At 65.2% G+C, this 57671-nt stretch carries 44 protein-coding genes and 1 pseudogene (2 of these 45 running past the window's edge); 37 read left to right on the top strand and 8 right to left on the bottom strand.

From position 1 onward, the window contains the following. The 20 genes from ACK8OU_RS09000 to phnE (ACK8OU_RS08905) all read left to right on the top strand — a co-directional run. On the top strand, window positions 1–596 hold the 3' portion of the coding sequence (locus ACK8OU_RS09000; RefSeq protein ID WP_410303041.1) for a C4-dicarboxylate TRAP transporter substrate-binding protein. 460 nt of this gene lie to the left of the window's left edge; the window shows 596 of its 1056 coding nt (coding positions 461–1056); the start codon falls outside the window, past its left edge; its stop codon occupies window positions 594–596. Between the two features lie 60 nt (window positions 597–656). Then, a complete protein-coding gene (locus tag ACK8OU_RS08995) occupies window positions 657–1190 on the top strand; it encodes a TRAP transporter small permease (protein WP_410303040.1) in 534 nt (177 codons plus the stop codon). Continuing rightward, window positions 1187–2515, top strand: a complete 1329-nt coding sequence (locus ACK8OU_RS08990) for a TRAP transporter large permease (protein WP_410303039.1) — start codon at window positions 1187–1189, stop codon at window positions 2513–2515. Before ACK8OU_RS08995 ends, ACK8OU_RS08990 begins: the two co-directional genes overlap by 4 nt. Before the next feature lie 247 nt (window positions 2516–2762). Beyond that, complete coding sequence (gene phnF / locus ACK8OU_RS08985; RefSeq protein WP_410303038.1) at window positions 2763–3530, top strand: phosphonate metabolism transcriptional regulator PhnF; 768 nt, start codon at window positions 2763–2765, stop codon at window positions 3528–3530. Further along, the gene (locus ACK8OU_RS08980; RefSeq protein WP_410303037.1) at window positions 3523–3960 is read left to right on the top strand and encodes a phosphonate C-P lyase system protein PhnG; all 438 of its coding nucleotides are present in this window, start codon (window positions 3523–3525) and stop codon (window positions 3958–3960) included. Before phnF (ACK8OU_RS08985) ends, ACK8OU_RS08980 begins: the two co-directional genes overlap by 8 nt. Continuing rightward, a complete protein-coding gene (phnH, locus tag ACK8OU_RS08975; protein WP_410303036.1) occupies window positions 3960–4508 on the top strand; it encodes a phosphonate C-P lyase system protein PhnH in 549 nt (182 codons plus the stop codon). Before ACK8OU_RS08980 ends, phnH (ACK8OU_RS08975) begins: the two co-directional genes overlap by 1 nt. Continuing rightward, a complete protein-coding gene (locus tag ACK8OU_RS08970) occupies window positions 4508–5566 on the top strand; it encodes a carbon-phosphorus lyase complex subunit PhnI (RefSeq protein ID WP_410303035.1) in 1059 nt (352 codons plus the stop codon). Before phnH (ACK8OU_RS08975) ends, ACK8OU_RS08970 begins: the two co-directional genes overlap by 1 nt. Next, a complete protein-coding gene (locus ACK8OU_RS08965) occupies window positions 5563–6477 on the top strand; it encodes an alpha-D-ribose 1-methylphosphonate 5-phosphate C-P-lyase PhnJ (RefSeq protein WP_410303034.1) in 915 nt (304 codons plus the stop codon). The genes ACK8OU_RS08970 and ACK8OU_RS08965 overlap by 4 nt, the downstream gene beginning before the upstream one ends. Continuing rightward, the gene (locus ACK8OU_RS08960) at window positions 6474–7283 is read left to right on the top strand and encodes an ATP-binding cassette domain-containing protein (RefSeq protein ID WP_410303033.1); all 810 of its coding nucleotides are present in this window, start codon (window positions 6474–6476) and stop codon (window positions 7281–7283) included. The genes ACK8OU_RS08965 and ACK8OU_RS08960 overlap by 4 nt, the downstream gene beginning before the upstream one ends. A gap of 7 nt (window positions 7284–7290) precedes the next feature. Next, a complete protein-coding gene (locus tag ACK8OU_RS08955) occupies window positions 7291–7998 on the top strand; it encodes a phosphonate C-P lyase system protein PhnL (RefSeq protein ID WP_410303032.1) in 708 nt (235 codons plus the stop codon). Then, a complete protein-coding gene (locus ACK8OU_RS08950; protein WP_410303031.1) occupies window positions 7985–9151 on the top strand; it encodes an alpha-D-ribose 1-methylphosphonate 5-triphosphate diphosphatase in 1167 nt (388 codons plus the stop codon). Before ACK8OU_RS08955 ends, ACK8OU_RS08950 begins: the two co-directional genes overlap by 14 nt. Before the next feature lie 135 nt (window positions 9152–9286). Continuing rightward, the gene (gene phnC / locus ACK8OU_RS08945; protein WP_410303030.1) at window positions 9287–10093 is read left to right on the top strand and encodes a phosphonate ABC transporter ATP-binding protein; all 807 of its coding nucleotides are present in this window, start codon (window positions 9287–9289) and stop codon (window positions 10091–10093) included. Between the two features lie 23 nt (window positions 10094–10116). Beyond that, window positions 10117–11019, top strand: a complete 903-nt coding sequence (gene phnD, locus ACK8OU_RS08940) for a phosphonate ABC transporter substrate-binding protein (protein ID WP_410303029.1) — start codon at window positions 10117–10119, stop codon at window positions 11017–11019. Between the two features lie 61 nt (window positions 11020–11080). After that, entirely contained in the window at window positions 11081–12004 is a 924-nt protein-coding gene (gene phnE / locus ACK8OU_RS08935) for a phosphonate ABC transporter, permease protein PhnE (protein ID WP_410303028.1), read from the top strand. Beyond that, window positions 12004–12858 (top strand): phosphonate ABC transporter, permease protein PhnE, encoded by an 855-nt coding sequence (gene phnE, locus ACK8OU_RS08930; RefSeq protein ID WP_410303027.1) that lies wholly within the window; start codon window positions 12004–12006, stop codon window positions 12856–12858. The genes phnE (ACK8OU_RS08935) and phnE (ACK8OU_RS08930) overlap by 1 nt, the downstream gene beginning before the upstream one ends. Then, window positions 12855–13523, top strand: coding sequence for a DapH/DapD/GlmU-related protein (locus ACK8OU_RS08925; RefSeq protein ID WP_410303026.1), 669 nt, complete (start codon window positions 12855–12857; stop codon window positions 13521–13523). The genes phnE (ACK8OU_RS08930) and ACK8OU_RS08925 overlap by 4 nt, the downstream gene beginning before the upstream one ends. A gap of 27 nt (window positions 13524–13550) precedes the next feature. Further along, the gene (gene phnC, locus ACK8OU_RS08920) at window positions 13551–14360 is read left to right on the top strand and encodes a phosphonate ABC transporter ATP-binding protein (RefSeq protein WP_410303025.1); all 810 of its coding nucleotides are present in this window, start codon (window positions 13551–13553) and stop codon (window positions 14358–14360) included. A gap of 46 nt (window positions 14361–14406) precedes the next feature. Further along, window positions 14407–15309, top strand: coding sequence for a phosphonate ABC transporter substrate-binding protein (gene phnD / locus ACK8OU_RS08915; protein WP_410303024.1), 903 nt, complete (start codon window positions 14407–14409; stop codon window positions 15307–15309). 55 nt (window positions 15310–15364) lie between these two features. Then, a complete protein-coding gene (gene phnE, locus ACK8OU_RS08910) occupies window positions 15365–16243 on the top strand; it encodes a phosphonate ABC transporter, permease protein PhnE (protein WP_410303023.1) in 879 nt (292 codons plus the stop codon). Between the two features lie 8 nt (window positions 16244–16251). Further along, window positions 16252–17577: a phosphonate ABC transporter, permease protein PhnE gene (phnE, locus tag ACK8OU_RS08905; protein WP_410303116.1), complete on the top strand. Its 1326-nt coding sequence runs from the start codon at window positions 16252–16254 to the stop codon at window positions 17575–17577. Here the strand turns inward: phnE (ACK8OU_RS08905) and phnF (ACK8OU_RS08900) are convergent. Then, entirely contained in the window at window positions 17574–18290 is a 717-nt protein-coding gene (gene phnF / locus ACK8OU_RS08900; RefSeq protein WP_410303022.1) for a phosphonate metabolism transcriptional regulator PhnF, read from the bottom strand. The two genes, phnE (ACK8OU_RS08905) and phnF (ACK8OU_RS08900), sit on opposite strands and share 4 nt — an antisense overlap. Window positions 18291–18392: 102 nt before the next feature. Between phnF (ACK8OU_RS08900) and phnG the strand changes: the two genes are divergently transcribed. Genes phnG through phnN form a run of 7 tightly spaced genes read left to right on the top strand, consistent with a single transcriptional unit; the run spans window position 18393 to window position 23416 of the window. Beyond that, complete coding sequence (phnG, locus tag ACK8OU_RS08895) at window positions 18393–18854, top strand: phosphonate C-P lyase system protein PhnG (RefSeq protein ID WP_410303021.1); 462 nt, start codon at window positions 18393–18395, stop codon at window positions 18852–18854. Beyond that, entirely contained in the window at window positions 18851–19420 is a 570-nt protein-coding gene (phnH, locus tag ACK8OU_RS08890) for a phosphonate C-P lyase system protein PhnH (RefSeq protein WP_410303020.1), read from the top strand. The genes phnG and phnH (ACK8OU_RS08890) overlap by 4 nt, the downstream gene beginning before the upstream one ends. Continuing rightward, complete coding sequence (locus tag ACK8OU_RS08885; RefSeq protein WP_410303019.1) at window positions 19420–20502, top strand: carbon-phosphorus lyase complex subunit PhnI; 1083 nt, start codon at window positions 19420–19422, stop codon at window positions 20500–20502. The genes phnH (ACK8OU_RS08890) and ACK8OU_RS08885 overlap by 1 nt, the downstream gene beginning before the upstream one ends. Next, window positions 20499–21365 (top strand): alpha-D-ribose 1-methylphosphonate 5-phosphate C-P-lyase PhnJ, encoded by an 867-nt coding sequence (locus tag ACK8OU_RS08880; RefSeq protein ID WP_410303018.1) that lies wholly within the window; start codon window positions 20499–20501, stop codon window positions 21363–21365. Before ACK8OU_RS08885 ends, ACK8OU_RS08880 begins: the two co-directional genes overlap by 4 nt. A gap of 50 nt (window positions 21366–21415) precedes the next feature. After that, window positions 21416–22192 carry a phosphonate C-P lyase system protein PhnK gene (gene phnK, locus ACK8OU_RS08875; RefSeq protein ID WP_410303115.1) on the top strand — a complete coding sequence of 259 codons (777 nt, stop codon included), beginning with the start codon at window positions 21416–21418 and terminating at the stop codon, window positions 22190–22192. Window position 22193: 1 nt separating this feature from the next. Then, on the top strand, window positions 22194–22877 hold the full coding sequence (gene phnL / locus ACK8OU_RS08870; RefSeq protein WP_410303017.1) for a phosphonate C-P lyase system protein PhnL: 684 nt from the start codon (window positions 22194–22196) through the stop codon (window positions 22875–22877). Then, complete coding sequence (phnN, locus tag ACK8OU_RS08865) at window positions 22874–23416, top strand: phosphonate metabolism protein/1,5-bisphosphokinase (PRPP-forming) PhnN (RefSeq protein WP_410303016.1); 543 nt, start codon at window positions 22874–22876, stop codon at window positions 23414–23416. The genes phnL and phnN overlap by 4 nt, the downstream gene beginning before the upstream one ends. Here the strand turns inward: phnN and ACK8OU_RS08860 are convergent. Further along, window positions 23398–24087 carry a DUF1045 domain-containing protein gene (locus tag ACK8OU_RS08860; RefSeq protein WP_410303015.1) on the bottom strand — a complete coding sequence of 230 codons (690 nt, stop codon included), beginning with the start codon at window positions 24085–24087 and terminating at the stop codon, window positions 23398–23400. The two genes, phnN and ACK8OU_RS08860, sit on opposite strands and share 19 nt — an antisense overlap. A 95-nt stretch (window positions 24088–24182) precedes the next feature. On the opposite strand from ACK8OU_RS08860, the gene ACK8OU_RS08855 reads away from it, so the two are divergent. The 7 genes and pseudogenes from ACK8OU_RS08855 to ACK8OU_RS08825 all read left to right on the top strand — a co-directional run. After that, window positions 24183–25325: an alpha-D-ribose 1-methylphosphonate 5-triphosphate diphosphatase gene (locus ACK8OU_RS08855; RefSeq protein ID WP_410303014.1), complete on the top strand. Its 1143-nt coding sequence runs from the start codon at window positions 24183–24185 to the stop codon at window positions 25323–25325. Window positions 25326–25471: 146 nt separating this feature from the next. Beyond that, entirely contained in the window at window positions 25472–27760 is a 2289-nt protein-coding gene (locus tag ACK8OU_RS08850; RefSeq protein ID WP_410303013.1) for an Orn/Lys/Arg family decarboxylase, read from the top strand. Window positions 27761–28103: 343 nt separating this feature from the next. Further along, window positions 28104–28547 carry an invasion associated locus B family protein gene (locus tag ACK8OU_RS08845; RefSeq protein ID WP_410303012.1) on the top strand — a complete coding sequence of 148 codons (444 nt, stop codon included), beginning with the start codon at window positions 28104–28106 and terminating at the stop codon, window positions 28545–28547. After that, window positions 28544–30058: a ShlB/FhaC/HecB family hemolysin secretion/activation protein gene (locus ACK8OU_RS08840; protein WP_410303011.1), complete on the top strand. Its 1515-nt coding sequence runs from the start codon at window positions 28544–28546 to the stop codon at window positions 30056–30058. Before ACK8OU_RS08845 ends, ACK8OU_RS08840 begins: the two co-directional genes overlap by 4 nt. A 20-nt stretch (window positions 30059–30078) precedes the next feature. Further along, window positions 30079–30645: an invasion associated locus B family protein gene (locus ACK8OU_RS08835; protein ID WP_410303010.1), complete on the top strand. Its 567-nt coding sequence runs from the start codon at window positions 30079–30081 to the stop codon at window positions 30643–30645. A 76-nt stretch (window positions 30646–30721) separates the two neighbouring features. Then, window positions 30722–48988, top strand: a complete 18267-nt coding sequence (locus ACK8OU_RS08830; RefSeq protein ID WP_410303009.1) for a leukotoxin LktA family filamentous adhesin — start codon at window positions 30722–30724, stop codon at window positions 48986–48988. A 457-nt stretch (window positions 48989–49445) separates the two neighbouring features. After that, window positions 49446–49604, top strand: a pseudogene (locus tag ACK8OU_RS08825) (IS3 family transposase); the annotation flags it as partial. A gap of 108 nt (window positions 49605–49712) precedes the next feature. Here ACK8OU_RS08825 and ACK8OU_RS08820 read toward each other — a convergent pair. The 3 genes from ACK8OU_RS08820 to ACK8OU_RS08810 form a co-directional block, all read right to left on the bottom strand. Then, window positions 49713–50009, bottom strand: coding sequence for a CcdB family protein (locus tag ACK8OU_RS08820; protein WP_410303008.1), 297 nt, complete (start codon window positions 50007–50009; stop codon window positions 49713–49715). Next, window positions 50009–50305 carry a type II toxin-antitoxin system CcdA family antitoxin gene (locus tag ACK8OU_RS08815; RefSeq protein ID WP_410303007.1) on the bottom strand — a complete coding sequence of 99 codons (297 nt, stop codon included), beginning with the start codon at window positions 50303–50305 and terminating at the stop codon, window positions 50009–50011. Before ACK8OU_RS08815 ends, ACK8OU_RS08820 begins: the two co-directional genes overlap by 1 nt. Before the next feature lie 74 nt (window positions 50306–50379). Beyond that, window positions 50380–51600: an MFS transporter gene (locus ACK8OU_RS08810; RefSeq protein WP_410303006.1), complete on the bottom strand. Its 1221-nt coding sequence runs from the start codon at window positions 51598–51600 to the stop codon at window positions 50380–50382. Between the two features lie 220 nt (window positions 51601–51820). Between ACK8OU_RS08810 and ACK8OU_RS08805 the strand changes: the two genes are divergently transcribed. The 3 genes from ACK8OU_RS08805 (at window position 51821) to ACK8OU_RS08795 (ending at window position 55185) form a co-directional block, all read left to right on the top strand. Then, window positions 51821–52714, top strand: a complete 894-nt coding sequence (locus ACK8OU_RS08805) for an amidohydrolase family protein (RefSeq protein ID WP_410303005.1) — start codon at window positions 51821–51823, stop codon at window positions 52712–52714. Between the two features lie 7 nt (window positions 52715–52721). Then, window positions 52722–53705, top strand: a complete 984-nt coding sequence (locus ACK8OU_RS08800; RefSeq protein WP_410303004.1) for an alpha/beta hydrolase family protein — start codon at window positions 52722–52724, stop codon at window positions 53703–53705. Window positions 53706–53847: 142 nt separating this feature from the next. Continuing rightward, complete coding sequence (locus tag ACK8OU_RS08795; protein WP_410303003.1) at window positions 53848–55185, top strand: GlxA family transcriptional regulator; 1338 nt, start codon at window positions 53848–53850, stop codon at window positions 55183–55185. Between the two features lie 6 nt (window positions 55186–55191). Here ACK8OU_RS08795 and ACK8OU_RS08790 read toward each other — a convergent pair whose 3' ends face one another. The 3 genes from ACK8OU_RS08790 to ACK8OU_RS08780 all read right to left on the bottom strand — a co-directional run. After that, window positions 55192–56535, bottom strand: a complete 1344-nt coding sequence (locus ACK8OU_RS08790; protein ID WP_410303002.1) for an MmgE/PrpD family protein — start codon at window positions 56533–56535, stop codon at window positions 55192–55194. A gap of 102 nt (window positions 56536–56637) precedes the next feature. Then, entirely contained in the window at window positions 56638–57513 is an 876-nt protein-coding gene (locus ACK8OU_RS08785) for a nitrilase-related carbon-nitrogen hydrolase (RefSeq protein WP_410303001.1), read from the bottom strand. A gap of 54 nt (window positions 57514–57567) precedes the next feature. Continuing rightward, window positions 57568–57671, bottom strand: partial view of a glycine betaine ABC transporter substrate-binding protein gene (locus tag ACK8OU_RS08780; RefSeq protein ID WP_410303000.1) — the final stretch only. 781 nt of this gene lie beyond the right edge of the window; the window shows 104 of its 885 coding nt (coding positions 782–885); its start codon lies beyond the right edge, outside the window; the stop codon is at window positions 57568–57570.

The raw sequence follows: 57671 nt of genomic DNA, 5'->3' as shown, positions 1-57671 counted from the left end.
ACAGCTATGACATCTATGCGACCTTCCCGGTGACCCGGCTGGCCGATCTGCAGAACCGCAAGGTCAACGCGCCCGGTACCTCGGCCAACTGGCTGCGCGACACCGGCGCCACGCCGATCGATGGGGCGCTGACCACCTATTACACCAATATCCAGACCGGCGTGTCAGAAGGCGCCCTGTCCTTTGCCTCGGGCATATTGCCGACCCGGGTCTATGAGGTGGCCCCGCACCTGACCCGGGTAGGGATTGGCGCGATGTATTTCGGCGGCATCGCGGTGAACAAGACCTTCTTCGACGGCCTTCCCGCCCCGGTGCAGGATGCCTTCCGCGCGGCGGGCAAGGTCACCTCGCAGACCCATGGCGACTATGTCAGCCAGCTTGCCGAAAAGGCGATCACCGACATGCAGGCCGCGGGCCTGCAGATCGCCGATCTGCCCGAGGCCGAAAAGACCGCCTGGGTGCAGGGCCTGCCCAACATCGTCGAACCCTGGCTGCAGCAGTCGGGCGATGCGGGGGCGGTGGTGCTCAAGGCCTATTTCGAGGCGCTTCGCGCGCGGGGCGTGGCACCGTTGCGCGACTGGGCCGAGGGGCTCTGAGGGGTTGACGAACCAACCGGGCGCAGGCTGCGCCCGGTCTATTCCGATGAAGGACGCATCATGGCGCAAGGCAGGCAGGGCATGACCGATGGCGAGGGGCGGACGCCGCTGGACTGGATGGCAAAGGGCCTTCTGGCGCTTGGGTCGATCTGGACGGTGGCGTTGATGGGGCTGATCGTGGCCGACGTGATCGGGCGCAGCTTCCTTGACCGCCCCATCACCGGCGTGGCCGAGATCGCGGCGCGGTCCGTCGCGGCGATCGTGTTTTTGCAGGTATCCGCCGCGATCCTGTCGCGCCGGTTGACGCAGGCCGATTTTCTTCTGTTGCTGTTGCAGCACTATTCCCCCGGGCTGGTGCGGGCGCTGAACGTGGTCTTTGCCCTGACATCCGCCATCGTCTTCGGGCTGATCCTTTATGCGGCCTGGCCGGGCACAGTCGCAACCTGGCAAACCGGCGAGTTCTTTGGCGTGCAGGGTGTGTTCACGATTCCGCTCTGGCCGTTCCGGATGATCCTGTGCGCGGGGGCGGGGCTGGCGCTTTTGTCATCGCTTCTGGTGGCCTTTCGCTTTCTGACGGGCCGGGTGCAGGCATGACGACACTGGGCATCGGCTTTCTTCTTATCGCCGTTCTGGTGGTGCTGGTTCTTCTGGGGCTGCACATCGCGGTAGCCCTGTTTCTGGTTGGCTTCATCGGTATCTGGGTAATCCGGGGCAACATCGACCTGGCCTTCCGTATGCTGGACCTGAGCGCGTGGAACGGCATCGCCGACTATCTGTTCGCAACCATTCCGCTGTTCGTGATGATGGGGCTTCTGGTCAGCGTGTCGAACGTCGGCCGCGACACCTTTGCCGTGGCCGAGGTGCTGCTGCGTCGTCTGCTGGGGGGGCTGGGCGTGGCCACCGTTGCCGCCAACACGGTCTTTGCCGCGGTCACGGGGGTTTCCATCGCCTCGGCGGCGGTCTTTACCCGCGTCGCCGTCCCCGAGATGCGCCATCACGGCTATCGTGCCGAATTCGCCGCGGGAACCGTTGCCGGATCGTCGGTCCTGGGCATGATGATCCCGCCCTCGCTGCTGCTGATCGTCTATGGCGTTCTGGCCGAAGTCTCGATCGGCCGGCTGTTCGTCGCGGGCGTGATCCCGGGTTTTCTGCTGGCGGCGGGTTTCGTGGCGATGATCGTCGCCATGGCCGCGTTGCGCCCGGGGTTCGTCTTCGCCGATCCCGTGGCTGCCAGGACGCGCAGCCGGGCAGCTGCGGTCCCCACGATGGCGCCTGGCGAAATGGTGCGGCGGCTTCTTCCGATCCTGCTGCTGGTGGCGCTGGTGCTGGGCGGGCTTTATTCGGGCTATTTCACCCCGACCGAGGCAGGCGGCGTCGGCGCCTTTGGCGCGTTGATCATCGCCCTGGCGCGGCGCAGCCTGACGCCGCGCATCGCCTGGGATCTTGTGCGCCAGACCGGGATCATCTCGGTGTCGATCCTTCTGCTGCTGATCGCCGCGGGGTTTTACAGCCGGATGCTGTCGATCGCGGGGCTGCCATCGGCGATCGCCGATCTGGTGCGCTCGGGCGGGTTCACGCCGACGGGCTTTCTGCTGGCCTATGTCGTGTTGATCATCCTGATGGGCATGATCCTGGACAGCACGTCGATCCTGCTGATCATGGTTCCGATCGTCGCGCCCATCGCACAAAGCTTTGGCTTCGATCTGATCCATTTCGGCATCATGACGGTGCTTGCGGTCGAGATCGGGCTGCTGACGCCACCCTTCGGCATTTCGGTCTTCACGGTCCACAACGCCCTGAACGATCCGGCTGTCGGGGTCGAGCGGATCTTTCTGGGGGCGCTTCCGTTCATCCTTGTGATGCTGCTTGTGCTGGCGCTGATCGCGGCCTTTCCGCTGTTGACCACGGTGCTGGTCTAGGCTTTCGGCCGGGCCCGCGCAGGAACAGGATCCGGGCAGGGGCGCCGGTGACCGACCGGCTGACGCCCCATCATTTTGGCACGCTGCAAGGTTCGCCCCGGAACAGTCGCCCAAAGACGAAAGTTGCGCGACGATTGGCGGCGTTTTGCGTCGCACATTGGGGATGAAAATCTTTCGCGGCGTCACCAAGGCGTCATGCAGTACGGCTATCACCGGGGTCATTCGGATGACTTGATCGAAGGCCCCCATGACCGCCATGCCCCCTGCCACACGCACCCCCTGGCAAGCGATCCGCGATGATCTTGCGCGCGACATCGCGCAGGGGCGGTTGCCACCGGGGGCGCAACTGCCGACCGAGCCGGAATTGTGCAAACGTTTCACGGCCGGGCGCCATTCGGTGCGCCGGGCGGTCAATGCGCTGGCGGTCGAGGGCACGCTGCGCGTCGAACAGGGCCGCGGCACCTTTGTCGCGGCGGCGCCGATGATCCGCTATGCCATCGGCCGGCGCACGCGGTTCCGCCGGAACCTGGCGGATCAGGGGCTGTCGCCCTCGGGCGAGGATCTGGAACAGACGGTGCTGCCCGCGCCGGGGCATGTTGCGCGCGCGCTGGCGATCGCAGCGGGCGATCCCGTGCACCGGCTGCTGCGCCGGGGGCTGGCCGATGGTGTGCCGATCAGCCTTGGCCTGTCGTTTTACCCCGCGGCATTGTTCCCCGATCTGCCCGAACGGCTGTGTGCCGGGCAGTCGGTGACCGACATCTATCGTGACCATGGCATTGCCGATTACTTCCGCCAAAGCACCGTCATCTTCACCCGCCGCCCCGACCCGCAAGAGGCCGAATTGCTGCGCCAGCACCCCGATCAGCCGGTGATGGTGGTGCAAAAGACCGATGTGGATGGCGCGGGCCGCCCCATTGGCCATTCGCAGGCGATCTGGGCCGGGGGCCGGGTGCAGTTCACGCTTGATACGCTCGATCCCGGGCAAGAGTTTCAGGAAAGGACCACAGATGTTTGATCAGGGCACCGGGGCATTCGACCATGCCCGGTTTCTGGAAACGCTGGCGCGCGCGGATGGGCCGCGGCTGAAGGCGCTGGCCGGGACGCTGTTGGCGCAGCTGGGCGATGTCGAGGTTGTCCAGAGCCGCACCGGCCTTGTGATGCTGCCGATGCGCGACACGGTGCAGGGTACCGATTTTCACCTGGGTGAGGTGCTGGTGGCCGAGGCGCATATCCGCGCCGCGGGCGCCGAGGGCTATGGCATGATCGTGGGGCGCGACCTGGAACGCGCCATGGCGATGGCCGTGATCGATGTGGCCATGGCCGCAGGGGTCGGCGCGCAGGCCATCGCCGCCTTCGTGCGCCCTGAGGCATCCGTGATCGCCACCGCCGATACCGACCGGCTGCGCGCGGTCGAGGCCACCCGCGTCGAGATGGAGACCTTCTGATGACCCTGCACGCGACCCCCGTTCCCGATGCCGCCGAAACCCGCGCCAATGCCACGTTCGAGGCATTGATGTGGGCCCTGTCGCGCCCCGGCACGGTACAGCATCTGCCCCAGTCCGGGGCCTGGGCAATTGCCGAGGCGCTGGTGGACCGCGAATGCCGCGCCTTCACCGACGATCCGGCGCTGGCCCCGCAGCTTGTTGCCCTGGGTGCTGCGCTGGTGGTGCCGGCCCAGGCCGATCATGCCTTTGTCTCGCTGGGCACGCCCGCAGGTGTGCGGACCCTTGCGCAACTGCCCGCCGGATCGGCGCTTTACCCCGACGAAGGCGCGACGGTGGTGGCCGAGGTGCGGCTTGGCACAGGCCAGCGTCTGCGCCTGACGGGCCCGGGCATCGAGTCCACGGCGGAAATCGCGGTGGATGGCATCGACCCCGGCTTTTGGGCCGCACGCGCGGCGCGCTGCCGCTATCCCGAAGGCATTGACCTGTTTCTGATCTGCGGCACCGCCGTCATCGGACTGCCGCGTTCCACCCGGATCGAGGTGCTCTGATGGCCTATGTTGCAACCCGTGGTGGCGAACGTGCCATCGAGCAATCCGAACGCCTGTTCCGGGCTGAACTTGGCCGGATCGACGCCGCCCGCGTGGCGCAGATCGGCACCGCGCTGCCCTGGCTGATCGACCGGGTGATGGGCGAGGCCTCGCTTTATGACCGCGATCTGGCGGCGCTCGCGCTGGCGCAGACCGGCGGCGATCTGTATGAGGCGGTGCTGGTCCTGCGCGCCTGGCGCACGACCCAGCCGCGGCTGGCGATTGCCGAACCCGTTACACAGGACCGGCTGTTCACGCACCGCCGTATCTCGGCCGCGTTCAAGGATATTCCGGGCGGGCAGATCCTTGGCCCAACGCTGGATTATTCGCACCGGATGCTGGCCACCGACGTGTTGGAGGGGCGGCCCTTGGACCCCGCGCCGGTGACACCGGCGGCACGGCCCGCGCCCGCGTATCAGCCCTCGCTCGCCGCCTGGCAAAAGGCGCAGGGGCTGGTTGCCGATCCGCCGCGCGTGGATGTGGCCCCCGATGCGATCCCCGACCTGACGCGGGAACCGCTGCTGTTCCCGGCCTCGCGCGCGCATACGCTGCAAAGCCTGGCGCGCGCCGATACCGGTGGGGTTCTGGCGCTGGGGTATTCCGCGATGCGCGGCTATGGCAACGCACATCCCACGGTGAACGAACTGCGCCTGGCCGAGGCCGAATTGCGCGTGCGTCACCCGCGCGGCACGGTCTTTTCCGCAGGCCGCGTGCGCGTCAGCCAGGCCGAGGTCACATCAAAGGGCCGCAACGGCCAGCTGGAGCTGGGCTTTTGCGCGACGCTGGGCTGGAACGAGGTCAAGACCATCGCTGGCGCCACGCTGGACCTGAACGCCCCCGGTGCTGCCAAGAACGCGGCCACCGACCCGGAATTCTTCCTTTACCACACCGAACCGGTCGAGGCCTCGGGCTTCTGCATCCATTTCAAGCTGCCCCATTACGTTACGTTCCAATCCGCGCTGGACGCGCTGCGTGGCGCCAGGGCCGCGTCCCCCGCCAAAGAGGAGCTTCCGGCATGAGCCTTATGACCCTGACAAAACCCTGGGCGGCCTTTTCCTATGGTTTCCTCGATGCCTCGGCCAAGCGCGAATTGCGGCGCAAGATGTTAAAGGCGATTGCCGTTCCGGGCTGCCAGATGCCCTATGCCAGCCGCGAGGTGCCGATGGCGCGCGGCTGGGGGACGGGCGGGCTGCAGGTCACGCTGACGCTGCTGAAACCGACCGCCCGCGTGAAGGTCATCGACCAGGGCGCGGATGACAGCGTCAACGCCGCCTCGATCCGCAAGTTCCTGCACCGCGTCTCGGGGGCTGCGGAAACCTGGGATACGCTGGATGCGACGATCATCCAAAGCCGCCACCGCGTGCCCGAGGAACGGCTGCGCGAAGATCAGATCCTGGTGCTGCAGGTGCCCAACCCGGAACCGCTGCGCCCGGTGGAACCCAACATGTCCACCGCCCGCCAGATGCATGCCGATGCCGATTACGGGCGGCTGTGGCTGGTTCTGTATGAACAGATCGTCCGGTCCGGCCGGGTGATGCAGGGCGCGGCCTATCCCAGCCTTGTGAACGGGCGCCATGTGATGACGCCGTCGCCCATTCCGCGCTGGGATGTGCCCAAGCTGAACATGGCCCGCCACCTGACCTTCCTGTCGGCGGGGCGCGAGAAACGGCTGTATGCCGTGCCGCCCTTTACACGGGTGGAACCGCTGGCGTTCAGCGATGTGCCCTACAAGGTCGAGGATCACGCGGGTCTGACCTGCGCGCGGTCGGGCGTGGCCGGGTTCTTCATGAACGAAATCCCGCAGGACGATGGCGGTTCGATCCATGAACTGTCCGACAGCCATCTGGGCATCAAGGCGATCCGCCGCGCCGGGGGCGAGGCCGCCCCGATCGGCCAGACCTGGTATCAGAACGGAGAATTCCGCCCATGACCGCGACCCAATTGCATCCCCAGCTGCCACCGCAGTTGATGACGGCCCCGCCGCTTCTGACCGTATCGGGCGTCAACCGCCGCTTTGGCGATGTGGTGGCGTTGCACGATGTGTCCGCCCGCGTCTATCCCGGCGAGGTGCTGGGCATCGTCGGCGAAAGCGGGTCGGGCAAATCGACGCTGCTGCGGATGATGAACCTGGAAGACACGCCTGACAGTGGTGATTACCGGCTGGCCCTGCCGGGGGTGGCGGGCAACCTGTTCGGCCTTGACCGCTTTGCCCGCCGGATGCTGCGCGCGCGCCACATCGGCATCGTCTATCAGAACCCGCATCTGGGCCTTTTGATGAAGAACAGCTCGTCGGGCAATGTGGCCGAGCGCCTGCTGATCGCGGGCGAACGCAGTTTTGCCACGCTGCGATCCAAGGCGCGCGTGGCGCTTGAGGCATCGGAATTTCCGCTGACGCGGATGGATGCGCCGCCGATCGAGCTTTCGGGCGGGATGCAGCAGCGCGTGCAACTGGCCAAGGCGATCGCGCTGGAACCGGCGTTGTTGCTGCTGGACGAACCGACGACGGGGCTGGATGTCAGCGTGCAGGCGCTGGTGCTGGATACGCTGAAGCGGCTGCAACGCGACCGGGCGATCACCATGGTGATCGTCAGCCACGACCTTGGCGTAATTCGCACCATGGCCGACCGGGTCATGGTCATGCGCCGCGGGCGCGTGGTCGAGGAAGGTCTGGCCGACCAGATATTCCAGGACCCGCAGCACGAATACACCCAGGCCCTTGTCCATGCGAAACTATGAGGTTCCGATGACACCCGTTCTGACGGTCGAGGGGCTGACCAAGGCCTTTGACATGCACCACCTTGGTCAACGCCTGCATGCCTTTTCCGGCATCTGCTTTACGCTGCATCCCGGCGAATTCCTGCTGCTGAAGGGCGCGAATGGCGTGGGCAAATCCACGCTGTTGCGCACACTTTACCGCAGCTATCTGCCGCGCGCGGGCCATATCTGGTATCACGCGCCCGAAGGCCGGATCGACCTTGCCCGCGCGGCGGATGTCGATGTGGCGCTGCTGCGCCGGCGCGAGATCGGCTTTGTCACCCAGTTCCTGATCGCGCGCCCGCGCGTCGCCGCCGAAGAGGTGGTGGCAGAACCCCTGCGCCGTGCCGGGGTTGCCGCCCCCGAGGCGCTGGAACAGGCGCGCCGCTGGCTGGCGGAATTCGGCGTCAAGCGTGACCTGTGGCGGGCCTATCCCACGACCTTCTCGGGCGGGGAACAGCAAAAGGTGAACCTGGCCCGCGCACTGATCCTGCCGCAGCGCCTTTTGCTGCTGGATGAGCCCACCGCCTCGCTGGACGCGGGCGCGCGCTCGGCGCTGGTGCGGCGTCTGGCCGAACTCAAGGCGCAGGGCGTGGCGATGATCGGCGTCTTCCACCATCCGGGCGATGTGGCTGGGCTGATCGACCGGGACATTGAACTGACCGTGCAGGAGGCGATGGACGATGTGGCTGTCTGATTTCAGGGTGGTGTTGCCCGATGGCGTGATGGAACGCGGCTCGGTCCGCATTGACGGCGGGCGCATCGCGGAACTGCGCGACGCGCCGGTGGCGGGGGGCCTGCCTGGTGACGGGCTGATCCTGATGCCGGGCTTTGTGGACATGCACGGCGACATGGTCGAACGCGAGGTCGAGCCGCGCCCCAATGTGCGCATGCCGATGGAACTGGGCCTGCGCGATCTGGACCGGCGGCTGAAGGTCGCGGGCGTGACCACGGCCTATGCCGCGCTCAGCTTTTCGCCGTCCTCGACCTATGGGCATCTGCGCAGCTACGACCACACCTCGGCGGTGATCCGTGCAATCAGGGCCATGCGCGGGGCGCTGAAGGTCGATCACCGGGTGCATGCCCGGTTTGAGATCACCTTCCCCAACGCGCTTGGCGTGATTGAGGAGCTGATCGCCGAAGGCTTGGTCGATCTGATCTCGCTGTGCGATCACACGCCGGGGCAGGGGCAGTATCGCGACATCGAACGCCATATCGACAAGATCGCCCGCGAAAAGGGCCTGTCGCGGGATGAGGCCTCGCAGACCGTCGCCGCTCGGATCGAGGAACGCACCCTGCCCGCCAAGGTTCTGGCCGAGACCCTGCGGCGCATTTCGGATCTGTGCCACGCGCATGGTGTGGCGATTGCCAGCCATGATGACGATACTCCTGCCAAGGTCGCGCTGATGCAGGATCTGGGCGTGGCGATCAGCGAATTTCCGGTAACGATGGAAGCCGCGGCCGAGGCCCGTGCGCGCGGCCTGATGAATGCGATGGGCGCGCCCAATGCGCTGCGCGGGCAAAGCTATTCGGGCAACCTGTCGGCGCGCGCGGCCCATGCGGCGGGCCTGCTGGACATTCTGGCGGCGGATTATCACCCGTCGGCGATCCTGCCGGCGGTGCTGGAACTGGCCAGGACCGATCCGGCGGGGCTTGCAGGGGCGGCGCGACTGGCCACGCTGAACCCCGCGCGGGCGCTGGGGTTGACTGGCCGGGGCGCGATCGCCGAAGGTCTGCTGGCCGACCTGGTGATCGCTGATGACGACGGTATCGGCCATGTCCGCGCCACCCTTCGAGAAGGGCGCAAGATCTATTCCGACGGATCGCTGTTCGGCGCGCAGGCGGCCTGAAACCTGTCCCACCTTCCCCGAACGGGCGGCGCCATGCGCCGCCCGTTCGCATTGCGCCCGCATCACGCCGCAGCGTCATGCAAAATTCATCCGGATGAGACGCAGGCGTTTCATAGGGCGGCCAAAGTCTGGCCCATGGAACAGCACATCCTTTCCCTTTCCGGCCTTGGCCGCAGCTTTGGATCCACCCGCGCGGTGGATCGTGTCACACTTGATATCCCGCCGGGGCAGTTCGTCGGCGTGATCGGACGGTCCGGTGCGGGCAAATCCACCCTGCTGCGGCTGATCAACCGGCTGATCGACCCGACCGAGGGGCAGATCCGCTTCGGTGGTGCCGATGTCACCGCGCTGCGGGGGCGGGCGTTGCGCAACTGGCGGCGCGATTGCGCGATGATCTTCCAGCAGTTCAACCTGGTCGAACGGCTGGACGTGCTGACCAACGTGCTTGTCGGGCGGCTGGCCGATCACGGCTTTGCCTCGTCCATGCTGATGCGCTTTTCCGATGCGGAACGCGCGCTTGCGATCCGGGCGCTGGACCGGCTGGACCTTGCACCGCAGGCCTTGCAACGCGCAGGCACGCTTTCGGGCGGGCAGCAGCAGCGCGTGGCGATCGCGCGCGCGCTGCTGCAGAACCCCCGCATCATGCTGGCAGACGAACCGATCGCCAGCCTTGACCCCGGCAATGCCACCCGCGTGATGGAGGCGCTGCGCACCATCAACCGCGAGGATGGCATCACCGTTCTTGTGAACCTGCACACCATCGATACGGCGCGTGCCTATTGCGATCGCATTATCGCGATGCGCGCGGGCCGGGTCTATTTCGATGGCACCGCGCGGCAGCTGACCGACGATGTCCTGCGTGACATCTACGGTTCCGAAGGGCTGCCCGCCTTCGACCCTTCCGTGACCTCGACGGCGATCCGCCCCGTGGTCACGGCCTGATCCCCCAAACACCGGAGTATTCCATGCGTCTTCTTGCCACCACCGCGCTTGTTGCCCTGACCGCGCTGCCCGCTTTCGCCAATGACTGGCGGGCCGATTACAAGGTTGTCCGTTTCGGTATCCTGTCGGGCGAAAACGAAAGCGACCGCGTCGCGCGCTACACCCCGTTTGAACAATATCTGGAAAAGACCCTTGGCGTCGATGTCGAGATCTTCACCGCCGGCAATTATGACGGCGTGATCCAGGCGCTGGCCGCCGATCAGATCGAATTCGCCTTCCTGGGGTCGTCGTCCTATGCGGCCGCCTATACCGAAACCGAAGGTGGCGTGGTGCCGCTGCTGACCGCGCAGCAGAATGACGGCTCGACGGGGTATTTCTCGGTCGTGGTGACGCGCTGCGACAGCCCCTACAAGACGCTGGATGACCTGAAGGGCAAGGTCCTGGCCTTTGCCGACCCGGATTCCACCTCGGGCTATCAGGTGCCGTTGTATAATCTGGTGCAGCAGGGCTATGACCCGGCCAGCTTCTTCTCGGCCACGCCGTTTTCGGGCAGCCATGAGGCCGGCGTGCAGGGCGTCGTCAATGGCCAGTTCGACGCCGCCACGACCTATATCAACAACGAAACCAACGGCATTCCGCAGCGGATGGAAGCCAAGGGCATGATCGAGCCCGGTCAGGTCTGCAGCATCTGGCAATCGCCGGAAATCACCTCGGGGCCGTTTACCGCGCGCGCCAACCTGCCGCAGGGCCTGATCGACGCCATGAAGGCCGCCGTGCTGGCCACCCCTACCGCCGCGCCCGAAGCGCACACGGAAATGACCGGCGGCGATAAGTCCACCGCCAAGGGTTATGTCGAGGTCGATCACGCCCGCTATCAGTGGACGATCGAGATGCGCGACTGGCTGAAGGCGCAGCGCCGCAGCTGATTGCCCTTTCTTTCGGGGGCGGCGTCCGGCGCCGTCCCCTGTTTTCTGACGGGATGGATTCATGACCGCCGCGCTTGCCGCCCCTTCCGCCGCCGTTCTGGCCTTTGATCGCGATTTTGCCGCGCATCGCGCCCGGGCCCGCGTCACCTTTGTGATCGTTTCGCTGGCGCTTGTGCTGGCCACGTTGCTGACCGCCGATTTCGCAGGTTTTTTCCGCATCACGCAGGTGACGCTGGCCGACGGCACACGGGCGGAACGCTGGGTGATCCTGGCGGGCATTCCGAAGCTGGGGGATTACATCGCCAAGACCATCCCGGAAATCCGTTGGTCCACGCTGGCGGGCGATCTGGGCGAATGGTTCTGGCGCTGGCGGATCTGGGCGGATTTGTTGCTGGAAACCGTGCTGATCGCCTTCATGGCCACCGTGATGGGGCTGGCGGGCGGGTTTGTCCTGTCCTTCCCGGCCTCGCGCAACCTGGCGCCGGCCCGATGGGCTTTGTGGCTGTCGCGCCGTTATCTGGAAATCGCGCGCACGGTGCCCGAGATCGTCTTTGCGCTTGTCTTCGTCTTTTGCTTTGGCGTGGGGCCGATGGCCGGGGTGCTGGCGATCGCGGTGCATACCGCCGGTTCGCTGGGCAAGCTGTATTCCGAGGTGAACGAGAATATCGACATGCGCCCGCTGGAGGGCGTGAAGGCCGCGGGCGGCAGCTGGTTCGACCAGATCCGCTATGGCGCGGTGCCGCAGATCCTGCCCAATGTCATCAGCTACACGCTGCTGCGCTTTGAAATCAACGTCCGCGCGTCATCGATCATCGGCTATGTCGGCGCGGGCGGGCTGGGGCAGGAATTGCGCACCGCCGTGGCGCTTGGCGAACATACCGATTTGTCGGCGCTGTTCGTGATCATCTTTGCAACCGTCATGCTGATCGACTGGGGTTCGGAAAAGCTGCGCCACCGGATCATCGGCCTTGGAAGGGCCCTGTGATGTCGCGCCTGCCAGATGCCGGCCTTGCCGCCGCACGCGCCCTTGCGCCCGCCGCCTTTGACCGTCCCCTGCGCCCTTTGCGCCTTGGGCTGATGGCCGGGCTGGTGGCACTGTTCGGCTGGTGCCTTTACGACTTTGGCTTTTCGCCGCTGCGGATCTGGGACGGTCTTGGCCGGTTTGGCCGGGTGCTGTCCTTCATGTTCCCGCCCCACATCTGGACCGACTGGCGCGAAGTGTCCGAGATCCTGAAAGGTCTGGGCGAGACGCTGTCGATGGCCTTTCTGGGCACGGTCCTGGGCGGCATCGTGGCCTTTCCGCTGTCGTTTCTGGGGGCCAAGAACCTGAACCGCATTCCCGTCTTGCGCTTTGGCCTGCGGCGCGGGTTCGACGTGATCCGCGCCTTTGAAACACTGATCCTGGCGTTGATCTTTATCCGCGCCTTTGGCCTTGGTCCCTTGCCCGGCGTTCTGGCCATCGCCGTGTCCGAGATCGGCGTTCTGGCGAAACTTTACGCCGAGGCGATCGAGAATACCTCGCGCAAGCCGGTTGAGGGGGTCACCGCCGCTGGCGGGTCGCGTCTGCAGGCGATCCGCTTTGGCGTGATGCCGCAGGTGATGCCCGTGATCCTGTCGATCACGCTGTACAACTTCGAATCCAATGTGCGGTCCGGCACGATCCTGGGGATCGTGGGGGCAGGGGGTATCGGTTTTCTGCTGTCGGACCGGATTGGCGCCTATCGCTGGGATGAGGCCTGGTCGATCATCTTCCTGATCATCGCCATGGTCTACCTGATCGACTGGGCCTCGGCCGTGATCCGCGCGCGTTTCATCGGCAAATACGAAGGTGTGAAATGAAGATGCTGACGGAAACCCCGACGATCCACGAAACCGCCCATGTGGTCGATTGCAACCTGGGCCGCTGGACCGAGGTGCAGGCCCATGTCTCGATGCGCGAAAGCAGTTTTGGCGATTATTCCTACATCGTGAAATATGGCAATGTGATGTGGTCGACGATCGGCAAGTTCTGTTCCATCGCGGAAGGTGCGCGGATCAACCCGGGCAACCACGCGACCTGGCGGGCCAGCCAGCACCATTTCACCTATCGCGCCGCGCAATACGGACTGGGCGATGATGACCAGGAATTCTTTCAGTGGCGCAAGGATCATTGGGTCACCATCGGCCATGACGTCTGGATCGGCCATGGCGTCACGATCCTGGCGGGCGTGACGGTGGGCACCGGCGCGGTGATCGGCGCGGGCGCGGTGGTGTCCAGGGACGTGGCGCCCTATGAAATCGTCGGCGGCGTCCCCGCCCGCCCGATCAAGCGCCGTTTCACCCAAGCCCAGGCCGGGGCGTTGCAACAGATCGCCTGGTGGGACTGGCCGCATGACGTGCTGCGCGCGGCGCTGCCCGATATCCGTGCATTGTCCATTGATGCCTTCATCGAAAAATACGCCGCCCCCGGTGCCGTTACGAAACTTTCACGCAACGGCACAAAAACCGTCACGCAGCCTGCGTAAAAACCCCTTAACCACGAAGGGGGCACGATGCTGCACGTCAAGGACCTGACCCGGATCTTCGGCCAGAAAGCCGCGGTGGACCGGATTTCGTTTTCGCTGGACCGGCCCGGCTTTGTCGGGATCATCGGGCGATCTGGCGCGGGAAAATCCACCTTCCTGCGGATGATGAACCGCATGACCGATGCCAGCGCCGGCGAAATCCTGTTCGAGGGGCGTAATGTGCTGGCGTTGCGGGGCGCGGACAAGCGCGGCTGGCAAAGCCAATGCGCGATGATCTTTCAGCAGTTCAACCTGGTGCCGCGGATGGATGTGGCCTCGAACGTGCTGCACGGCATCCTCAACCGCCGTTCAACGCTGGCCACGATGTTCAACCTGTGGTCCGAGGCCGACATCACCCGCGCGCTGTCGATCCTTGACCGGCTGGGCATTTCCGAGCAGGCCCCGAAACGGGCCGAGGCGCTTTCGGGCGGGCAGCAGCAGCGCGTGGCGATCGCCCGGGCGCTGATGCAGGAACCCAGGGTCATCCTGGCCGATGAGCCGATCGCCAGCCTGGACCCGATGAACGCCCAGATCGTGATGGACACCCTGCGCCGCATCCATGACGAAGACGGCCGCCTGGTGATCGCCAACCTGCACACGCTGGATACCGCGCGGCGCTATTGTGACCGGGTGATCGGCATGCGCGACGGGCGCATCGTCTTTGACGGCACGCCCGACCAGCTGACCACCGGCGTTGCGCGCGACATCTATGGCGCCGACGCCAGCTTTTCCGAATCCGCCACCTCGACCTCGATCGACGCGCTCGACCGCGACTATGCGCAGGCGATGCTGGCCTGACCTTCCCCGGCCCGGCGTTACCCGGGCCATCCTACCGGAGAGAACCATGAAACACCTGATTGCCATCCTTGCCGCCACCACGGCGCTTGCCGGCGCCGCCCGGGGGCAGGACCTCAAGCAATTCAATATCGGCCTTCTGGGCGGCGAGAATGCCCAGGACCGGATGACCTCGAACGAATGTTTCCGCGCCTATGCCGAAGAGGCGCTTGGTGTGCCGGTCAAGCTGTTCACGCCCGCCGATTATGACGGCGTGATCCAGGGCCTTCTGGGCGGCACCATCGACATGGCCTGGCTGGGCGCCAGCGCCTATGCCAAGGTCTATCTGACCGACCCCGAGGCGGTGGACGTCAAGATGGTCAAGACCAACCTTGACGGCAGCTATTCCTATTTCTCGATCGGTTTCGCGCGCAAGGACCGTGGCATTGCCTCGCTGGCGGACATGAAGGACAAGGTCTTTGCTTTCGGCGATCCCAATTCGACCTCTGGCTATCTGATTCCTTCGGTGGAAATTCCCAGGGAAACCGGCGCTTCGATGGATTCGGGCGATTATTTTGGCGAGGTCCGCTTTACCGGCGGGCATGAACAGACCATCGTCGCGGTCGCCAATGGCGATGTGGATGCGGGCGTGACCTGGGCCGATGGGCAGGGCGACTGGGAAGATGGCTATAATTCCGGCGCGTTGCGCAAGGCGGTGGATGCGGGGCTGATCGACATGAACGATCTGGTCGAGATCTGGCGCTCCAGGCCGATCGCCGAAGGCCCGATCGTGCTGCGCCGCGCGCTGCCCGAAGACGCCAAGGCCAGGATCGTCGATTTGCTGGCGGGTCTGCATGCCAAGGATCCCGCCTGTGCCTATGGCGTCGCGGCGGGCGAAACGGCGGGGTTCACCCCGATCACCCACGAAGCCTATGAAACGATCATCGAGGTCCGTCGCCAGCAAGGCGGCTGATCCTTCATGATGCTGGCCGGGCCCTGCGGGCCCGGCAATTCCGTTCGGGGACAACATGGTCGATATCGCATTCGGGCCGGAGCCGGGGCACCGCCCCGATCCCGCCGACAACCGCGCAACCTATCTGCAGATGGTGCGCCGCAAGCGCATGTATGGCGGCGTCTTGCTGGTGCTGTTCGTGGGGCTGATGGCTTCGGGCTTTCAGCTGGCCGATGCGCGTAACGCGGGCGGGTTCTGGAACGGGATCGGCAACGTCCTGGCCTTCCCCACCGAAGTGGTGACAGAGGCCTGGGCCAACCGTGCCAACATTCCCGCGCTGTTCTGGAAATTCGGACCATCGCTGGTCGAGACGCTGAACATCGCGGCGGTCGCCACGTTGATCGGGGCGCTGGCTGGCGCGGTTCTGGCGCTGTTGTCGACGCGGGGGCTGGCGCGCTGGCCGCGGCTGATCGGGCTGTTCCGGCGGATGATGGATGCGATGCGCGCGATCCCCGAAATCGTGATCGCGCTGGTGCTGATCTTCATTCTGGGCGGCGGGCCGGTTCCGGCGATGATCGCCATCGCGTTTCACACCGCGGGTGCGCTTGGAAAACTGTTTTCCGAAGTGGCCGAGAATGCCGGTCGAAAGCCGGTCGAAGGTCTGGCCTCGGTCGGGGCCAGCTGGGGCCAGCGGATGTGGCTGGGCGTGATCCCGCAGGTGGCCCCGAACTGGATCGGCTATGGCCTGTTGCGGTTCGAGATCAACATCCGCGCCTCGGCGATCCTGGGTTTCGTCGGCTCGGGCGGGATCGGGCATGACCTGAAACTGGCGATGCAATGGGGGCAGGGGCGCTATGACCAGGTGGTGGCGATCTTCCTGTTGCTGTTCCTGACCATCGTCGCGGTGGACCAGCTGTCCAGCCATTACCGCAACCGTCTGGTGAAAGGGCACTGATCATGGCCATGGCCGAAACCGCACTTGCCCCCGCGATCCTGCGCCGGTTCCAGCGCCGCAAGGCGTTCAGCCTGGCGGTCCCGGCGGTGATCCTGGTCTATCTGGCCTATGTCTTCGTGGCCTTCGACATCGCGGGCATCGCCCAGCGGGCGCGGATGGACAATGCCGCGATCCTGCTGTCGGATTTCTGGTCCTACAAGACCCATGTCACGCGCAACAACCGCACCGGCGATCTGACTGTCGCGATCGAGGGGGAAACCAAGGGCACCTATCCCGAAGGTCGTCTGCCCGATTGGGTCAGCCGCGACGGCGACATCACGCGCATCGATCTGGGTGCGGGTCATCTGGTGACCTATGACGCCGCGGGCGCGCGCTATGAGATGCCGGGCCATGGCACGATTGCCATCGCCCCCGAGGGTGGCCGCCTGCGCCTGACCGCCCCCGACCCGCTGCCCGGTTGGATCAATGCATCCGACACGCGGATTTCGGTCACCACCGATCAGGGGCGCTTTGCCTATACCCGTTCCAAGGTGGAAACCTTCCGCTATCAGCCGGGATGGGAGCTGTTCTTCTTCACCCTCGACAGCCCGTTTTCCGGCAAAGGCCCGGCGGAACTGGTGGCGCTTGCCCTTTGGGGCGACCGGCTGGACCCGGCGCGCAGCAATGTGGTCCATATGGCGGCGGATTTCTGGACCAACGCGATGTGGCGGCATGGGGATGTGGTCTGGGCGATCTTCGAAACCGTTCTGATGGCCTTTCTGGGCACGATGGGGGCGGCGCTGGTGGCCTTGCCACTGGCCTTTCTGGCGGCGGCCAATTTCACGCCGCTGCGCGGGGTGCGCTTTGCCCTGCGCCGCCTGTTCGACTTTGTCCGGGGTGTGGACGGGTTGATCTGGACGATCGTCCTGTCGCGCGCCTTTGGACCGGGGCCGATGACCGGGGCGCTGGCGATCTTGACCACCGATACCGGCAGCTTCGGCAAGATGTTCTCGGAAACGCTGGAAAACATCGATGCCCGCCAGGTCGAGGGCGTGCAATCCACCGGCGCCGATGCAATACAGCGTGCGCGCTTTGGCGTGATCCCGCAGATCACGCCGGTGCTGCTTAGCCAGGTGCTGTATTATCTGGAATCGAACACCCGCAGCGCCACGGTGATCGGGGCGATCGTGGGGGGTGGTATCGGGTTGTTGCTGACCCAGGCGATCATCACCCAGAAGGACTGGGAAGAGGTGTGCTATTACATGGTGCTGATCGTGTTGATGGTCACGCTGATGGACACCCTGTCGGGCTGGCTGCGCCGACGCCTGATCACGGGCGACGGGGGCGGGCATTAGGCCGGATCGGGGCTGACCGTCAGGGTGACCCGTTCGGCGGGAAACCAGGTGGTGCCGAATTCGACCGGCTGGCCCGCCGCATCCACATTGACCGAGGCGGTACACAGGATTGCCATCCCCGCGGCGATCTGCAGTTTCATCGCCAGCGTAGGCCGCGCGATCCGGGCGCTGATGCGGGTGGCGGCGCGGGTATAGTCGGTTACGCCACAAGCGCGCAGCGCCTGGGTCACGGATCCGGTGCGGGCCAGATGCGCGGGCAGGTCGGGCAGCGATGTGGCAGGAAAGACCGACCGGAAGGCCGCAAGCGGCAGCCCATCGGCCAGCGACAGCCCCTCGACCACATGCACCGGCGCACCCGGGTCGATCCGCAACGCCTCGGCCTCGGCCGGATCGGCCAGCCGCGTTTCCATCCGCGTGAAGCTGCGTGACGGGATACGCCCGGTGGCCGAGATGTTCTGGTGAAAGCGCACACGCCGGCCCAGCGGATAATCGGCGGGTCCGGCGGACACGAATACCCCCGCCCCGCGCCGTGCATGGACAAGCCCCGCCTTGGCCAGGGCGGCCAGCGCATGGCGCACCGTGTGACGGTTCACACCAAACCGCGCGGCCAGCGCGGCCTCGGACGGTAGTTTGGCGCCCGGGCGATAGTGGCCCCGGGCGATTTCGTCGCCCAGCGTGTCGTGAATTTCCTGCCAGATCGCGGTGCGCGCCATGGCCCCCCCTGTCATCAAAGTTTCATCGCCATGTCGTGGCTCTGTCGCCGAATTCGCGCTATCAACCTGTCTAGTTGTATAGATACTGAACAGGTTCGCAAGATGTCCACCCCTGCTTCTGAAACCGTCGCGGATACGCCCGCGCGCCGCGACTGGATGGGCCTTCTGGCCCGGGCGCGGCCCGATCAGCTGGCCGCCTTGATGCCCGAAACCCCGTCGCATGCTGTCCTGCGCCCGCCCGAGGTGGGCGCGGTCATGGTGCGCGGCCGGGTGGGTGCGGCGGGTGCGCCCTTCAACCTGGGCGAAATGACCATCACGCGCTGCACGCTGCGGCTGATGTGCGGGGCCGTTGGCCACGCCCATGTGCAGGGCCGCGACAAGGGCCATGCGACGCGCGCGGCCATCGTCGATGCGCTGATGCAGACCGATGCAGCCGCCGATCTGCGCGCGCGTGTGCTGGAGCCGCTGGCGCGCGCCGAAACCGACCGTCGCCAGGCCCGCGCCGGAAAGGCCGCGGCGACGAAGGTCGAATTCTTCACCATGGTTCGCGGAGAGGACACATGACCCCCGAAGCCCTGACCGGCGGTTTCGCCGATGCCCCCGTCCAGGCCGCGCGCGCCTTTCGCGCCGCCCTTGACGCCTTGTCGCGCCCGGGGGTGATCCATACCGTCGCGGGGGCCACCCCGTCCATGCCGTTGTCGGTGGCGGCGGGTGTGCTGGTGCTGACGCTGGCCGATGCCACGACGCCGGTGCATCTGGCGGGCGATCACGATTGCCCCGCGCTGCGCGACTGGATCACCTTTCACACCGGTGCGCCGCTGGTCGATGCGGCAGGGGCGGCCTTTGCCGTTGGCCGCTGGGGGGCGCTTGCGCCGCTGTCGCGCTTTGCGATCGGCACGCCGGATTACCCCGACCGTTCCGCCACGCTGATCGTCGAGGTGGATGACCTGTCCGCCAGCGGCGCGCGGATCAGCGGGCCGGGGATCAGGGACCACGTCCATCTGTCGCTGCCCGAGGTTGCCGCCTTTCGCGCCAACCGCGCGCTGTTCCCGCAGGGTTGCGACTTCTTCCTGACCTGTGGGGACCGGCTGGCCGGGCTGCCGCGCAGCACCATCGTGGAGGCTTGCTGATGTATGTTGCCGTCAAAGGGGGTGAACGCGCGATCGACAATGCGCATGCCTGGCTGGCCGAGGAACGCCGGGGCGATCCGGGGGTGGCCGAACTGTCGGTGGACCAGATCCGCGAACAGCTGCGGCTGGCGGTGAACCGGGTGATGGCCGAAGGCTCGCTGTATGATCCCGACCTTGCGGCGCTGGCGATCAAGCAGGCGCGCGGCGATCTGATCGAGGCGGTGTTCCTGATCCGTGCCTATCGCACCACGCTGCCGCGCCTGGGCCATTCGCGCCCCGTTGAGACCGCCGCGATGGCCTGCATCCGCCGCATCAGCGCGACCTTCAAGGATGCGCCCGGGGGCCAGGTGCTGGGGCCGACTTTCGACTATACCCACCGTCTGCTGGATTTCAAACTGCTGGCCGAGGGCGCGGTGCCCGCCGCCCCCGCCAGTGCCGCGCCCCCCGGCCGGGTGCCCCATATCACCGGCTTTCTGAACCGCGACGGCATGATCGAAGCCGACGCGCCCGATGAGGCCACACCCCCCGACCTGACGCGCGCGCCGATGGAACTGCCCGCCACCCGGCCGCTGCGGCTTCAGGCGCTGACGCGGGGGGATGAGGGCTTCGTGCTGGCGATGGCCTATTCCACCCAGCGCGGCTATGGCCGGACCCATGCCTTCGTGGGTGAATTGCGCATCGGCACCGTTGCCGTCGAGATGGAGATCCCCGAGCTGGGCTTTGCCGTCGAAATCGGCGAGGTCGAGCTGACGGAATGCGAAACCGTCAACCAGTTCAAGGGATCCAAATCCGAGCCGCCGCAGTTCACCCGCGGTTATGGTCTGGTCTTTGGCCAGTCCGAACGCAAGGCGATCGCCATGAGCCTGGTGGACCGTGCCCTGCGCTGGAAGGAACTGGGCGAGGATTTCGCCGGTGCCCCCGCGCAGGACGAGGAATTCGTCCTGATGCACGCCGACAACATCCAGGCCACCGGGTTCCTGGAACATATCAAGCTGCCCCATTACGTCGATTTCCAGTCGGAACTGGAACTTGTCCGGCGGATGCGGGCCGAGGCCATGCAGATGCAGGAGGCGGCCGAATGACCGATCAGGCCTATAATTTCGCCTATCTTGACGAACAGACGAAACGGATGATCCGCCGCGCGATCCTGAAAGGGGTGGCCGTGCCGGGCTATCAGGTGCCCTTTGCCAGCCGCGAAATGCCGATGCCCTATGGCTGGGGCACCGGCGGGGTGCAGGTGACCTCGGCCTGCCTGATGCCCGAGGATTGCCTGAAGGTGATCGACCAGGGTGCGGACGATACCACCAATGCCGTGTCGATCCGCAAGTTCTTTCAGCGCACGGCGGGCGTGCAGGTGACCGAGGCGACGGCAGAGGCCAGCGTGATCCAGACCCGCCATCGCATCCCCGAGGCGCCGCTGCGCGAAGGCCAGATCCTGGTCTATCAGGTGCCGATCCCGGAACCCTTGCGCTTTCTGGAACCGCGCGAGACCGAGACCCGCAAGATGCATGAGCTGGAGGAATATGGCCTGATGCATGTGAAGCTCTATGAGGATATCGCGCGGCATGGCCAGATCGCGACCTCTTACGCCTATCCGGTCAAGGTTGAGGGGCGCTATGTCATGGATCCATCGCCGATCCCCAAGTTCGACAATCCGAAACTGTCGGACAACCCGGCGCTGCAGCTGTTCGGCGCGGGGCGCGAACAGCGGATCTATGCCCTGCCGCCCTATACGCAGGTGGTGAGCCTGGATTTCGACGACCATCCGTTCGAGCCTGGCAAGGCGCCACATGATTGCGATCTGTGCGGGGCGGGCGACAGCTATCTGGACGAGGTGATCGTGGATGATGCGGGCGGGCGGATGTTCGTCTGTTCGGACACCGATTTCTGCGCCAGCCGCCGCGCGGCGGGGCATCGCGGGCGCCTGTCCCCCGAGGGGGTGTGATGATGGAAGGGCCGGATTTGAGTATTTTTGCCAAGAAGAAGCCACAGCCGATGGCATCGAAGGCGCAGTTGCTGCGGGTCGAGGGGCTGACCAGGTACTATGGCGCGCGGATCGGCTGTGCGGATGTGTCGTTCGATCTTTATCCCGGCGAGGTGCTGGGGATCGTGGGTGAAAGCGGTTCGGGCAAGTCGACGCTGCTGTCGTGCCTGGCGGGCCATATGGCCCCCGATGCGGGGCGGGTGATCTTTGACACGGCCCAGGGTCCGCGCGACATGCGCGAGATGAGCGAGCCCGAGCGGCGGCGGCTGGCGCGGACCGATTGGGCCTATGTCCACCAGAACGCCCGCGACGGGTTGCGGATGGGCGTTTCGGCAGGCGGCAACGTGGGCGAGCGGCTGATGGCCGTGGGCGCGCGCCATTATGGCGACATCCGCGCCACCGCGACCGACTGGCTGGGCCGGGTCGAGATTTCGCCCGAGCGGATCGACGACCGTCCCAGTGCCTTTTCGGGGGGTATGCAGCAGCGGTTGCAGATCGCGCGCAATCTGGTGACAGGGCCGCGGCTGGTGTTTATGGATGAACCGACGGGGGGGCTGGACGTCAGCGTACAGGCGCGGCTTTTGGACCTGTTGCGAGGCCTGGTGCGCGAGATGGGCCTGTCGGTGCTGATCGTTACCCACGATCTGGCGGTGGTGCGGTTGCTGGCGGACCGGCTGATGGTGATGAAGGGGGGCCGCGTGGTCGAGCAGGGCCTGACCGATCAGGTGCTGGACGATCCGCAGCATGCCTATACGCAGCTTCTGGTCTCTTCGGTATTGCAGGTGTGAGATGATCGAGATTTCCAATCTTTGCAAAAGCTTCACCCTGCACAATCAGGGCGGCGCGGTGATCCCGGTGATGGCGGGGGCGGCGTTGCGCGTGGCGCCCGGGGAATGCGTGGGGCTGATGGGGGCATCCGGCGCGGGGAAATCCACGCTGATGCGGATGATTTATGGCAATTATCTTGCCGCCTCGGGCCGGATCGAGGTGGCGGGGGTCGATGTGGCCCGCGCCGCCCCGCGCGAGGTGATTGCGCTGCGCCGTCAGACGCTGGGCTATGTCAGCCAGTTCCTGCGGGTGGTGCCACGCGTGCCGACGCTGGATGTGGTGGCCGAGCCGCTGCTGATGCTGGGCGTTCCGGCCGATGCGGCGCGGGCGCGGGCGGCGGATCTGCTGGGCCGGCTGAACATCCCCGCGCGGCTGTGGCCGTTGTCGCCCACCACCTTCTCGGGCGGGGAACAGCAGCGGGTGAACATCGCGCGCGGCTTTGCCCATGCCTATCCCGCGCTGTTGCTGGATGAGCCGACGGCAAGTCTTGACGCCACCAACCGCGAGGTCGTTCTGGGGATGATCGACGAGGCCAAGGCCCGTGGTGCGGCCATCGTGGGCATCTTCCATGACGAAGGCGCGCGCGAACGTGTCTGCGACCGGCTGGTGGATGTGACGGGCTTTACCCCCGGGTTGGTGGCATGACCGGCAGGCTGTTCGCGCTGGTCGGGCCGTCGGGGGGGGGCAAGGATACGCTTTTGGCCGCCGCCCGGGCCGCGCGCCCCGATCTGGCGGTGGTGCGGCGTGTCATCACCCGGCCCGAGGCGGCGGGGGGCGAGGATTTCGAGGGCGTGACCGGCCCCGCCTTTGACGCGCGGCTTGCGGCAGGCGCGTTTGCGCTGCACTGGCAGGCGCATGGGTTGCGCTATGGCATTCCGGGGGCCGAGCTGGCGCCGCTGGACGCGGGGCGCGACGTGATCTTCAATGGTTCGCGCCATGCACTGCCCGATGCGCTGGCGCGGTTTCCGGGCGTGACGGTGATCCTGGTCACGGCGCCGGTGCCGGTGCTGGCGGCGCGGCTGGCCGCGCGCGGGCGCGAGACGCGCGCCGATGTCGAGGCGCGGCTGACCCGCGCGGGCTTTGCCCTGCCTGCGGGTATTCCCGTCCGGCATGTGGTGAACGATGGTCCGCTGGATCGGGGTGTGGCGCGGTTTCTGGCCGCGCTTCAGGCGGAAAGCGTGTAGCGATGCAGGATGCGGAACATTCCGTCCGTGGCCTCGCCAAACAGGCACAGGTCGCGGATGGTGAAGGGGCGGGGCAGGTGCGGGGCCAGATGGGGGCGCAGGGCAGCGGCCACGGCATCGGCCTCGGGGGGGGGCAGATCGCCGGTCAGGGTCAGGTGGAAGCGGAATTCCTCCATGACATAGGGATAGCCCCATTGGTCCAGCAGCGCGCGTTGCCGCGGGCTGAGGCGGTCTGGCTTGCGCCGCGCGATCTCGGCCTGGGTCGGGGGGGCGCGGAAGGCGTCAAGCGCGCGCACGACGGTGGCTGCCAGATCGGCCAGGGCGCTGGCGCCGCCTTGGGGCGTCAGGGCCAGAAACCCGCCCAGTTGGCTGAGGTGAAGGCCGTCCAGCGTCACCGGCGCCAGATGCGCGGCCAGATCGGTGCAGGCCCGGTGCAGCGCCTCGGGCGACTGTCCGGGGGCCAGCCGGAAGGGCGGCTTGATCGTGCCGTGAAAGCCGTATTTGCGCGGCGTCGCGGTGATTTCGGCCACCGGGCGGGGCAGGCCCGCAAGATCGGGGTGGGGCAGGGCACGGCCCGCCGCCGCATCCCAGCCCAGCCAGTGGGCGGCAAGATCGGCAAGGGGTCCCGGTTCGGGCGCGTAATAGATCGCGTAGCGTTTCATCTTTTCCATTCCGGTGCCGATAACAGACGAATGTCACATCCCTGTGACACGCCGCTGGCATTGCGCAGCCTTGTGCCGCAAACGTCAATATCAGGACAGCAATCATGACCGAGACCATTCTTGCCAATGCCACCCTTGTCTTGCCGAAGGAGGTGCGGCGCGGCAGCCTGCGCCTGAAGGACGGGCGCATTGCCGATATCGCCGATGGCGTGGCGGTGCCGTCCGGTGCCATCGACTGTGCGGGTGATCTGGTCATGCCCGGCCTGATCGAACTGCACACCGATAACCTTGAACGCCATATCGAGCCGCGCCCCAAGGTCGATTGGCCCCATGCCGCGGCGATTATCGCCCATGATGCGGAACTGGCCAGTGTGGGGATTACCACCGTGTTCGACGCGCTGCGTGTGGGGTCGGTCGTGTCCAATGCCAGGGCCAATTACGGCGAATATGCCCGGGCGCTGGCCGATGAGATCCTGGACCTGCGCGCACAAGGGGCGCTGCGGATCAGCCATTTCCTGCATCTGCGCGCCGAGGTCTGTTCCGAAACCCTGATCGCCGAGCTGGCGAAATTCGGTCCCGAGGATCGCGTGGGTATCGTCAGCCTGATGGATCACACCCCCGGTCAGCGCCAGTTCCGCGATGTGACGCAGTTGAAGAACCATGTCTGCGGCAAGCACGGCTTTTCGGATGCCCAGTTTGACGATCACGTTGCCAGCCAGAAGGCGCTGTCGGCGCTGGTGGGGGCCGCCCATGAAGAGGCCGCGGTGCAGGCCGCGCGCCGCTATGGTGCGGTGCTGGCCAGCCATGACGACACCACCGCGGACCATGTGGCGCAATCGGCCGCGCGTGGCGTGCATTTCGCCGAATTTCCGACCACGACCGAGGCCGCAAGGGTCTGCCGCGCGCATGGCATCGCGGTGATGATGGGCGCGCCGAACCTGATCCGGGGCGGCTCGCATTCGGGCAATGTGGCGGCCAGGGATCTGGCTGCGGCGGATCTTCTGGACATCGTTTCGTCCGATTATGTGCCCTCGGCGCTGTTGTCGGCTGCGCTGATGCTGGGCGATCTGTGGGCCGACATGGCGCGGGGCATTGCGACCGTTACCGCCGCGCCCGCCGCCGCCGCGGGGCTGGGTGATCGCGGGCATCTGGATATTGGCGCGCGCGCCGATGTGATCCGGGTGGCGCGGATCGCGGGGGCGGGCGCGCTGCGCGGCACCTGGGTGCAGGGGCGGCGCGTCGCCTGAACCATCCCCGCTGCGCCGGGGGGCATTTCGCGATCCGGTTCGGGCCTGAATCCGCCGGATCGCGGTTTGTTTTGCGACTTGGCCTTGACGGCAAAGCCCGCACTGGAAAGAACGGGGCAACGCAGGGCCGCTCCGAAGGAAAGCCTATGAAATTCCGATTCCCCATCGTCATCATCGACGAAGATTTCCGGTCCGAGAATGCCTCTGGCCTTGGCATCCGGGCACTGGCTGACGCGATCGAAGGCGAAGGCTTTGAGGTGCTGGGCGCCACCAGCTATGGCGACCTGTCGCAATTCGCCCAGCAGCAAAGCCGCGCTTCGGCCTTCGTGCTGTCGATCGACGATGAGGAATTCAGCCCCGGTCCCGATCTTGACCCCGCCGTGGTCAGCCTGCGCAGCTTCATCGAAGAGGTGCGCTGGAAAAACCCCGATGTGCCGATTTTCCTGCATGGCGAGACCAAGACCTCGCGCCATCTGCCCAACGACATCCTGCGCGAGCTGCACGGCTTTATCCACATGTTCGAGGACACGCCCGAATTCGTGGCCAGGCACATCCTGCGCGAGGCGAAGAACTATCTGGAAGGCATCCAGCCGCCGTTCTTCAGGGCACTTCTGGATTATGCCGAGGACGGGTCCTATTCGTGGCATTGTCCCGGCCATTCGGGGGGCGTGGCCTTTCTGAAATCGCCCATCGGGCAGATGTACCACCAGTTCTACGGCGAAAACATGCTGCGTGCCGATGTCTGCAACGCGGTTGAGGAACTGGGCCAGCTGCTGGATCACAACGGCGCCATCGGCGCATCCGAACGCAATGCCGCGCGGATCTTCAATGCCGATCACTGTTTCTTTGTGACCAACGGCACCAGCACCAGCAACAAGATGGTCTGGCACCATACCGTCGCGCCGGGCGATGTGGTGGTGGTGGACCGCAACTGCCACAAGTCGATCCTGCACGCGATCATCATGACCGGCGCCATCCCGGTGTTCCTGCGGCCCACGCGCAACCACTGGGGCATCATCGGCCCCATCGCGCATTCCGAGTTTGAGCCCGAATCGATCCGCGCCAAGATCCGCGCCAATCCGCTGCTGGCGGGCGTCGACGCCGATGCGGTCAAGCCGCGGGTGATGACGCTGACGCAATCGACCTATGACGGGGTTCTGTACAACACCGAGGAAATCAAGGGTATGCTGGATGGCTATGTCGAGAACCTGCATTTCGACGAAGCCTGGCTGCCGCACGCGGCCTTTCACCCTTTCTATGGCACCTATCACGCCATGGGGCGCAAGCGGGCCCGTACGAAACATTCGGTGACCTATGCGACCCAGTCGATCCACAAGCTGCTGGCGGGGATTTCGCAGGCCAGCCACATCCTTGTGCAGGACAGCGAAGAGGTGAAACTGGACCGGCATCTGTTCAACGAAGCCTATCTGATGCACACCTCGACCAGCCCGCAATATTCGATCATCGCCAGCTGCGACGTGGCGGCCGCGATGATGGAACCGCCCGGCGGCACCGCGCTGGTCGAGGAATCGATCCTTGAGGCGCTGGATTTCCGCCGCGCCATGCGCAAGGTTGATGAGGAATTCGGCGACAAGGACTGGTGGTTCAAGGTCTGGGGCCCGGATGAGCTGTCCGAGGAAGGGATCGGCCGCACCAAGGACTGGGTCCTGCGCCGCACCGATTCCGAAGGCGTGCAACGCGATGGTGAGGATGCCTGGCACGGCTTTGGCGACATGGCCCCGGGCTTCAACATGCTGGACCCGATCAAGGCCACGATCATTACCCCCGGTCTGGATATCGACGGGCGCTTTGATGCGACGGGCATCCCCGCCTCGATCGTGTCGAAATACCTGACCGAACATGGCGTCGTGGTGGAAAAGACCGGGCTTTACAGCTTTTTCATCCTGTTCACCATCGGCATCACCAAGGGCCGCTGGAACACGCTTCTGGCCGCGCTGCAGCAGTTCAAGGACGACTACGACCGCAACCAGCCGCTGTGGCGCGTGATGCCGGAATTCTGCGCCAAGCATCCGCGTTATGAACGCATGGGCCTGCGCGATCTTAGCCAGCATGTCCACGCGCTTTATGCCAAATACGACGTGGCCCGCCTGTCGACCGAGATCTATCTGAGCGATCATCACCCCGCGATGACCCCCACCGAGGCGTTTTCGCACATCGCCCGGCGTCAGACCGAACGCGTGCTGATCGACGATCTGGAGGGCCGGATCACGACCAGCCTTGTCACCCCCTATCCGCCGGGCATTCCGCTGCTGATCCCGGGCGAGACATTCAACGCCCAGATCGTGGATTACCTGCGCTTCAACCGCGATTTCGCGCGCGAATGCCCGGGCTTCGAAACTGATATCCACGGCCTGGTGATGGAAACCGGCCCCGACGGCATCACGCGCCACTACGCCGATTGCGTGGCGATCTGACCGCGGGCCCCCGCGGCCCCGCCGATCTCTACACGCGCCGTGAGGTTGGGACCGGCCTTGCCACAGGTTTTCGTTAGTGCGGGCCGATCACTGATCCTGCCGGGGCGATCCGTTTCCCGAAACCTGGTGCCCGGACAGCCGCAGGACGAAAAGATATATCTTAAAGTTTAAAAAAGACGCGCAATGGCAACAAAAGAGTTGACCGAAGAATAAAGATTATCCAAAAGTTAATGGAATTTTCGTTTCATGTCTTTATGGTGCGGGTTTGCGGCTTCATGTGAGGGTTGCCTTTTCAAGGTGTGTTTCCAAGGTCCGTTTGTCCGGGCCTGCGTGCGTATTTGCCATGGGCCTTGCCGCCGCTGATCCCGCTTTTTCCGCGCAGCAATTTGGCGATTGGGACCTGGCCTGTGATGGTCAGGCCGCTTGTGTCATCGCGCAAAGCCTGATGGCCGATGATCGCAGCTGGCTTGCAACCGTGATGATGCGGCCCGACACCGATACGTCGGGGGCGCTTGTCCAGGTGGTCGTGCCGGCGGGCGTGCATCTGGCCTCGGGGCTTTATCTGCAGCACGGCGGATCGGATGCGCTGGCTGCGCGCTGGCTGGTCTGCAGCCCTGAAAACTGTCGCGCCGAACTGCGCCTTGCGGCGGTCGATCTGGCCGCGTGGAAGACCGGGCGCGCGGCGCAGATCCGCTATCGCGCGCGGCTCGATGGGCCGGTGGTGGCGTTCGATCTGTCGCTGATGGGGATCACGGCGGCACTGGATGCAGCAGGAGGAAGCCGATGACGCGCTGGCGGGGTCTGGTTCTGGCTGCGGTTCTGGGGCTGGCGGTGCAGGCCGCGCAGGCCGAAACATTTACCTTGCGTGGCGTGACCTTTTCGGACTCGATCTACCTGACCGAGGGCCAGTTGCAGGGCGCGGTCGCCCCCTATCTGAACCGCCCGATCACCTTTGATGACGTTCAGAAGATGCTGGCCGATATCGACCGGCTTTACGTCCTGTCGGGGGTCGTGACCGCGCGCGCGGTGCTTTTGCCGCAAGAGGTGCCCGACGGCATCGTCAAGCTGGACCTGATCGAGGCCGAGATCGGCGCGGTGCAGGTTGAACCGCTGGGTGGCACCCGCGCCGATTTCATCCGCCGCAACCTGTCGGTCGCGGAAGGCGAAAGGCCTGATTATGAGGCGCTGGAACGTGACCTGCGTATCTTTGAGCTGGCCCATGATTTCGTGCCACAGCTGACATTCGGCCCGGGTGAGGCGGCCGGCACCGTGAACGCGGTGATCGGCGGCGACGTGCCCGAACGGTTCACCTGGACGGGCTCGCTTGACAATTTCGGCACCGAGGAAACCGGCGAGATCCGCGCGACAATCGCGGGCCGCTGGGCCAATGTGTCAGGTATTCGCGACACGCTGTCGTTTCAGTTGCAGGGATCCGAGGGCAGCTATTCCGGCGCGCTTGGCTATTCGCGGCCCGTGGGCGGCTGGCAGGGCGGACGGATGACCGCGACGCTCAGCTATACCAATTCCAACGTGATCCGCGCCGATTTCGCCGTGCTCGACATCGTGTCGGATACGGTCCAGGCTTCGGTGGGCTATCGCGTGCCGTTCCGCGTGCAGCCGGACCGCCATTTCATGTTCGACATCTCGCTGGTGGCCGAGGATACAACTTCGACGCTGGGCGATGTGCCGTTCCAGACCACAACCCTGATCGAGATCGTGCCGCAGCTGTCCTGGTCGCGCAAATGGGACCGGCAAAGTCTGTCGCTTTCGGCGGGGCTGAAGATTGGCGCATCGGACACGCTGGAAACCTCGGAAACCGAGGGCAGCTATGCGCTGGTGTTCGGTAGTGCCAATTATGCGCGCCGGGTGGGCGAGACGCTGGGCTTTGAGGCATCCGCGATCGTGCAGCTGGCCCCGGACCAGAACCTGCCGGTGCCGCGCCTGATCAGCGCGGGCGGCATTTCCACGATGCGCGGCTATGCCAATAACATCCGCAGCGGTGACAGCGGCGTGATCCTGCACACCCAGATTTCGCGTCTGGTGCCCTGGGATCTGGGTGAACGGGTTCGCGTCACGCCCTTCGCCTTTGCCGATGGTGCGTTGGTCGTGCCCTACCGGACCGATGGCAGCATCAACATGGATCAGGACCTTTTGCTGTCGGTCGGCGCGGGCGCGCGCATCGATATGGGCGCGGATCTGAGCGGGCTGGTGATGGTGGGTGTGCCCCTGCGCGAGACGCTTGGCACCGATGATCAGGGTGGCGGCCGGTTCTATGCCGGCTTTGATTACAGATTTTGACTGAACGACGGAGAGACCACGTGAAAAGACTTCTGGGCACAATCCTCGCTGCCTCCCTGCTGGCGGCCCCCGCGCTTGCCGAGGATCCAAAGCCCCTCGCAAAGCCGGGTTCCGAAGGCGTGGCCGCGGCCACCGGCGGCAGCGAGATCGCGAACAACACCGCCTATGGCGATTGGGTCGTGCAATGCGAGGCGGTCACCACCTCGCGTAACGTCTGCCGCATCGTGCAGGAGCTCAGCCGCGCGGATACGAACGAACTGGTGGTCCGCTTCATCGCGCTGCCTGCGGCCGAGGACACGGCGATCCTGTTGGCGCAGGTGCCGATCGGCGTCTACCTGCCGGGTGGTGCGGTCTACCGGCTGGAAGGCAAGGATGAAGAAGAGCAGCGCGAGATGATCTGGCAGCGTTGCATGGGTGATCTGTGCGAGGCGGCGTTGTCGATCGAGGCCGACGAGATGGCCAAATTCGCCGAAGCCGGGGGCATCCTGTTCGGCTATCGCCCCGACATCGCGGCCGAGCCGGTGATCGTGCGCGCCGAAGTTGCGGGTTTCGGCGAAGCGGTTGCGGCCATTCGCCCCGCGAATTGATGCGGGCGGGCGCCGGTTGACCGGCGCTCGCTGTTTTGCCCGGGTTCGGGCAGTTTGATGGGTTGGAGTATCGGACATGGCACAATTGGTTCATGCCAGGGCGGGCAGGCTGCGCGGGGTTCTGGCGCGTTCGGTTGCCTATGTCTCCAGCTTTGCGGTGGCGGTTGCGCCAAGCCTTCCGGCCTATGCCGATGTGATCGCCAGTGGCGCGACCGCCACGACGGTTGCAACCACTGGCGGGGTCACCGACGTCACCACCACCACCGTCAGCGGCGCGGGCATCGCCTATAACGCCTTCAGCGAATTCAACGTAAACATTGGCACCACGGTGAACCTGTATCAGCCGACCGGCGCCAAGGCGCTGGTCAACGTGGTGCAAAGCGTGGGCAGCACGCCCAGCCGGATTGACGGCACGCTGAACACCTTCGCCGGCGCGCCGGGCAGCGCCACGGGCGGCAGCAATGTCTTCATCGTGGACCCGAACGGCTTTGTCGTCGGCGCCAGCGGCGTGATCAATGCCAGCCGTCTGACGATGTCGACCGCGACCCAGGCCTTTGGTCAGGCGCTGTTGGACGAAGCGGCCACGGGCAACTCCAGCTATGCCGAGCGTCTGTTCGGGGGCACCGAAGATCTGTCCGCGGCCAGTATCGAAACCTATGGCGTGATCAACGCCAGCCGCCTTGATCTGCGCGCGGGCGCACGGATGTTGCTGGGCGGGCAGATCAACGTGGTCGATACGGCGCCCGACGCGGCCGGCGTGGTGTCGGTCGTCAATACCGAGGCGATCGAACAGGCCAGCGGTGTGTCGACCCAGGGCGGTGTCCTGCGCTTTACCTCGGGCACGGGCGGAACCGAGATTTCGGGCCAGATCACCGCGCGCCGCAACGGCGCGGGCGGTGTGGTGACGGGCAAGTCCGAGGGCGATATCACGCTGAAATCCGGCGTCATCAACGTCACCGGCGCCGCCAACGCCGATGCGGCGGGTTCGGTCCTGCTGTTCGCCGAAGGCTCGGCCCGGATGGACGCAGGGATGGTGATCAATGCCCAGTCGGTCGCAGGCAATGGCGGGTTCGTTTTCATCGAGGCAAAGGCCGAGGATTCCACCTTTGATCCGTCCGGCGCGGTCACGCTGGCCACGCCCTCGATCGTGGCGCAGGGCGCGCTGCTGACCCATGGCGGTGGGACTAACGGCTATTCCTGGCTGTCGGGCGAAACCGTCGAGGTGACGGGCACCTTGCGGACCGAGGGCGGCGATCTGCTGATTTCGGCCGATGAGGGCGTGGTGATGCGCGCCAATGCGGCCATCGACAGCCGCCGCGGCGGCGGGGCGGCCACTGCCGGGAACGTCGTCGTCTCGGCCCCGGCGATCGTGATGCAGAACGCGTCCAGCATCCGGGCCACCGGGTCGGGGGCCACGGGCGGCGGGCTGGTCGCGCTGATCGCGCGCGATGGGACCGACGATCCGCGCTGGAACATCAATGTCGAAAGCAACAAGGCCCTGATCCGGCTGGAAAACGCGTCGATCAGCGCGGGCGCCGTGGTGATCAGCGCGACGGCCAGGACCGCCAACATCCTGGGCGCGGATGACGCCGCGCTGGAAGAACAGCAGCTTGAGGATTACGAGGGCCAGCAGGCCAGCGTCGAGGACCAGCTGATCGATTTCCTCGGCACGGTCGAGGATACCGTGATCAGCGTGATGGAGCAGGGGCTTCAGTCGCTGCAGGCCGCGATTCCCGTGCAGGTGCAGGTGATGGCCGCCGATGCGCGGATCGTGATCACCGACAGCGACATCACCGCTGACGGCAACTGGAAGGGCAAGGCGCTGACGGTCGCCAGCGATTTCACCGGCGACACCGAAACACGCGGGATCTTTGCGGCGGACGGCCTTCTGGAAGGCGGGCTTTCGTTGTTCGGCACCACGGGGCCTGCGTTCAACGTGACGCTGCCCACCGCCTTCGACCCCTCGCAGGACGCGATCTTCGTTCATGCCCATGCCCAGACTGATGTGGCGATCGCGCCCAAGGCCTATGCGCTTGGCGTTGGCGTTTCGGTCACCAATACCGATGCCCGCGTGCAGATCCGCAATTCTGACCTGCGCTCGATCGGGGGGACGACGGGGGCGGCGCGTGACATTGCGGTGCGCAGCACGGCCAGCGAGAACCTGAACGTTTCGATCGCGCCGTCGAAGGTCGCGGGAATTTCCATTGGTGTGATCGTGGCGGTCCATGCGCTGCGCAACCAGCTGGTGGTGGACGGCGGCAGCATCACCTCTGCGGGCAGGCTGGATGTGGCGGCGCTGAGCACGCGCAACCATGCGACCTCGGTCGTGTCGAATGCGGGCATGGATGGCAAGGGCGCTGTCGCGCTGAACGTCGAGATCGGCAATGCCCTGACCGAGGCTGCCCTTGGCGGCACGATCCGTACCCGGGGCGATCTTAATCTGGATGCCGAGACGCTGTATTTCGGCAAGGCACATACCACATCATCGACGCTGGGGCTGGCCGACCCGCTAAAGACCGCGATCAACAATACCGCCCCGGTCACGGCGCTGAAGTCCAAGGTCACCGAGGTGACCAATTCGATCAAGGAACGACTGTCGGGCAAGAAGAAGGAAGACGAAAACCCGGACGAGGAAAAGAAACCGGGCTTTGCCTTTGGCCTGTCCTTCGACCTGCAGATCGACCGCGACGACACCTATGCGACGCTGGGTGGCAAGTGGCGTGATCTGGCCAACGATCGCGCGTTGGTGGCGCTGGGGCCGACCTCGGTGCAGACCGGGACACTGGGGGCGGTCAATGTAACCTCGGTCCTGCGCTTTGCCGGCACGGCCGAGGGGGGCACGGAATTGTCGCGTAACATCGACGCCTCGATGGGCTTCCTTGACCGCGTGGCCGAGGCAGAGCTTGCGCGCATCAACGCCGCGCTCGCCGAAGCGGGTCAGCCGACCGTGACAAAGGAAGATCTGGTCGGTCAATACGGCAATGCAGTGTTCCTCAATGGCTCGGTCATGCTGATGAGCGGCGAGACCGTGGCCGAGATCGGCAGCAATGCCACGATTACCCAGGCCACCGCGGTCAACGTGAACGCGCAGACGCTTTATCCAGAATTCAACCGCTTCACCGATGTGCGCGACGCCTTCGTCGATTTCGCCACTGCCGTGTCGGAATTCAGCCTGATTGAAGGCGAGGTTGACGAAAACGCCGAGGCGGCCCCCGCCCCGGAACTGCCCGATGTCATGGCGCTCGCCGATCTGGGTAATTATCTGACCACCTATACCGGCGCCTATGCCGAACAGAATGAGGTGGATGCCCCCGAGGGTGGCGAGACAAAGTCGCAAAACCTTGCGGTGGCGGTGTCGGTCAATGTGTTCAACACAGACAACACCACGCGCGCGGTGATCCGTGACGGGGCGAAAATCGACCTGTCCGCCGAAAACCCCGAGGGCGAACCGATGCTGGCCGGCGCGGTCAGTGTCAATGCTGTTCAGCGCGGGCTTTACACCCATATGCAGAACTTCCCGACGGATCTGCGTACCGTTACCAACCCACTGGAATCGAACGATAACGTTGCCAATACCGTGGGCGGGGCCGCGACTGTGGCGCGCACCGCATCCCGCGTTGAGGCGCTGATCGAGGGCAACGCCCAGATCACGGCCGAAACGCTGGACATTGACGCGCACAACCGCGCTATCGTGTTCAACCTGGTCTATGCGGGCGGGTCAGCCGCCAATGTGGCGATCAACGCCGCGATCGCGGCGCAGGCGGTGGAAAACGTCACTGTGGCGCGACTGTCCGATCAGGCGGTCGTCACCACCGGCGATCTGACCATCGGCGCGCGCGACGACAGCGTGATCATCGGTCTGGCCGGGGCCTTTGCCGGATCGGATGGTGCGGTCAGCGTCGGCGCTTCGGGTGTTGTGAACTTTGCCAAGCGGCAGCTTTACGCCGGCATCGGGCCTGCGGATCGCGGCACGGCGCTGACGGGCACCGCGGGCGAGACGCGCATCATCGCCGACACGCTGACAATCACCGCCGACAATCAGGCGATCACGGTGGCTACCTCGGTGGCGGGCTCGCGCGTCAGCGGCAAGCCGGTTGATGACAGCCCGACGCCCCCGGCGGATGAGACCAACGACGAGGACATGATCATCCCGTCCTGGCTGTTTGCCGAGGACGAGACCGACGCGCTCAGCGCCCAGAACGGCGTCGATGCGCCTGACGATTCCGGGGGCGCGCAGTCGAAGACCGGCTGGGGCGTAGCGGGGGCAGCGACCGTCAACCTGATGCTGCGCAACGAAACCGTGGCCGAGATCGCCAGCAACGCGCGGATCGACCTGACCGGCGCGCTGACGCTGACGGCGCAGAACACCTCTTACGGGATCACCGGGGCTGGCGCGGTTTCGGCGGGCCTTGGCACGACGCAGAAAAACAACGCGCTGGCCGGGGCCTTTGCGGTCACGGTGGATGAACGTGACGTGCTGGCATTGCTGCGCGGGGCGACGATTTCGGCCGACAGCATCGCCGTGCGCGCCGATGACACGTCGGTCGTGGTGGGCGTGGCGGTGGGCGGCGCGGGGTCCTCGAACGGCAAGGTGACGCTGGCCGGTTCGGTAGCGGTCAATGTTCTGACCGGCGAGACGCGCACCGATGTGGTGGATGCGACGCTGACCGGCGTGGGCGATATCGGCCTTGAGGCCAGGGATCGCTCGCTGACGGTGGGCGTTGGCGGCGCGGTTTCGATCAACATGACCGCCTCGGAAGGGGCGGGCGTGGGTATCGGCATCGCGGTCAACGTGGTTGACCGGGGTGCCCGGACCCGCGTGTCGGGCGCAACGCTGATCGAGGCGGACGCGCTGCGGATCGCGGCGCTGAGCCGCGCACAGGTCTTCGGCTTTGCCGTCTCGGTCGGCGCGGGCAAGACCGCGCTGGCGGGTGGCGTTGCGGTGAACACGATCACCGGGGGCGCGCAGGCGCGGGTCGGCAATGACAGCGGGCCGCGCATGGGCATCAAGGCGGGCAGCCTTTCGATCACCGCCGTGGAAGATAATCAGATCTGGTCGCTGGCGGGGGCGCTGACGATCGGGCGCAAGACCGCCGTGGGCGGTGCGCTGACGGCCAATGTCATTGTCATTTCCTCGGGCGCGGAACTGGTGAACACCGATGTCGCCGCGCGCGATCTGACCGCCGATGCCCCCGAGGGCACCGAGGCGCCGACCCTGGGCGCGGTCAACGTCAGCGCCGAAAGCCAAAGCCTGATCGGCACGCTGGCGGTCGCGGGTGCCGTTGCGGGCGAAGGCACGGCGGTGGGCGTCGGTCTGTCGGGCAACACGATCACGGCGGGGTTGACCACCTCGGTCGAAGGCAGCACGATTTCCCAGGCGGAGTCTGTCCAGCTTTTGGCGGACAACACCCGGATCATCCGCAGCCTTGGCGGCGGTGTGGCCGGGTCAGGGCGCGGCGCGGGCGGCTTTGCCGCGACGCTGAACCTGTTGATCGCCAATGATACTATCGTCACGCTGGACGGGGCCCGGATCACCACCCGCGGCGACATCCTGGCCGAGGCCAGGGCCAGTGGCACGATCCAGACCGCCGCGGTGGCGGTCTCGGCCTCGGGCAACAATTCGATCGGCGGGGCGGCGACGGTCAATGTGTCCACCGGGCAGACCCGGACCTCGGCCAATGGCGCGACGCTGGAGGCGGGCGGCGTGCTGGCGCTGAAGGCGACCGACGCGCAGACGATCCAAAGCCTTGCGGGCGGCGCGGCGCTGTCGTCGGGCGGCTCGGGCGTGGGCGCGGCGCTGGCCGCCAATGTCATCGTTCACGACACGGTCGTGCAGGCGAATGGCGCGGGCCTGACCGCGCGCGGGGGCGATCTGTCGCTGCTGTCGGCGAATGCGGCGCTGATTGAATCGCTTTCGGTCGGGCTGGCGGTCTCGGGCGGCAGTGTGGCGGTGGCCGGGTCGATCTCGGTCGGCTATATCGGCAACAAGACCCGCGTGACAGCGGATGGCAGCAGCTTTGTCGCGGGTACCGAGGCGATCGCGGAAACGCCGGACACCCCGGCGGTGGCCGCCGATCCGCGCGCGATTACGCTGGCGGCGGACAAGACCAGCACGATCCGCATCCTGTCGGGCTCGGCCGCGGGGTCGGGCAGCACGGCGGTGGGGGCCGCGGTGACGGTTGCGGTGATCCAGGATACGGTGACCACCGATCTGGTCGCCAACGCGCGTATCTTTGGCGGCGCGCTGAATGTCTCGGCCTCGAACCGGGCCAGCATCGACGCGATCGCCATTGCGGGCGCGGCCTCGGGCAGCACGGCTGTGGCGGGGTCCTTCGTCTATACCCAGATCGGCAAGCCGCCATCGGATGCGGCCAGCGTACCGGTCACCGCCACGCCCGCGGCCAGCGCCCCGGAAGAGGGCGAGACCAGCGACCCCGCCGCCGATGGCACCGCCGAGGCGAATGCGCAGCGCGATGGCGCGCTGGCGGCGATCCGCGATCGCGGGGGCTATCAGGGCTCGATCGACCTGAATGCGGCCAATGATGTGACGCGCGCGCGGCTGGCGCTGTCGGCCCCTGATATCGAGGTTGCGGGCATCGACATCGCCACAACCGAAGTGTCCAACATCCGTTCGTTCGCGGGAACGCTGGCGGCCAGCGGCAACGTGGGCGTGGGCGTGGGCATTGGCGTCAACCTGTTGTTTGGCCGGACCGAGGCCGAGCTGGTCATCCCCGAGGCCGCGACCGCGCGCACCAATGGCGTCGATATGCGCGTTGCCGCCAGCCAGCGCGGCACGATCGACACGCTGGGCGTGGCGCTTGGCGGCGCGGGCACCGTGGGCGGGGCCGGGTCGATCCTGGTCAACGTCTTTGACCGCGCGGTGTTGTCGCGCGTGATCGGTGCGGATACCGATGGCGATGGTCAGGTAGAGGATGCGATCCTGCTGACCGAGGGCGGCGATGTTCTGGTCAGCGCCGATCAGTCGGGCACGATCAATGCGTTGGCGGGCGTCGTCGCGGTCGGCGGCGTGGCCGGTGTGGGGGGCGCCTTTGGCGTGTCGGTTTTGGCAGATCGCAACGAGGCCGCGATCGAGGCGGTGCGGGTGAATACCGCGCTGTCCGAACCTGCCATCGCGGCGCGTCCGCTGTGGGATGCGGGCCGGGTCGATGTGCTGGCCAGCAACGAAGTCGAACTGCTGTCGGTCGTGGCGGCGGCCGCGGGCGGCGGCAAGGGCGCCTTTGGCGGCAGCGTGGCGGTGAATGTGGCACAAGGGTCCGTCACGGCGGCGCTGCGGCGGGCGACGGTGCACGCCAGCGCCGTGCAGGTCGCGGCGGATGTGTCCAACAAACTTAGCGCCAATGCGGGCGCGCTGTCGGTCGGCGGCTTCTTTGCGGGCGGCATGGGCGTGACCACCAACGTGTCGCGCATGAATGTGCTGGCCGATATTGACGCGAGCACCTTGCGCGCGGATGGTGATCTGCGGCTGCTGGCCAATGCCAATACCGCGATGTCGGGCATCGCGGTCGGCGGGGCGGCGACGATCGGTGTGGCGCTGGTCGGCACTGGCGTCGGCAACAGCGCGAAGAACACCGTTTCGGCGCTGATCCGCAACACCGGCGCGGAAACCGGTTTCGGCGGCTCTGACGTGCTGACGCGCGGCAGCGCGCTGGTGCGCGCGGCGGGCACCAACACGATCACCCTTTCGGCCACCGAAGACGATCTGGAACAGGGTGACTCGAACGGCGCCGGCGTGAACCTGAACTTTTCGGTCGGGGCGGCGGGGATCGGCGTTGCGGTTTCGGTCAATGAAACCGCGAATGCGATCACGGCGGGGATCGCGGACGGTTCTCGCCTGATCGCGCTGGGGGAAACCGCGATCAGCGATGGCCGTCTGGGCACGTTCCGCGGGGCGGGCTTTGACGCGCTGGCCAATACCACGATCGATGTGGTGACGGTGAACGCGGCCGGTGGTTTGCTGGCGGCGGTGTCGGGGCTTTTGACCTTCAACGTGGTGTCGGATGTGGCGCGCGTGCAGATCGGCGGGGGTACCGGCGCCCGTGCCGCGATCGTGAACGGTCCGCTGGCCGGTGAGACCGATCCGGCCAATGATCCCGCGCGCGAAATCGGCGCGGTCTTTGACGCCGAGGGCGAGCCGCTGGCCAACCTGGCGCAGGACACGATCCTGCGCGCCGATGTGGTCAACGACATCGAGGCCTATACCCTGGGCGTCGCGGTCGGCGGTGGTTATTCGGCCGGTGCGGCTTCGGGCAACAACCTGATCGCCAGCACTGCCGAGATCGAGCTGAACTTTGGCAATGTCGCGGCCGCGCGCCATGTGACGGCCAATGCCACGGTCGATACCGCGCTGGACGCCTGGGTTCTGGGCGTCGGTGGCGGCTTTGTCGGGGCGGCGGGCAGTGTCGATGTGAATGTTGTCACTTCAAAGGCACGGATCGCGGTTCTGGGCTCGCAGGTGGATGCGGGGCTGCGCAATGCGGCGGGCGCGCTAAGCTTTGGCACCCTGGCCAGGACCGACCTGTTCACCGTTGCGGGTGGGGTTGCGGGCGGCGCCGGTGCGGCGGCCGGCGGCTTTACCATCAACGTGCTTGATACGACCTCTGAAATCGTGGTCGAGGATCGTCCCGACACGACCGCCGGCGAGACGCTGACCGCGCGCAGCCTGCTGTCGGCGGCGCAGGATGTGACGCTGGGCGCGCGCACCGAAAACACAACCGAAGGCTATGCCGCAAGTGCGGCGGGCGGTTTTGTGGGCGTGGCGCTGGCGGCCAATGTCAATCTGGTGCAGTCCGACACGCGCGTCGATATCGGCGCGGGAAGCACTGTGCGCGCGGGCCGCAACCTTGGGTTGCGCGCAACCGAGGTCAGCCGGATCGCCGGCCAGTCGGGCAGTCTTGGCGCGGGCGCCGTCGGGGCGGGGGCCTCGCTGGACTATGTGAATTTTGCGGCCAATACCGCCGTGCGGATCGGGGCGGGGGCGCAGGTGCGCGCGGCGGGCAGTCTGACGGCGGCGGCGCTGGCGCAGCGCGACGTGGCATCAACCGTTGGCGTGGGCGGCATCGGTCTTGGCGGCTTGTCGGCAGCGACCTCGGTGATCGAGATCGGCGGTCTTGCGCAGGACGGTAAATCCGACCGCGATGCGGCGCTGGCCGATATCCAGCGCAGCCTGAACGAGGATCAGGATACCGGCAGCGCGGGCGACAAGGGCCGCGCCTCGGATCTGGCGGCCTATGCGGGCGGCGCGGATACGCGCGCCCGGATGGTGGCGGCGCGGCAGGCGGTCGATGTCTCTGGTGTTGCGGCGGTGGATGGCATCGGCGTGTCTCTGGGTGACGCTGCCGTGCTGGAGGCTGCGGGCGCGGTCACGCTGTCCTCGCTGGGCGAGCTGAAGGTGGTGCAGCGCGTGGGCAGCCTGTCGGGCGGGCTGGTGGGCATCTCGGCCGCGGTCGGGGTTGTCACGGTCGAGACCGACAGCAGCGTGCAGATCGGGCGCAATGCGCAGATTCGCTCGGATGGGGCGATCACGCTTGTCTCGCGGATTGCGGGGCTGAACGGTGGGCTTGCGGTGGACAGCCGCGTGGCCTCTGTCGCGGCCTCGGGCACGGCGGGGGCTGCGGCCGGGATTTCGGCGGTGTCGGCCAGCGCCGATGCGCGGATCGTGGCTGCACCCGGCGCGGTCCTGGGCGGTCTGAGCGCGCAGCGCGCCGGATCGCTGACGATCACGGCCGAGCGCACCGACAGCGTCAAAGCCGAGGTCTACAACCTTTCGGTCTCTGGCCTTGGGGGTGTGGGCGCCGCGGTGGCCACGGTGCGCAACCAGGGTCAGACGCTGATCAGCCTGGGCGGAACGGATGGCGCCGCCAGCCGGATCGAGGCGACGACCGTCAGCCTGCGGGCGCGTGATGGAAGCGTCGTGCGCGCCGAGGCCGAAGGCGCGACCGGCGGGGCGTTCCTGGCGGGCAACGGCGCCTCTGCCACGGCCGAAAGCCAGGGCGAACAGCGCGTGGCGCTAACCAACACCACGGTGCGGGCACAAAGCCTGACCCTTTCGAACCGCAGCCAGGCCCGGGCCGAGGCAGATGCCAAAGGGATTTCGGTGGCGGGGGGCCTTGCGATCGGGGCTTCGGTCGCGCGGGCGCAGATGGCGTCCAGCGTGGCGACGACGCTGGCGGGCGGTTCCATCAGCGCGACCACGGTGAACCTTTCGACCGGGATCGACGCGCTGAGCGGCACCAATTCCTGGGCGCGGGCAATATCTTCCTCGGGCGGGATCCTGTCGGGCAATGGTGCGGATGCGCGGGCCTGGCTGGATTATGACGTGGCCACGACGATCAGCGGCGTGATCAACGCGGCGGGCACCGTCACGATCCTGAGTGACGCCGCCGCCGCCAGAAGCCGTGCGATTGCCAATGGCAAATCCTTTGGCGTTGCGGCGGTCGGGCTGGTTCTGGCGCAGACCGGGCAATCGGCGGGGCGGACCGCCTCGGTTGTGACCACGGTGCAACAGGGCGAAATCGCCGCGCGTGGCGCGGTCAGCATCACCTCGTCGAACGCACCCGACATGGCGGTGGATCTGACCTCGGGGTCGGGCGGGGTTGTGCAGGGCTCGGGCGCGGAGGCGTTGGTCAACGTACGCACCCGCACGCGTACCGACATTGGCACCACGGGGGCTGCGACGGTGGCTTCGGACACGGCCTCGGTCGTGATCGCGGCCGGGCATGCGGCGCGCGTCGACAGTGTGCTGGACAACCGCGCGGGTGCGCTGATCGGTGCCTCGGGCGCGAAGACCCGGACCGAGGTTGCCAGCCAGGTCGGAACCACGATCGGCGGGCAGACCAAGGTCTTTGCCCGCGATCTGGACATTTCCGCCGCCAATGGCGTGACGCGGCCTTATCGCGATTACAACATCAAATCGGCTTCGGGCGGGGCGATCGACGTTCCGGCGATGGTGTCGCGGGTGACGGTGGATGCCACGACCGATCTGGATGTGAATTCGGGCGCGCAGATCGTGCAGACGGGTGATGCCTTCAACCCGGGCACGTTCAACCTTGGCATTACGACCAACATGGTGCTGTCGGACCGGCTGTTCCTGGATGCGGGCGGCGCGGTGGCGGTGCCGGTGGGCGATTCCAACGTGCAGGTGCGGACCAACAACGCCACTGTGACGATCGGTGCGGCCACGCTGCTGGGCCTGGGCGAAATGGCGATCTATAATGGTGGCAATGCCGATCTGCGGTCCGAGGTGGATACCAAATCCTATGGTCTGGCGGGGGCGGCGACCTCGATCACGCGGGCGAGCTATAACGCGGCCAACACGATCCGGCTGACCAGTGGCGCCGATCTGGAATCACTGGGCGATGTCCGGCTGATGGCGGGCCATGTCAAGAACGCGGTGCAGACCGTGAAGTTGCGCGCCGAGGCGCGCGCCTACAACAAGACCGCCTTCCCGATCAACATCGACCCGGTGGCCGATGCGATCGCCAACACCAACTCGCTGGTCGACATCGGCGAGGGGGCCAGGGTCACCTCGGTGCGCGACGTCTATCTGTTGTCCGAAGCAGGTAGCCGCGATGTGCTGGGCTATGGCCGGGGCAAGGACCTGTACCGCGAGGTACTGGCCGAGGTGGCGAACTTTTTCGCCGGTCTGGTCGGCGCGGGCGACGTTAGCCTGGACATCGAGACCGGGCGCAGCATCGACACCAATACCGACGGGATCCTGGTCAATGGCCATGTCCGCGCCGGGTCGCGCAACAAGCAGGTTCTGATCCTGGGCCTTGACGGCGCGGGCAACTACACGCTGCTGAACGACCAGACCTCGCAAGAGGGCAACCCCGATGCGGTCTATGACAATGCCTGGGCCGACGATATCGGCTGGACGGTGACGCGAAACGTCGCCCCCGCGGTCGATCTGCAGAACCGGATCAACGAGATCAACGGCTATCTGGCCAACCCCTACCTGACCAGCAGCGCGGGCGATGTGCGCGATGGTTCGGGCAATCTGGTGTCCAGCACCGATCCGATCCGGCAGGCCTGGATTTCCGAACTTTCGACGCTGCGGGCGCGGCAGGCGGGCGTTGCCGGGCTGCGGGTGGACTGGGTCAAGCTGGACCCGATCATCGCCGTCGAGGGCAACATCGTGATGCGCGCCGATTATGTGCAGGGCACGCAGACGGGCGAGTTGAACGCGCCGGGTGATGCGCTGATCAAGGTTTGGATCGAAAGCGGCGCCTGGCTGGAAACCGACAGCATGACCATTCCCACCGCAGCGGGCGGGCGGATCACGCTTAATGACGTGTTGGTGGCCAATACCGATGAGGTGCGGGTGCAGTCGGGCTATCGCCCGGGCCCCTATGCCTTCAACATGATTTCGGGCGAGGATGATTCTGACCCCAAGATCGAGGTGGTAACCTTCACCCCCGACACCGGGGCGCGCGGCGATGGCACGATCATCGTGGGCGGCGATCTGCTGAATCTGCGCGGCGAGGCCTTCGTGAATTCGAACGCGGGTTCGGTGGACATCCGCGCCGACATTTCGGCCCGGACGATCCGGGTGAATGCCAAGGCCGACGTGATCGTGGGCTATCAGCCGGGTGTGCGCAACATCGGCGCCTCTCCCGAGGGGCAATATGCCGAATACTTTGCCGCCCGGCAGGATCTGCTGCGCTTCAACCCGTTCGTGGTGACGCCCGTCAGCGGCCCTGGCGCGCCCTTCACCGGGCCGGTCAACATCCCCGACGATTTCGTGCTGCTGCCGACCGAGGGCGGGCTGCGTGCGGGGCGCAACGTCTATATCACCGCGGATGTGCTGAACATCAACGGTCTGATCCAGGCGGGCACCGGCACCTTCGATGTGACGATCCTGGCCGGAATTGAGGCGGAGCTGAACGCGCTGCGGCTGGAAAACGGCCGCTCGGGCCGGGTGCTGATCCATGACACGGCCTTCCCGGAAAACGAGCGGGTGGCGAAATCGGCCAACATTACCGCCAACACCAACGTCAAGGTCTATTACAACTACGACACCGACCAGCTTGAGCTGGACGACATGTATGTGCGCGGCGGCACGGTGATGATCACCGGCAACATCATCTCGACCGGCAATGGCCGCATCGAGGCGCTGGACGGGTTCGGCCGGGTCAATATCAACAGTGCCGCAACGACCGATCTGGTGGTGCGCCGCATCGACCTGGGCGGAGAGCAGGACGGTACGCGCGGCCTGGCCGGGCTGGTTCGGATCACCGACACCTCGAAGACGGTGGCGGGCGGCAATTTCCTGATCACCGATTATGTCCGTAACGGCGGCGCGCTGGAGGTCTATAACAACGCGGGCCCGATCGGCACGGTGGCCTATACCAACAAGGTCGGTGAAAACCCCGACGGCACGGACATCACGGTGACGCTTTACAAGCCGGGTGATCTGGTGTCGCGCACCACCGCCAATGGCGGGCGCTCGGCCAGCTATGATCCGACGCAGAACCGTGACCTGATCTATGTCACCGCCGAACGCACCACGCGCGAATGGGACATGAAGCGCGAAGAGCTGATCGTGATCGGCATTACCGGGTCCAAGCGCAAGAAGGTCGTCAACACCCGCGTCATGACCACCGATGAGACCGAGTCGCTGGGTTCTGCGCCCTATATCGGCGCCTCGCTGGCGGGCTATGGCGACTATCCCTATGCGATGCGCGGCAATTACTATGTCGAATCCTTCACCAAGTCGCCCGAGGTGAAAACGCATGACTCGGTGCGCTGGTGGAAGCTGGGTTCGGGCTGGCGGCATTACGAATGGACCGAGACGCTTGTCACGGTGCAGCGCTATGAACACCGGCTGAAGGCGGATTATCCGATCTCGATCTATTTCAACGGGGCTGACACGGCCGAACTGAACATCAACACCACGGGCAACGTGATCTTCTCGACTGCGATCCTGAACGAACTGGGCTCGACCAATGTGACCTCGTTGCAAGGGTCAATCCTGACGGGATCCAAGGATGTGATCCTGAGCACCGCCGACACGGTGCTGAGCGCGGTGAACGGGTCGATCCGTGGCGTGGACGGCGAATTCCGCCTGAACCAGACCGCCACCGGCACACTGAGCCTGGTCGCGGGCGATCTGATCGATGTGCGCGAACAGCGCGGCAACATGAACATTGTGCGTGCAGAAACGCTGCGCCGGCCTGCGGGCGCGGCCACTGCGCAGGTCGGCACGGTGCGGTTGACCGCGCAAGGCAGCATCGTCCAGGTGGGCGACGGGGCCATCGTGAAGGGTTCCGACGTTGTGCTGACCGCCGAGGACGGGGGGCTTGGAACCTCGGGCGCGCAACCTTTCCGCATCGACACCGACGGCGGTACGCTGACCGCGCGGGCACGCAACAGCCTGTTCGTCGAAGAAATGACCGGCGATCTGGGCCTGCGCGAGGTGGTCTCTTCGGCCGGTGATGTGACGCTGATCGCGCGCGACGGCTCGATTCTGGACCGCAACAATGTCGAAACGCGCGACATCCGCACGCTGGAGGAACTGCGCAAGCTGTGGGCTGACGAACTGGGGCTTTACGGTGAAGAGGCCATCGCGCGCCGCACCGCGGATCTGATCGCGAACATCGAAGACGACCGCACCCAGCTTTACCACGACTATTGGGCACGGCGCGGGGCGGGCAGCAGCGCGACCTTCACCCTTGACCCCACGCTTGAGGCTGGTCTGCGCCGCGATGTGACGCTGGAAAACGGCACCGTGATCCCGGGTTGGGATGACGCGCGGATCAACGCCTATGTCGCCGAGCGTCAGGCGCTGTTCGATGGCTGGAACGCCGCCGAAACAGCCTATGATCCGAACCGCCGCATCACGCTGGCGCCTGCGGATCTGGATGCGGTCTATGCCGACACCATCGCCTGGTCAGAAGAGTCTCTGCAGCGGTCGCTGCGCGCGGGCCTGGTGCGGGTGCGCGAAACCGGCGATACCCAGATCCGGGTCGAGGATCCGAACGTCCGCGCGGCAGGCAACATCACCCTGATCGCGCGGGATTCCATCGGCGAACTGCTTGACCCCTATGTGATCGAGCGGCGCACCGGCGCGCTGACCGATGCCGACCTTGAGGTGCTGTTCGGCGCCGAGCGTCAGGACATCGTCATCGATGAGGTGACCGGCCAGATCCGCATCCGCCAGAACGAGGATCTGAACTTTGCCTTCGACGCGGTCGATGGGGCGGGCAATGCCTTCGGTTCGCTGCGCGCAATCGCCGGAACGCAGGAAATCTTCCTGTCGGCTTTGACCCCCGCGACGATTTCGCGGGTGGAAAGCACCGGCCGGGTGGATCTGCGGATCGATGGCAACATGGTCGACAATGCCGATACGGGCAGCCAGGCCGTGCAGGGCGGGGTGATCATTCTGGAAGCGGGCAATGCGGGCGCGATCGGGGCGGCCGACAAGCCGCTGACCGTCAACGTTCTGGATGGCGGATCGTTGACGGCGCGGGCGGGCAAGGGGCTTTACGTCCACGCGCCGGTGTCCGGCCTGCCGCTGCGCGAGATTTTTTCGGGCGGGGCGGTTTCGCTGGTGGCGGCGGGGGCGATCACCGATCTGGTGGGCGCGGATGTGCCGCGCATCATCTCGGGCGGGGCGCTGCTGTTGGATGGGGCCTCGATCGGCACGGTTGACGCGCTTCTGGGCATCCGCATGGATGATACGACCGGGGCGACCGCGACGGTGATCACGCGAATGGGCGATGTGCACCTCAAGGCCTATTCGGACCTGCCGCTGGAGCGCGCGCGGATCGCGGGCGGTGGCCGGATCGTGCTGGCACCGGGCAGCCTGATGCGGCTTGTGTCGCAAGATACGGTGGTCTTTGGTGCCGATGCGATACTGGTGCTGGACCTGCCCGAGGGCATCGACACCAGCGCCTCGGACGGGATCGATGTCGCAGGCGGCACTTTGCAGGTGATCTCGAACGGAACCTTCGGGACGGTGACCAAGCCGATCGTCACCGATCTGGCGGTGCTGGATTATCGTGCGGCAGATCTGCTGGGAACGGTGCGCGACACCTCGCTCTTCCTCAGCGACCTTGGTACGCTGCGGCTGGAAAATGCGCTGATGAACGCCAACGCGGGGTCCAGAACCAATGTCGTCGCAGCGCAGGATCTGTCGGTCGGGCTGGCGCAATCGGTCGGGTTGACGCAGCTTTCCGCCGGGCGTGACCTGACCGATGGCCGGATCATTGCCGAACGGGCCGAGCTGACCGCCGGTCGGCACATGGGTGGCACCAGCCGGCTGGACCTGACCGTGGCGGCCTTCCAGGCCGAGACACTGCAGGATGGCGATGCCACGCTTCTATTGCGCGACCGCGACGTGACGATCGACTTTGTCACGCTGAACGGCACTGGTGCATTGGACCTGATCGCGCGGAACGGCGCGACCTTGCTGAAGGCCGGCGCGGGGATCACCACGCAGGCTGGCGACCTGCGGATGCGGACCGAGGATCTGACCGCCGATGCCGACATCCGTTCGGATTCGGGCGATGTCGATCTGGGCGTCGATGGCACTTTCCTGACGGCTGCGGATGTCTCGATCCGGTCGACGGGGGGTAACGTGCTGCTGACGGCATCCGGTCAGACCAGTCTTGGCGCGCGCAACGTGATTGCATCGTCGGATGGTAACGTCGGCGTTGCGGTTGGTGCCGATCTGCTGACGGGCAACGACGTGGCGGTCCGCAGCGATATGGGCACGGTTGGCGTTTCGGTCGACGGCAACGCCACGATCGGCGATGACAACCTGATCCGTACGCTGAACGCCACTGATGGTGCCCTGCGGGTGACCGTGGGTGGCCAACTGGCCGTGGGCGCGCAAACGGTGCCGTTGATCCAGGCCAATGCCGATGGCGCGCTGGCGGTGCTTCGTTTTGGCTCGGTGCTCAATACCGGGCCGACGGGCCTGCGAGTGCAGGTCGCGCGCATCGACAGCGTGGTCGAAACCGGCGACAGCCACCTGCGCGAGGAAGATGCGATCATCGTTGAACAGGTGGTGGCGAATGCCGGGAACGTCGATCTGTATACCGGCGGTGATACGATCCTGCGCCGCGCGGTGGCCGGCGGGGCAGGGGGCGGCACGGTCGTCATCGGGTCAGGCGGGGCGTTGCTGGGCGATACCCCGGATGTGACCGGATCGCTGATCAAGCTGTTCGCCTTTGGTGGGCGCCTGGGCGCCGAGGCAGCGGGCACCGCGATGCGGGCGGACACCGCCCCGGGCGCCGAGGTCTGGCTCCTGGCGCGTGACACGCTGGATTATGCCGAACGCGCAGGCGATCTGCGGCTGGCGGCGGGCTTCTCGATGACCGGGGATGCCACGATCCGGGCCGAGGCGGGTGGGATCACCGCTGGTGTCCTGGGCGCGGCGGGCACGCTGGCACTGGATGCGGTCGGCATGCTGGACGTCAATCTGGTCGGGCGCAGCGCGATCGACATCGCCGATGAAGTTGGTCTGCGCCTGGTCGATGATGTGCCCACGCGCTATGGCAGCTATGAGGTCGCCTCGCCCGAGCGTCTGGTGCTGCGCGCGCGCGGCGCGGGGTCGGCGCTGCGGCTGGGGCTTGGCAACGTCAAGGGGCTGGCCGCGCTTTACGCCGACACGCTGGACGCCAACCTTTACGACGTCACCCCCGAAGACGGGCTGCGCCTGATGTTGGCCGACAACACGATGGAAGGCTTTGCGCTGACCGATGTGCATGTGATCGGTGACGGGCCGCGGATCGACCTGACCGATCCTTTCCAGGATGTGCGTCCGCTGCTGGCGGGCCGTTTCCTGGCCAAGCTGCGCCCCGAGGACGAGACCCAAAGCACCGCCGATGGTCTGCTGACCATCGCGTTTGCCCGGATTGCCGAGGGGCAGGTGACCCATGCCGGGCCGCGTATCCTGGGCGAAGACATCGTGATCAATGGCGATGTCTGGTTCCGTCAGCGCACCTTCGACCTGCTGGCGACGGTGGCCTATCGCCAGCTTGACGTGACCGCGGATGGCCAGGTTCTGGCCTGGCGGTTCGAGCCGGGCGCGACGCGGCCTGTCACTGGCAAGATCGGCTTTGATCTGGCGGATGAGATCACGCTGACGACCCGGCATGTCTTCCCGCTGAACCGGCGTCTGGGCGGGGTCAGCCTGAACGGCGGACAGGGGTTTGTCTTTGGCGTGGGATCGGAAACGCAGATCATGGTCAACCCGTTCCTGCGCAACATCGGTGACCCGGGCGTGGTCACGCCGCTGTTCTCGAAAGAGTTCGGATCGGGTATGCAGGGCGGGGAAAACCCGGTGCTGAAATTCCCGTTGGTGCTGGCGGCCTTGTAAGCCATGGGCTGGCCTTCGGGCCGGCCCCCGGCCTTTTGTCCCGGGCATAACCCCTGCGAAGGCCTGACTTGCCGCATCCCGGGGTCTGATGCCGCAGGTGGCAGAATGCTATGGAAATTCGGTCAGTCTATGCCGCGTCCAAGGGAGGCGTGGTCAATCTGACGCGCGCCTGGCGGCAGAACTCGTACCCCGTATTCGCGCGAACTGTGTGTGCCCGGGGTTGGTTGATACAGAAATGGCCGCAGGGCTCCGCGGGACCAAGGCAATTATGCCCTCGGACGACTGGCCAATCCTTTGGAAATTGCCTATGCGCCACTTTTCCTGACGAGCTTCGGATCTTCTTTCATCCCCGGTGCAACACTTGCGGCGGATGGCGGGCGATCATTCCTTAAACTCGGGCGGTGCGTATTTTAATAACATAATGTAGATTATCGGACTTTCGAGATCTATGGGTTGATCGGCCATCCCGGCTGATCGTTTATCCGGGCGGCGCGTCGCACGGGAACTGATGGCCCTGATCGAGCGGCGCGGCAAACCCGGAATGATCGTCAGCGACAACGGTGCCGAACCGATTAGTGACGCAATCTTAACCTTCGCTTCTGCGCACCAAATCGAATGACAGTACATCTGAGTTCGATAAGCCATCGGCGCCCGAGGCCGGGCATATCATTCCCCCCCCCGGCGGCGTGGCTGGAAGATGGGTGCGCCCCGCTACATGGAATGATCAGAAGCCGGAGAAAACCATATCGAGAGCGCCACGGATTTCATAATCCGAGGCGGAAAGATCCGCGACAGGCCCTTCCTTGAGCAGTGCCGACGGGATGGCTGCCATCTCTGCGGTGTGCAGCACATAAGTTGAACCTTCGATCTTGAAGGTCGGCTCAAGGCGTCCGATGGCCTTCGGACCAGAATCTGCTGGTAAGAGCGGTGCTACCACGCGTGTACCGATTTCGATCAAATCTGTCTGGAGGTCGAGCACAAGACGATCGCCAGGAACCCGATAAACATGGAACTGCGCCATCAGCCGATCTTCAACACCTGAAGATCCGCCAACGGCGTGCCATGCGCCTCAATCCAGGCACGGCGCTCAGCGATCGCGCCGGCGTTTTCCCTGGCCCATGCTTTCGCCTTCGCCCTACGGACAGCCTCGGCGACTGCGGCGTCACTGATGGCCGAAACATTAAGACCCAACTCACGCGCAGCGGCCAGATTGGCCGCCGTCAGGGTAATGTTCGTACGCTGCTTCTCAGGAGTTGTTTGCGGCATAATGCCCTCCATGACCATACTAAACATACACACCTGAAGTGTGTAAAACAAGGGCCCTACATGATCCTGGCGACGAAACCACCCTGTCCGCCCCAGGCCGAGTTCCCATGACAAGGCCTTGGCGCTTACTCATCTCGATTTCGTCGCAGCAACCTGCCAACGACGAAGGATGTTCGCGGGACGTAAACATAACCGCTGCGATGCGGTGGGGCCGGGCGGACGCGCATCCGCACGATACCGAATATGACAAGAACGATATGCGAGACCCCCAGAAAACTGAACATCCCCGCTTGTCCGAATCTGGCCATGAGCAAGGAAGCAATCAAGGGACTTGCCATGGCCCCCACCGCATAAAGGAACAACAGTGAAGCCGAGAGTTCGACACGTTCATCCGTTGCGGCAAAATCATGCGCATGTGCGGCCGCGACCGAGTATATCGGGAAGGTCGTAAAGCCAAAGAGACCGGCCGACAAAAATATCGCCATGACGCCTAACCCTTGTGTCGAGACGGTAACGACGCAGGCTGCCGCCGAGGCAGCTGAAAGCCAGATGAGCACCACGCGGCGGTCAAACTTATCCGCGAGCCAGCCGACAGGTATCTGGGCCAATGCGCCACCCAGAACATAGGCGGCCAGGAAAAACGCAATGTGCTCAGGCCTGAGGCCGACCGCGACACCGTAGAGGGGCCCGACCATGCGGAACGCCGCCCCGCTGATCCCGGACACGATTACCCCCGCTGCGGCAAGGGGTGATCGCCTCCATGCCAAGCCGGGTCTGAGGCGGGGCGCAACGCCAGCTTCCGGTGCCTCGGCGCGCGAGAGGACAAGCGGAAACAGAGTCGCGCAGCAGATCAGCGCCAGCACATTGTACGAGACGTAGCTGGCAGGCTCCAGCACACCGATCAAAAGCTGGGCACCCAGGCTGCCGAAGATGTCGACAACGCGATAGACCCCCATCGCCCTGCCCCGGGTCTCATTGGTGACCTTGGACTGCAGCCATGCCTCGATGATCGTGAAGCAACCCGCCAGCGCCATACCCACCGCAATGCGCATGAGTATCCAGGCGATCGGGTCCAGAAGCATCATGTGGGCCATGATGCCGATCGTCCCGGACGCGGTGAAGGCCGCGAATGCGCGAGAATGGCCGACCTCTCCCATCAGCCGTGGTGCCCACCAGCAACCGATGAAGAAACCCAGGAAATGCGCCGAGCCCAAAAGGCCGATCTCTCCCTCGGTAAAACCCAGAGCCGCACCCGAGATCGCATCGAGTGGTGCAGTGCCCCCCAGACCGAGTTGCAGAAGCAGCGCCGAAAGAAACAGGGCTGCGAAAGAAATCAGCAAAGTCATGGCTATTCCGAACTCTTGAGCGCGTGGGTTCCGCCATCGCCGGATTCGTAGCGTTTCAGGTTGGGTAATCTGGCGACGCAATATCCCAAGGTCCAGCGAAACTCGGCCCTCAGGCAGCATATGGCGATTTGATGATAGTAAATGGCGAACTGTTTGGACGCAGCGTCCCACAATACCAATAGTTTCGGATGAAATCGCCAGCTTTTGGATGGTGCTCTGAATGACCCAGGTAATCGATGCGCATGCGCACTTTTTCACGGCGGCAGACCTGGATCGGGTTGCTGGTGGCCTGCCCTACAGTCTGCCTTCCCCGCATCCGTTAACTGAGTATCTGGATACCCTGATCGATACTGGAGTGACCCCCGGCCTGATCAACAATGTCCACCTCAGCATTCTCCCGGATTCCGAGAACGTCTTCGCGTCGTTCAAAGAACTTGCCGCCCTTAAGACGAAGAACCCTGCCCGATATGGCGGTATTGAGATCGTTGGAACGATTCTGGCAAAACCAGACTATGCGACGGCGGAACGCCTTGCCCATCCTCAGGTAAAAGGCGTCAGGATCGTTTTGCATGACGCTACGCCGGATCAGGTTGGCGATCAGGCCTATGCATCGGCAGCCTGGCACGAGATGTATAGTCGCCTGCGGCCTGACCAGCACCTGCACATCTATGCGCAGAACCCCGAGGTCAATCTGAAGGTCTTGCGCCAGATCCCGCACAGCCTGCGGATCGCGATCGACCATCTTGGCACCTGTCAGCCCGAACGCGGCCCCGACGATGCCACCTATGTCGCTTTGTTGCTAGAAGCGAAGTCGCGTGGAAACGTCGTCTTCAAGGGGCCGGGCTACCGTACTTCGACGACGCCGGAAGCCGTGGCTCCTTTTGTTGTCAGGATCGCGGAAACGCTTGGTGCGGACAAGCTGATCCTGCAGGCCAGCGATGCGCCACATGTCGGCAAAGATCAGTCCGGACGGCCCTATGCCGATCTTTTTACGCCCGTCACCGTCTTCGACTTCGTCTCGCGGCTGTCCGATCTGACTGCGGCGAACACCAATCTTTCTGCAAAGGCCCTGCTGCGCGGCGCATCTGCAGAGATTTTCACCCCTCATCAATGAAAGCAAGATGATGAACAAGATTATCGAAGAAGAATTCGCCTTTCCGGTGACCTATGGCGACGTCACGCTTAACCTGCGCGGCTTCTGCTTTCGCCCCTCTGAACTGAGCGAAGAAACGAAAAATCTTCCGCCCTTCGTTTTCAACTCGGGCTTCACCGGCGGCGTTTCGATGTATGGCCAGCTTTTTGGTCGGGCGATGGCGCAACTCGGTTACAACGTCACAACCTATGACGTATCGGGCTACTTTACCAACAAGGCTGCGCGGAACACGACCAAGGTCGGCGACATCACCGTGACCAACGTCAGCCTTGAGGATCAGAAGATCGAACTTCTGGCGCTGATCGAGTGGACGAAGTCGCGTTTCGGCGCGATGCCGGCGGTCGCGTCCTGGGCAATGGGATCGGTTGCAAGCCTTGCGGCGATCTCGGATCTGGCTCAGGCGGGCGGCGATCAGGTGAGCTTCTATATTCCGATGAGCTACACGCGTCTCAGTGCTTTGCAGAACCTGCGTGCCGACGCGGTGGGTGCACATCTGGCGATTTCGGAACTGGACGACGCCGCCGCGATTCCGCCGTTTGACACCGGAACCGGGGCCACCCGCCTGGGCTACTATCCGCTGGACCCGGCCACGCAGGCCTATGTCGACGAACAGCTGGGAAACTACACGCAGGCCGGCGGCGTCGATCAATGGCCCGGGTGCAGCCATGTGACCGCGAAATCCTACAAGACCTATGTCCGCTTCGATCCCGAGGGGTCGTTGCATGAAATTGCAGGCAAGTTTCCACCGGCCCTGATCGTGCACGGCCTGGACAACACGCTGCATATGCCGTCGGAGTCGGTGCGTCTGCATAAGGTCTATCCCGGTGACGCAGGCGATGCCCCGCTTCTGGTCGAAGGGATGGAGCATGGCCAGCAGTTGACGAACGATCATCCCGTCTTCAAACTTCTGGTCGAAAAAATCGACGGCGGCATTCGCGCAAACTGTCTCTGACAAGGTAGAACACGGCGGCCCGGGTTTCTCGGGCCGCGACACCAGACGACAGATAACGCCGTGATCCCCAGGCTCTCGTCCGCAGGGCAACCCTTTCGCTTTATCAGGCCTTCTGTGCACCCGCCTGCCTGGTTTGGTACATGTGCCCAAACCTTCCGGCGTCAACCTGAAGCGCGAATTGCAACACAGGGGGCCGGGATTCGCCACGCCTGAACAGCGTTCCTTGTTCACAGAGGAGGACCGCGCGCGTAGCGTTGAAATTGTGCCGGACGCGTTCACCAGCGACTACGAAACAGCGGTGCTGTTCGTGCCGATCCCAGGTGAAGCTGATCGACGGGGGCCGCCTGCGGCATCCTTTGCAGGGGCTGCTTGTGAAGCTGGCATGACGGCCTCGGCAATCCGGGCTTGCATTGACGCCTCCATTGCAAGAAGAGACGGGCATGGGAACTTCTCGGCCCAGGTGCAGGGGTTTATGGACAGATCGAAGCCAGGCGCGGGGATAACAACGACCGAGAACATCCAGCCGGCCGACCGGCCAAAGCGCGTCGGCCTGCTCGTGTTCCCGGATTTTTCTATGATGGCTTTCGCCTCGGCGAGCGAGCCATTGCGCGCCGCAAACCGCCTGTCCGGGCGCCTGCTTTATGAATGGCATGTGCTGTCCTCAACTGGCGGAGCAGTCGCATCCAGCAGCGGTTTTGAACTGCAGACCCAGTCGATCGACCATGCCCCGGAACTGGACCGCCTTATCATCGTGGCAAGCCTGAACATCGAAAAGCTGCACGACAAACGGGTGATGAACTTCCTGAACCGCCTGGCCGTCGCGGGCAAGCCGCTTGGCGCGCTGAGCACGGGAACCTTCGTGTTGGCCCGTGCGGGCCTTCTGTCCGGCTATCGCTGCACGCTGCATTGGGAATCCTTGCGCCAGTTTTCGGAGGAATTCCCCAACATCCAGGTTTGTCGTGAGATCTATGTGCGGGATCGCAACCGCTGGACCTGCGCAGGCGGCATCGCGGCCATTGATCTTATGCTGGATCAGATTTCAAGCGACTATGGCGGCCAATTGGCAGCGGATATCGCAGAGCAATTCCTGCACAGCCGCATCCGGGGCCCGCAAGAACATCAGCGGATGGAGATCCAATGGCGCTATGGCATCCACGACAACCGGATCAATGCCGCTATTGCCTGTATGGAAGACAATCTTGAGAACCTGGTCGAGATCAGCCAGATCGCACAGCGCAGCAACCTTTCCCTGCGCCAATTGGAAAGGCTCTGGCACCAGTATTTCGGCATGACGCCGCAGCAGTTCTACGTCTCGATCCGCCTCAAGGAAGCACGCCGGCTATTGAAAGAAAGCACCGAGTCGATCGCCTCGATCGCGCTGCGTTGCGGTTTTGTCTCGGCGTCTCATCTCGGCAGCGCATTTCGGCGCGCATTCGGCCATAGCCCCGGCACGGAACGGCGGAAAACCGATACCCGCTGACCCGAACTATGTTTGCAACGGAAGGGTTGGCGCGTGGATAAGGTCCAGCAAGCCCTTGATCCGAACCCCGGTAGAGAGAGTATCGACGCAGGCTTCGATCGCCCCGGCCCTGTCCGCGCCAAGAACCGGGCGTGCATAATCGTGAAACTTCCGCCGGACATGTTGCATCGGGGCGGGCTCCTCCGGATCGCCACTGGCCTCCGTGGGCCCGGAAGCAATACGGCGCCCATCCCGAAGGCAAAGGGTGACCTCCGCAAAGCGGCGGGCGGGGAAGGCCGCATTGAACGTCTCGGTTTCCACAAAGGTCATCGTATCGGCAAGGCGGTTCACCTCGGGATCGCGGAACGCGGTTTCCTCTACCTCCGCCGGACCCAGCTGGCCGCGCACAAGGGCTGAGGCGACAGGGAAGGCGGTCGAATATTGCGCCTCTTCTGTAGTTTTCGGATGGCGGACGGCCAAACGGATAGCCTCGTGGAAAGTAGAGATCTCGATCCGCTCGACGGCTTCCGAGGTCAGCTGGTGTTGTTCACGCAGGCGAAGCACCGCCTGCACCGAGGGTTGCGCCCACCTGCAGACCGGGAAGGGTTTGTAATATTGCTCAAGGATACGCCATCGCTGCCCGAGATCGGACCAGAGGTCCGCGACGTCCGCGCCCTCAACCGTGATTGCGGGCGCCCCGGTAAAGCCATCCGCTGCAAGATAGGCCGCAGACACGCCCGCCATAGCCCCCCAACCGGAGCCGTCCTTGATCATCGTCGGATGGTCGATGCAGCGCATCATCTGGCTGCGCGGGCCGTGATATTCCGCGATCCCCACCGCCTCGCGTGTTCGGGCAGCGTCCAGCCCCAGAACCCTTGCACCCAGTGACGCCGCCGCCACCGCGACCCAGGCACCCGACGTATGATAGTCACAAGCGGTGCGGTGCAATGCGATCCCGGCACGCGTGCCGATCTCATACCCGACAACAAGGCCAGCCAGGAAAGCCCCGCCATCGGTTCTGTCTTCGGCCTCGCAAAGCGCCAAAAGCGCGGGAAGGACGCCGCAACCGACATGCCCCTTGGTCAATTTGTGACCGTCATGTGCATCAAGCGCATCAATCGTCATCCCGCCAGCCAGCGCGGCTCCGACCGGGCTGACCGCCCTGCCGTCGAACACCATCCTTGCGGCGCGTCCGCCCTTGCCAAAATGGTTCGCAGCATGGTTCCGCGAAATCCGCGACAGGGCGGTTTCCGAGCCCCCCGCGGCAACCCCCAAAAGATCCAACAGCCAGCGCCGTGCAAACGCGTGCAGATCGGGGGAAAGTCTGTCCCATGTCAGATCATGGATGAAGTCGGTTACGGCAGGTGCCATGGCGGCATGTCTCCGGAAGCCATCTCCCCGCACCAGGCCAGAGAAGATGATGAGCGTTACGTTTGCGTCGGGGATTGGCGGGCGGGTTTCCGCCCGAAACCATTAGTCGTGGCGAACGAAATCGGGGATGCCGATCTTGTCGATCAGCCGGGATGTCTCACGCATGACCAGCGCGAGATTGCTATCCCGCACGGTCGGCAGCAGGTGGCGCGCGCGCCGCACCGTGTCGAAATCGAGCTCTGCAGTGATCATTTCTTCGCCCGCGCCCGCAACGGCCAGTTCCTTGCCAAACGGGTCCAGTATTCTTGAACCGCCCCAGAAGGTCAGATCGCGTTCGACACCGATCCGGTTCACCATGATCGTCGGGGCGCCATACATCATCGCGTAAAAGCGCATGGTCAACGCCCACCCACCGGGATTGTCAAAGTCAATTCCTACAGCCTCGACACCCGAACTTACCGGGCAGACCAAAAGCGTCGCACCGTGCAAGAAGGCCAGATGGGTCAGCGCCGGGTTCCAGACATCAGCACAGATAAGCAGACCCGCACACCAGTCCTCGTCCAGGTTGCAGGTTTCGACGAAGCGACCAGAGGCATAGTATTTGCCCTCTTCCAGCTTGCCATAGGTCGGCAGGTTGACCTTGCGATGCAGATGGACCATCCGCCCGCCATGCAGCATAGCGGCCGAATTATAGAATTGCGCCGCCGGCCCCTCTTCGATGAAACCAATCACAACTTTCATCTCGCCGGCCGCATCGGCAAGCTTCCCAAGCCGCGGATCGTTGCGTTTCATCGCGGCTTCAAGCAAACGCTCGGGCCCGTAATGCCCGGTCAGCGACAGTTCGGGCATCACCAGAAGGTCAAGACCGGCCTTATGCCCACGGGCGATCCACTCCAGATGACGTTCCAGGTTGGCGTCGACGTCGCCGATTTCGCTGGCAAACTGGGCCGCACCAACCTTGATCTTGCGTGTGGACATCGAAACACCCCGAAAGTTGGTTGGGGCGCGAATTTGCCGCGCCCCGCAAAGTTGTCAGAGCAGACCGCTGTCTTTCAGGAAGTCGGCGGCGACATTCTCGATCGACACCTGATCCACATCGACCCTGGCATTGAGACCAGCCATCACGGCATCGTCAA

It is taken from the genome of Pontitalea aquivivens (genome assembly GCF_046507575.1).
In the GTDB taxonomy this organism is placed as follows: Bacteria; Pseudomonadota; Alphaproteobacteria; order Rhodobacterales; family Rhodobacteraceae; genus Pontitalea; species Pontitalea aquivivens.
This window is presented reverse-complemented; position numbering and strand designations above follow the sequence as displayed.

What these genes read in the sequence shown, in the direction of transcription:
- ACK8OU_RS08860 (WP_410303015.1), bottom strand. Translation starts at nt 24,087, where the DNA reads ATGGAAAAGATGAAACGCTACGCGATCTATTACGCGCCCGAACCGGGA.
- phnF (WP_410303022.1), bottom strand. Translation starts at nt 18,290, where the DNA reads ATGGCGCGCACCGCGATCTGGCAGGAAATTCACGACACGCTGGGCGAC.
- phnK (WP_410303115.1), top strand. Translation starts at nt 21,416, where the DNA reads ATGGCATCGAAGGCGCAGTTGCTGCGGGTCGAGGGGCTGACCAGGTAC.
- ACK8OU_RS08810 (WP_410303006.1), bottom strand. Translation starts at nt 51,600, where the DNA reads ATGACTTTGCTGATTTCTTTCGCAGCCCTGTTTCTTTCGGCGCTGCTT.
- phnL (WP_410303017.1), top strand. Translation starts at nt 22,194, where the DNA reads ATGATCGAGATTTCCAATCTTTGCAAAAGCTTCACCCTGCACAATCAG.
- phnE (WP_410303028.1), top strand. Translation starts at nt 11,081, where the DNA reads ATGACCGCCGCGCTTGCCGCCCCTTCCGCCGCCGTTCTGGCCTTTGAT.
- phnF (WP_410303038.1), top strand. Translation starts at nt 2,763, where the DNA reads ATGACCGCCATGCCCCCTGCCACACGCACCCCCTGGCAAGCGATCCGC.
- ACK8OU_RS08960 (WP_410303033.1), top strand. Translation starts at nt 6,474, where the DNA reads ATGACCGCGACCCAATTGCATCCCCAGCTGCCACCGCAGTTGATGACG.
- ACK8OU_RS08800 (WP_410303004.1), top strand. Translation starts at nt 52,722, where the DNA reads ATGATGAACAAGATTATCGAAGAAGAATTCGCCTTTCCGGTGACCTAT.
- ACK8OU_RS08840 (WP_410303011.1), top strand. Translation starts at nt 28,544, where the DNA reads ATGACGCGCTGGCGGGGTCTGGTTCTGGCTGCGGTTCTGGGGCTGGCG.
- ACK8OU_RS08850 (WP_410303013.1), top strand. Translation starts at nt 25,472, where the DNA reads ATGAAATTCCGATTCCCCATCGTCATCATCGACGAAGATTTCCGGTCC.
- ACK8OU_RS08980 (WP_410303037.1), top strand. Translation starts at nt 3,523, where the DNA reads ATGTTTGATCAGGGCACCGGGGCATTCGACCATGCCCGGTTTCTGGAA.
- phnH (WP_410303036.1), top strand. Translation starts at nt 3,960, where the DNA reads ATGACCCTGCACGCGACCCCCGTTCCCGATGCCGCCGAAACCCGCGCC.
- ACK8OU_RS08970 (WP_410303035.1), top strand. Translation starts at nt 4,508, where the DNA reads ATGGCCTATGTTGCAACCCGTGGTGGCGAACGTGCCATCGAGCAATCC.
- phnD (WP_410303024.1), top strand. Translation starts at nt 14,407, where the DNA reads ATGAAACACCTGATTGCCATCCTTGCCGCCACCACGGCGCTTGCCGGC.
- phnN (WP_410303016.1), top strand. Translation starts at nt 22,874, where the DNA reads ATGACCGGCAGGCTGTTCGCGCTGGTCGGGCCGTCGGGGGGGGGCAAG.
- ACK8OU_RS08995 (WP_410303040.1), top strand. Translation starts at nt 657, where the DNA reads ATGGCGCAAGGCAGGCAGGGCATGACCGATGGCGAGGGGCGGACGCCG.
- ACK8OU_RS08950 (WP_410303031.1), top strand. Translation starts at nt 7,985, where the DNA reads ATGTGGCTGTCTGATTTCAGGGTGGTGTTGCCCGATGGCGTGATGGAA.
- ACK8OU_RS08785 (WP_410303001.1), bottom strand. Translation starts at nt 57,513, where the DNA reads ATGTCCACACGCAAGATCAAGGTTGGTGCGGCCCAGTTTGCCAGCGAA.
- ACK8OU_RS08990 (WP_410303039.1), top strand. Translation starts at nt 1,187, where the DNA reads ATGACGACACTGGGCATCGGCTTTCTTCTTATCGCCGTTCTGGTGGTG.
- phnD (WP_410303029.1), top strand. Translation starts at nt 10,117, where the DNA reads ATGCGTCTTCTTGCCACCACCGCGCTTGTTGCCCTGACCGCGCTGCCC.
- ACK8OU_RS08925 (WP_410303026.1), top strand. Translation starts at nt 12,855, where the DNA reads ATGAAGATGCTGACGGAAACCCCGACGATCCACGAAACCGCCCATGTG.
- phnC (WP_410303030.1), top strand. Translation starts at nt 9,287, where the DNA reads ATGGAACAGCACATCCTTTCCCTTTCCGGCCTTGGCCGCAGCTTTGGA.
- ACK8OU_RS08805 (WP_410303005.1), top strand. Translation starts at nt 51,821, where the DNA reads ATGACCCAGGTAATCGATGCGCATGCGCACTTTTTCACGGCGGCAGAC.
- phnC (WP_410303025.1), top strand. Translation starts at nt 13,551, where the DNA reads ATGCTGCACGTCAAGGACCTGACCCGGATCTTCGGCCAGAAAGCCGCG.
- ACK8OU_RS08820 (WP_410303008.1), bottom strand. Translation starts at nt 50,009, where the DNA reads ATGGCGCAGTTCCATGTTTATCGGGTTCCTGGCGATCGTCTTGTGCTC.
- phnH (WP_410303020.1), top strand. Translation starts at nt 18,851, where the DNA reads ATGACCCCCGAAGCCCTGACCGGCGGTTTCGCCGATGCCCCCGTCCAG.
- phnE (WP_410303116.1), top strand. Translation starts at nt 16,252, where the DNA reads ATGGCCGAAACCGCACTTGCCCCCGCGATCCTGCGCCGGTTCCAGCGC.
- ACK8OU_RS08845 (WP_410303012.1), top strand. Translation starts at nt 28,104, where the DNA reads ATGGGCCTTGCCGCCGCTGATCCCGCTTTTTCCGCGCAGCAATTTGGC.
- phnE (WP_410303027.1), top strand. Translation starts at nt 12,004, where the DNA reads ATGTCGCGCCTGCCAGATGCCGGCCTTGCCGCCGCACGCGCCCTTGCG.
- ACK8OU_RS08790 (WP_410303002.1), bottom strand. Translation starts at nt 56,535, where the DNA reads ATGGCACCTGCCGTAACCGACTTCATCCATGATCTGACATGGGACAGA.
- ACK8OU_RS08965 (WP_410303034.1), top strand. Translation starts at nt 5,563, where the DNA reads ATGAGCCTTATGACCCTGACAAAACCCTGGGCGGCCTTTTCCTATGGT.
- ACK8OU_RS08830 (WP_410303009.1), top strand. Translation starts at nt 30,722, where the DNA reads ATGGCACAATTGGTTCATGCCAGGGCGGGCAGGCTGCGCGGGGTTCTG.
- ACK8OU_RS08885 (WP_410303019.1), top strand. Translation starts at nt 19,420, where the DNA reads ATGTATGTTGCCGTCAAAGGGGGTGAACGCGCGATCGACAATGCGCAT.
- ACK8OU_RS08955 (WP_410303032.1), top strand. Translation starts at nt 7,291, where the DNA reads ATGACACCCGTTCTGACGGTCGAGGGGCTGACCAAGGCCTTTGACATG.
- ACK8OU_RS08880 (WP_410303018.1), top strand. Translation starts at nt 20,499, where the DNA reads ATGACCGATCAGGCCTATAATTTCGCCTATCTTGACGAACAGACGAAA.
- phnG (WP_410303021.1), top strand. Translation starts at nt 18,393, where the DNA reads ATGTCCACCCCTGCTTCTGAAACCGTCGCGGATACGCCCGCGCGCCGC.
- phnE (WP_410303023.1), top strand. Translation starts at nt 15,365, where the DNA reads ATGGTCGATATCGCATTCGGGCCGGAGCCGGGGCACCGCCCCGATCCC.
- ACK8OU_RS08855 (WP_410303014.1), top strand. Translation starts at nt 24,183, where the DNA reads ATGACCGAGACCATTCTTGCCAATGCCACCCTTGTCTTGCCGAAGGAG.